The organism is Paraclostridium tenue (assembly GCF_039521565.1).
Taxonomy (GTDB): domain Bacteria; phylum Bacillota; class Clostridia; order Peptostreptococcales; family Peptostreptococcaceae; genus Paraclostridium; species Paraclostridium tenue.
In genome coordinates, this window is sequence record NZ_BAAACP010000018.1 from 1 (window position 1) to 44,518 (window position 44,518).

Genomic DNA, 44,518 nt, shown 5'->3' on the forward strand with positions numbered 1-44,518 from the left:
ATAAAGAAAAGATTCTTGAGAGTGAAAAAATAGAAATAGATCTTCATTAAAATCCAATTAGTATCTTTAAAGACTAGTTATATATGTTTAATGCCCTTATAATCCAAATAAATGGATTTTAAGGGCAATTTCACTAGATATCTTTAAATATGTTTTTAGAAACTAATTAAAAAGCACTCCTAGGAGTGCCTTTATTTATTCTAATGCCAATTTATTTTTTGATTTAAAATAAATTCTAAAGCATATATCTTCAATTAATGCGTAAACACCACTAGTTATAAAATATAAACCTAATGCAACTGGAGTTCTTGCAGTTAATATAAAACTCATAACTACTGTCATTATAGCCATATGTTTATTAAGTGCTACTTGAGAACTCGTCTTAAAATAAGGTATATAGCTTATTAAACTTGGTGCTAACATTATTAACGTATATATACAAGGTATTATAAATAAATTATCAGACATGCTTAAGTTATTTATCCAAGGGACTATATAACTAGAAAAATTCTGTGGCATACTTGAAAAAGTTCTATAAAGTGCAAATACTATTGGCATTTGAAGTAGTAAAGTAGAACAACCCAACATACTTTTCATGCTCTCGGTTGCATGTAATTGCATCTGTTTTTCAAGTTCCTTAGGATTATTTTTATATTTTTCCTTTAATTTACTCATCTTATTAGCCATGTCTTGTTGTTTTCTCATAGAGAATTTTTGTTTCATAGATAACGGCATAAGTATTAATTTAACCATTAATGTTACAACAACTATTGCAACTCCTAAATCTCCTGTAAAACTAAATAATATACTTAATAAATCTTGTAATATACTTGAAATGAAATTCATTTTATTCTCTCCTTTTAATTATAATTTAATATTTTGGATTAAGAAAATTTCATTTCAAATTAAAATAGACTACAATACCTCCAAATATCATATTTCTGAAATACAAAATACTGTTTTGGTATTAAATTATAAAGATATCCTAGTCTATTATAAAAAACAGTTTTTATAAAAGTATCATTAATTTTAGAACATAAAGATTCTTTACAGAAGTAAACTAGAGAGCCAATTATGGAAATTAAAAATGCCACATAGATTAATATATAAATTATATTATCTATATCAGGTCTCATTATTTCACCTCACAATTAATTTACTTACAGTAAATAATACTATAATTATATAAAAATATCCATTCAAATACTTTTATAATTCCAATTAATCCTAAAATTTTACTTTAAGGGCTTTTTTGCCACTATACTTTAAACAAGTTTTAAAGTGTAATTTATTCTATTTTTAATAGGTAAATATAATTAAAGATATTCTCATTCTATGAGGTATTATTTATTCAACTCTATTTTTATGGCTTTATCTTTTAATAATTCAACATCATTTACATAAGAAACAGAAATTTTGCTTATACTTTTAATTTTTTTCTCATCATGTTTATATCCATTTAAATTAATAGTTTCAGTATATTTTCCAGTTTTTCTATCAACGTATGTATCTTTTAATCCACAAAACTCTACTTCATTTCCATCTTTATCGAAATAATCTAAACAAATCTCATTGTCTACAAGTCCTTCTTTATAATAAGTGAATTCTACTTTATCACCTGTTATCTTGAAACTGTCTATCTTTATCTTTCCAACTTCACTTGTTTTAAATATCAAAGGAAGCCTATTTATGCTCTTTGGTTCAGACATTTTATCTTCTGCAAAACGTATATATTCTTGCGGGATAACTTGTAAATATTTTGTATTACTATCTGCACCTATAAACTCAAATGAGTTTGTTGCAATTCCAGTTTTTTCATCTGGACCATAACTTCCATTATCTATTTGATTTAGAATTTTACCTTTATCATCCATAAGTGCAAATCCAGATAAAAGTTCATTTGATTTATTTGAATCCTTTAATTCACTAGTTTGAAGAAGTATCTTATTTCCTAATGGAGAAATTATAACTTCTTTTATATCATAATTAGTTTCTCCTATTGTAAATTTTTTATTAACCTTATAAACATGACTATCTACGTTAGTTTTAGATTTATCTAAATTAGTAGCTATATTCCAGTTACCATCTGTATTAAAAATATTATCTGTCTTTAATTCTACCTTATCATTTGCTTTTATATCTATACCACTCATATCAAATCTATAAATACCTTCTAATTTATTACTTCCTACATACTTAGACTCTGATTCTGGATTACTGTATGAATTGACTTCTTTTCCATTTATATATAAATCAATAGATGGATGAGAAAAGAAAGGATTTTCATCTACCTTATAATTTTCCTTTATATTTTTATCTGTTTTTATAGTATAAAATACAGTCATACAACTTTCATCATAAGATATGCTATTTACTTTAAATTCTATACCCTTATCTTTAACAAATAAATTTAAACTCTTAGAGGTCTTCTCTAGTTCATGTTTATCACCTTTAAACCTAGAATCTTTATTGTTATCAAAATACTTTACTATATTTTTCACTATAGGTATAGAGTCTGCTAGTGAAGGATTTATAACACCCATCACTCCACCTCCAACAACTAATGTTGCTATTGATGCAACCATTACATTTCTGTACTTTCTTATATTCTTTTGCTTTCTTCCTTTTGATATAGCATTCTTAGTTATATCATCTATATTATCTGGTATTTTTATATCATCATATTTACTCATATGCTTCCTCCTTCAACAAATCATATAACTTTTTCTTTCCTCGTCTTATATATGACTTTACTGTATTTTCATTACAATCCATTATTTTAGATATTTGACTTACTGTTAAATCCTGAAAATATTGTAGTATTATAGGTGTTTTATACTTTTCCTCTAATACATCTATTGCATCATATAAATCTATTTTTTCCTCTATACTTGAATATTCTATCTCCCCTATGTAATCTTCTACTTCCACATCTTTAAACTTATTTACGTGTCTATTTTTCATATTAACATTATTTATAAGTATTCTCGTTATCCAAGTTTTAAAATAACTTGAATCTTTGAGTTTATCTATATTTAAATAGCTCTTATACACTGTTTCTTGATAAATGTCTAATGCATCGTGCTCATTTTTTGTATAAATAAATGCCATTTTATAAAGGTATTCTTTATATATATTTATAAGCTCTTCAAAAGCTTGATCTGAACCTTTTTTAGCATCCCTTACTAAATCTATTTCTTCTGTTGATTTATTTTTTTTACTAAAAAGCCTCACTCTTTTTAGTACTATATTTTCTGTCATATTGTCCTCCCTATAATCATGATTACGCATATTAGATTCAGTAAATATTCATTTAGTTGCATATTTTTACAATTTTTTTAATTTATATTGAATATTTAACTACAAAAAACTAAAAAAGCTATCCTCAAATGTGAGAATAACTTTATATTTTCATAAATCTTTTTCTTTTAATTAACTTCTAATATCCGCATGATATTATCTTATAATCTCCATCTTTGTTCTTGACTAAAGTATATTTTAGGTAATTTATACCTGACTTGTCAGGTTTATCATCAAATAAATATTTAACTTTATATTTAACATCCAGAGATTTACCATCTTTAAAATAAATATATTTTCCATTTTTCAATCTACCTTCAACAGTTTTAAATGGAACTTCTTCTGAATCTATGTACTTAATATATATCATATCATAAGGCTCTTCAGCCTCACCGTCAAAACCTATATAACTGTAATCATAACCATCCATTTTAAATATACACTCATTTATAAGATCTTTATCTTTTGTATTCATTGCATTTATATATACTTCAATAACAGATTTGGCGTCTTTTTTCCAATCTACAGGTAAATTTTCCTTATCAAAACTTTTATATTTTACCTTAAAAAATATAAACCCAGCTAAAAATATAAAACATATTAAAAAAAGCTTTGTTCTATTTTTCATAAAATACCTCTCTCATTATTATCCTCCTTTACTGACTTTTATATTATAGCAAATATATAAATTTACTTTTTAAATTTGGATTAAACTATGTAATTTATGGACTAAACTTTATATATTTTACATAAAGTTAAAACCAGTAAATGTATTTTTTGAGTATAATTAAAAATTTTATATTTTAATCCAAAATAAATATATCTTAATCCAATTTCTACTTTTTTTAAAATTTAAATGTTAAACTAATTATTACTTTTAAATTTTATAGGAGGTATCTCTATGAAAAATCTATCTAAAAATTTTAGATCAAATCTAGGAATACTAGGATTTGTATGAATAGATTTATACTTAATTGCTTCTTCTAACAGTAATATGGAATTTATATTATGTTCTATTTCCCTAGTTATTTTTATTAGGCTTCTATTTGTTTCTAAAAATAAATCTAATTAATTTATATTAGTCTTAAAATTTCATTTTAGATACTAGTTACATATAAGGGAGGTTAATAAATGAAAAAACACATAATAAATATTTTAATTTTAATTATATATGGAACTCCTTTTGTATTTATATCAATGTATTTGGATTATACACAAAGGTCAATGTTAGGATATTTTGTTATGATTTCAGCCTATATATTTTTATCATGTATACATAAACTTAATAATAACAAATATATTATTTTTTTAGGTAATTTCATATCATTTTTATTATCATTTTTATTATCTAATAAAATAACAAGTGGTGGTTGGGGTGGATATTTTAAACCATTTTGTCCTAGTGATTTTGTAATTTTTATAACTATATTAAGCATATTACTACAATTATTTTTAAAGAACTTAGTAAGTAAAAAACTTAGTAAATAAAATGATTAGATTTAGAATAAATTCCCTTTAGAGGATACTGTTATAAAATAAAATCAAAGCCCTTAAAATCCAAATAAATGGATTTTAAGGGCTTTTTTACTACATGTCTTTAAACAAGTTTTTAAGGATTAGTTATTAATCCACATTCAACATATAGTTTTTTTATGCAATCATCCTTGTATTCCATATATTTAATTATGTCATTAGGAAATAATCTTGCTCCTTGCTCTTTAACTTCACTATATTTTTTTACAGCTTTAGGATTTTGTCTTAAATATTCTCTAAATATTATGTGTCTCTTTAACTCCTGAGAACTCTTTGGGCAAACATATATATGATGAACCATCAGATGCTTTTTTCCACTATATTTAAATGCTTCCCTATCTTTAATTCCTAAATCACCTTCATGTTTATAACCTATTTGTTCCAATTTATTAACTATAATTTTAAAATTATCATAATTATCAATAACGATATCTATATCTATTATCGGTTTTGCAGATAATCCTTCCACTGAAGTACTTCCAACATGTTCTATTGAAACTATTTCGCCATCTAATACTTTCATCAATTCTTTTTTTATTTTCTGAAATTCATTATCCCAATTTTTATCATAAGCTACCACAGTAATTTTTTCTGTTTTCATTTGCAAATCTCCCCCCATTTCATCATCTAAGTTTATTATAATACTACTTACTATATTTTAAATTTAGATTTAGGGAATAGTCATAAATAAAAAGGGTGTATATATTGAAATTACTTAATTTCAATATATACACCCTTTTTATAATCATTATATTTTAAAAAATTTATTTTTTAAAAGTTTAGCTAAAACAAATAAAATTTAATTAAATCAACCATTTACTTTATTTGTATGAAGTTTTTTCCAATTTTGACACCTGTTACTTTATATAAGTCGTAAATATAGAGTAACACATGAAACATTAAACAGGACAAACTAAAAGAGATACATATCTAAAATTAGATATGTATCTCTTTTGTAGTTTTGTTAAAAATCTAGAATTTTATTAAGTTTTTATAATACAGTATAATTTAAACTACTGTCAATTAACCAGCCTTTTTCTGACGTATAATAGCTCTGATATAACTTTCAGACATACTATACTTACTAGCTAATTCTTTTATATTAAATCCATTAAACTCATTAAAAATCTCTCTATCACGAGATTCTTTATATATCATCTTTTTAGTAGGAAAGTACACAGATCTTCCTCCAAACTCTTCAAATAGCCATTTAACTTTTTCAATACCTAATCTATTAGCTATATTCTCAAATTGTGGAGGTAAGTCACTTATTTTTAAATCCATTAAATATCCTCCTATAAATTACTTTATATTGGATATTCTACAAATAATTTAAATAACCTACTTTAAAACATAATAAATATTATTTTAGGATATTTATTTCTTTTTTTGTTTCTTTGACTTCTTTTTGTATTTTTCCTCATAAGCCATTAGAGCCTCTTCATTTAATTCAACTGAAGCAAACATCTTACTTACTATATCCTCTAATACTTCTGATACTGTCATATTATTTTCATAAGAAAAAGACTTAACCTTATCTGCAACCTCTTTTTTAAGCTTAATTCCAAGCATTACTTTTTCTTCTTTTGCTTTAGGTTTATTTATTAAATCCAATACATTTATTTCATTGTTTTTTGGTTCAATAAACTCTTGTCCTGTTGATTTTTCATCTATTTTTTGCTTTATATTTAGTAAACTACTTTTCTTGTTTAACATTGGATTTTCAATGTTCATACCTTACCTCCAATTATTAAATAAAGATTTAATCTATTTTAAATATATTTTTAATACTAATTAAATATTAATTAAATAATCATTAAATAATCATTAAATACTTATTAAATAGTTATTATTCTATCTTCTATGTATTCATTAATTAAATCAGTCATCTCATTAGCTATATCTGTTTTTATCTTTCTTTCTTTAACATTTACATACTCACTTATTGCTTCATTGTATAATATTGAATTTTCATAATGAACTGATTTTCTCATTGTTTGTTTAAAAGTATTTCCTAAAATTCCTTTTTCAGTTGCACACTCAAGCCACATTCTAATTTTATTATTTTCTTGTTTTTCAAACTTAGTTATAACTGGTTTTCTTATATCGTCTTTGTCAACTCTAAGTGCCTTTTTTATATCTCCATAAGTTTTTAATAATAAATCATATCCTGTTAAAGTACTATAACAACCATAATTTATTATTGGAATTATATCTGTACAACATATAAATACATTTGTATTTAAAACTGATATGGCAGGATTTAAATCAAATACTACTAAATCATATTCTGATAAAACATCTATATTTTTATCCTCTGTTAAATAGTTTAATAACGTATATTCTTTTCCTGGCTTTGTATTAAGTATTAATTCAAGCGTAACCATATCTATATTGCTTGCTATTATATCTAAATTTTTAAACTTCTCTAATGGAGATTTTATAATTAATTTACTAATCTCAACATCATTTTCAAGTCCATCTTTTAAAGTATATATATCAGATTGAATTACTTCTTCACCTAATAAAAAAACTGATGCATTAGATTGAGGATCTGCATCTATAAATAGTACTTTTTTATCAGGATAATTTGTGCAAAATTGATGTATAAAATTTAAATTTAAACAAGTCTTAGAACTTCCGCCTTTAAAACTCATATGTGTTAGAATTGTTTGATTTTTAGCCAATTTCCTTACTCCTTTTTTAGATTAAATTTAGATTTAATCTTTATTTAATAACTATTTTACTATATTTTTAATACTTTTTAAATACTTGTTTAATCTTTATTTAATAATTATTTAAAAAGTATTAAATAAAGCTACATAATCTATAAATTAAATATGTAGCTCCTCTATTTTATAAGTCATAATACACTTTTCATTTGTCATATTTAAAACATTCAAGACAAGTTTTCAAATACTTCTAAATATGTCTAAATAGTTAAATAATACATTAAATAAAAATAAGAAAGATTATTTTATATTCTAATCTTTCTTATTTTTATAGCATCCTAATATTAATTATAGACATTAAAGATTTTCATTTTTATTTAATACAAAGTATACTTTTTCAGTTTATAGTATATAAATAAGAAATTTAATATAACATCTACAAATGGCAACCTAATTTATTAAAAAAATTTTTGTTTTTTAATAAATTTACAGTTTATAGCACAAACTTAAAGTAATATTTTTAATAGATTTAAAAAATATTTACAATATAAATTGAATAAAGCTTTGTATTTCAAGTGTTCATGGTATAATAAGAAGAAAAAAAGTCAAATAAATGCCAATTTATTTGACATTTTAGATATAATAAAACTATAAATTTATAAAACGATAAGGAGGAAATTAATAAAAATGAGTAAAAATTTTATAAATATGTTACTAGAAACAAAGGATCTTAAAAACTCCTTATATAGCATTTTAAAACATAGCTTTTTATACCACTCAAATAAAATAGAAGGAAGTACATTTACAACAGAGGCCTTAGCACTTTTATTAGATAAAAATGTAGTTACAGGAAAACACACTTTAGATGATGTTCAAGAAACAGTAAACTCAAGTTACGTATTTGATAGAATAATAGAAACTTTAGGAAAGAAAATTGATGACCAATTTTTAAAAGACCTTCATGCAAGACTTATGTTTAACACTACAATGCATCAAAGAGGCTATGCAGGAATATACAAAACAATTCCTAATATGATAATCGGTACTAAAGCAAAAATAGCACAACCATTTGAAGTTCAATCAAAATTAGATGAATTACTTGAATGGTACTATAGTTTAGAAAATGTAACATTAGCAGATATAGCAGCATTTCATCATAGATTTGAACTTATTCATCCATTTCAAGATGGTAATGGACGTATAGGAAGATTTCTTATGCTAAAACAAATGCTTGAAAATAATCTACCTATAAAAATAGTATCTTGGGATAGTGAAGATTTATATAGAGAAAGTCTAAATTTATGTGATGTAGACTACTATGAGCCATTAACAAAATACTTAGAAAGTCTACCAGACTTTAGAGAAGAATATAAACAACTTTGGGATTTTGAATAATTTTTAAAATGAAAAAAGTAGTAAGTTACCTTAGAATATCTAGTGCATCACAAATTGACAATACCTCTATAGAAATGCAACATGAAAAAATAGAGCTTTACTGCAAGTTAAACAATATAGAGTTAGTAAATACCTATATTGATGAAGGTTTATCGGCAAAGGATTCAAACAGACCTTCTTATAATAAAATGATTGAATTTGTATCCAACAAAGAAAATGAAATAGATGCAATCATAGTTTACAAAGCAGATAGAATTCATAGAAGCCTTAAAAATCTAATGATAATGGTTGATTATCTACAAGAAATAGATATTGGGTTTATATCAATAACTGAACAATTTAATACAAATACAGCTCAAGGACTTTTGTTTCTTCAAATGATAGGCAGTTTCTCAGAATTTGAAAGAAAACTAATTTCTGAAAGAACTCACTCGGGAAGAGTTTCTAAAGGAAATAAAAACTTATTCCCTGGTGGTAGGATTCCTCTTGGCTATAATTTAATAGATAATGACATTTTATCAATAAATGATAATGAGGCTAAAATAGTAAAAAATATATTTAAACTTAGAAGTAAGGGGCTTTCCTATGAAAAAATAGGGCTTAAATATAACTTCACAAAGCAACGTGTAGCATATATTCTTTCTAACCCAATATATATCGGAAAATATGTTTATGATGGAAAAGTAGAAAAAAATAAAATTAACTTGCAAGTCCCACCTATAGTTAGTCGCTATATTTGGAATAAGGTTAATTCAAAAGGTAATTAAATATGTTTTATTAAAGATAATTTAGATAAAATATATTTGTAAGCTATATTATTACATTATGCTTATAAATATATTACAATTAACTTACAAGCATATTTTTGTATACTTACAAAATGTAAGCTACTAAAAAGCTTTCTATAAGCTTATTGTAAGCAACCTGTAACTTTTAATAGGGGTGATTGATTTGAATAAGGATGATTTTAATAAACTAGATATAAATAAACAAATAGATTATTTAAATACTCAGTTAAAAAAAGGAATTTCTTTAACTGTACTTTGTAAAAATATTGGAATTGCAAGAAGTACAGTAGGGGGAAGAGCAAAAAAACAAGGTTTTATATTTGATAAGGAAATAAACCAATATATATTAGAAAATGAAAATTCTAACGGACGAGCTTACAATAAGCTTACTGTAAGCGATATGCTTACAAATGAAAAATCTGATTCAAAGTTTGAAAGTAAAGTTGAATCCAAAAGTGAGAAAACAACACCTGTAAGCAATAATCTTACAAGCAGTAATAATGAAAATACTAGTCTTATGTTAAGTTCGTCTGACTCTGATAATCTTAGCTATTTACTTAAAAATATAGATATATTAAAAAACTTTATAGAAAACAGTAAGAGATCTTCTTCTCCTAATGAAGTTAATAGTTTAGAAGATATAATAAATGATATTTATAAGTTTAAGCAAGAAAAGAGAAATTATAAGGTTAAAAGTTTAAGAATTGATACTGACATATTAAATGATTTTGAATCTATTGCTAATGATTTATCTAGTAAGGGTATTAATCAGCAAGAGTTTTTAAACTTTATATTAAAATCATATATAGACTTTTATAAAAAAATAAAATAAAAACTAATAAACTATATAAATAGTAATTAAATTTCCATTTAACAACTATAGTTATATAGTTTTAGAAAAAATGCCATTAGAATTCATATATAATGAACTCTAATGGCATTTTTTCTATATATCCCCCCATTACTCTTGAAACTTAGGAGCCTTGTAAATATTCATACACCCACATATAATAATAATTAAACACGCAATTGAATTTATAATTGAACATATATCATCAAAAAATACAAAGCACTCTGATAATATAGAAACTATACCATTTACACAAAGTGTAATACCTAATATTATATTTGTTTTGAAGTTAAATTTTAAATATCCTTCTTTATCTTTAATCTTTTCAACTTTAACCATATTATTTTTAATTAAATTTATATCCTTACTTTTCTTTAATAAAAATGCTAAATACACAAATCTTATTCCTAATAAAATAAATACAATTCCTAAAATTAATCTAAACATATTATCCCTCCAATTCTTTTAATACAAGAATACTACACTTTATTAAAATTTTGGATAAATATGGACTAACATCTATAAATTATGGATTAAAACCTAATTAGATTCAAAATAAATTTTAGAATATAGACAATTTTTTAATATTTCACTCCAAAATAAATCTATTTTAATCCATTTTTAAGATTTTTCTAAATTTATAAATTAAAATAATATTCTATATTAAAATGGAGGTAATCATAATGACTAATAAATTGGTTAAATTAACTAGAATTTCATTTGGGATAATAGCAATATTAACGCTTTTATTAATTTTAATTTGTATTTCTGATAATAAAGAACTTATTCAAAAATTTTGTCCTGTATACGGTATAATCCTTATATTATTTTTAATTTCTTTACCCATACTAGTTTTTATTAAGCTAAAAAGTTTGCCTATGGAAGATTCCCAAAATAGGATTACTGGATTTATAAAATTTTTTATAGGCTCTTTCATATTATTGAGTTTATTATCAATAATTTTCAAACATCATAGTCATGATATGTTTAACAGTATAGTAATATCTTTAAGTTCGTCATTTGGACTTAATTTTCTTGATTTATTAATTTTTAAAAATAACTAAATCAAAATACATAAAAAAATGCCTTTAAAATCTATATACATGGGTTTTAGAGGCATTTTTACTTTATATCTTTAAATGTGTTTTTGGAGTAGAATATAAGTATCAATATAAGAAAGGATGTTTTTTGATGAGTATTAGAATTAAAAGATGTTTTTTTTCATTAATATTAATTTGTGCAAGTATAGTAAGTTTTGTAACTCAATCACCAGATGGATTTCATTATTCCATTGCTATAATATGTGTTCCATTGGGTTTATTGTTTTTACTTAGATTAATTTTACCTGAAATAACAATCTTTAATGAAACATCTAATGCCTATAATTCCTTATCATCTGTTGAAAAAATCGGATCATTCATAAATCTATTATTAATTGGGATTTGGGTAATTGCACAGATTTTTTGCTCGGTGTAATTTTAAAAGTTTTAAAATTTACTATTTTACTCCAAATTATAGTCATTTTAGTCCAATTTTAAAGTTGTTTTAATTTTATATGTTAAAATAACTTAAGTTTATTTAAAATATATGAGATGAAAGTAACTTCACTCATACCAATTCTACTATTTTTTAATGTAATAATTTTTAAAAATATTTTAACAGCTAATATAATAATCTCTCTAGTTATAGTAATAATTTCTAGTAAGTTATTACTATAAAAAATACTACTACATAATATTTAATTTTTACTTTAAAAAATAGTATTTATTAAGGCAATTAGAATTTATTTATTGTAATTCTAATTGCCTTTTTACTAGATACTTATAAATATCATTTTTTAATATAACTAATACAATCATATTTGTGATTTTGTTCTTTAACTTAATATATATTTCTAAAGGAGGAGATTAATAAATGAAATATACAAAAAAACTACCTATGACAGATAAAAAGTTAAGTAATCAATTGTTAAATGAAGGCTGGAAAAAAATTAAAGAACCTTCAAATCTAACGTTAACTACCCTAATATCTATACCATTTATGTTTTTTTCTGCATTTATATTTTTCGGACTAATTTTTTATATAAATCCAAGTTTAAAAGATGTTTTTAATATTAGAGATAGTATAAGTTTTACTATACAATTTAATTTAAAAACATTAATGGTTTTAACTGGAATATATTTATTTACGTTATTACATGAAATTATTCATGCAATATTTATTCCTAATGCATTAAACTCAAACAAAGTTTATTTTGGCATACGAGCATTATATGGTTTTGTTTATACAACTGAAAAGATTTCAAAATGTAGATTTATAATTATATCTATCATGCCTTTTGTTTTATTATCAATAGTTCTACCAATTTTACTTAATTCATTTGGACTTATGAACAAATATACTATTTTCTTATGTTTAATGAATGCTTTAGGATCATGTGTTGACTTGTTGAACACTTGCTTAATATTAGTACAAGTTCCTAGAAAATCTTACATTATAAACAATGGATTTGAAACTTATTTCAAGTAACTTTAAATCCTAAATTTTAACTTTAGAATTTTTTTACTGGAATACTTAATTATGGGAGAATTTTATATGAAAAAAAATACTTTAATTTTAATTATATCTTTATCTATACTTTTAATAATAGGTCTTTTGTTAATAAAGGTTATTCTACCCCATTCTCGTTCACATCATCAGACTTTTACAAAATCAACAGACTTAAGTAATGAAAATATTGAAGGCTTATATTTAAATGATAATATTAATAGCAAAAAAATAGTATCTAAATACGGTGAAATATCTAAACCTAGTCAAGATAATAATCAGTATAATTACTATTATTTAACAAAAAATATTGAAATAGCAACTAATAAAAATGATTCTAAGATAATTAGATTTTGTGTAGATGATGAAAACTTAAAAACTGAAAAGGGAGTAAGCATTGGGGATAGTAAAGAAAAAGCAATAAGTTTATATGGAAAAAATTATTATACTCGCATAGAGCAAGGTGTTGAAATTATTGGATATGTAGACAAAGAAAAAGATTGTTCTATCGAGTTTTGGCTAAATGAAAAAGGTATTTTTTATATTAGTTTTGATTACAACTATATAAATTAAGTTAAATTTATATTATAGTAAAGTTAATGCCAGTAAAATCTATTTAAGTAAATTTTACTGGCATTTTTACTCTATATCTTAAATTAGTGAATCTTTTAGATTATATCACTCCAAAAATAGTACCGATTTTTATTAAACTAGCAATACCTATTAATATACCTAAAATTAAATTGCCCTTCTTTTTTTTATCATAAAAATATTCTGCAATACTTTTACTACATGCACCTATTAAAATAACAATAATAAAGTAATCTGGATTTACAACAAAATGCCCTTTGAAATACTTTGTTATATAACAGATTAATGTTAGTAAAGCAAATACTCCAATCACAACATTATAAGCATTACTTTCACTATATTTTTGAATTTTTAATTCTCTTTCATCACTATTTTTATTTTCTTCAAGAATTTCTTTCATTTTTGCTTCTCCTTTGAAAAGTTTTCTTTATATTATAAGTTGTTAATAAGTAAATTTTTTACTCTTTTTCTCAATTACAACTGATTCTATAAGAATTAATGCAAAAACTACACAGAATAATATTATTAATATATTCATTGATAAATTTAAATAATATTTATCTAATAAAACAAATACTTCAAAAGCAATTAAAGACAATCCACTAAAAAAATATGTTTTAGAATATAAATTTATATATCCCTCTTTATCTTTGATTCTTTTAGGACAGCACCATATATATTTTTCTATATTTTTAGTTTGCTTTAATTTATGACTACGGTTAAAAAACCAAATAGCTATTAATATAGTTAAAATTGACATTTATATTCACTTCCTTTCTAAAGCTATTAAATTTTCACTATCTATTGATTTAAAGATATCACAATTTATTTAAATATTTTTCATTTTTGCCTAAAACCTCTAAATTTGGGACTAAGATTTAAATTATTGCTAGAATTTTGATTTAAGGAGTAGCATATTTAGAAAATAATATATGATTTTTATATTAGCCTTTAATCTATTCTAAAAATTAAATATCTCTTTTAAAATCTAGATATCTACTACCCTGAAATTTCAAAACTCCTATATCATCTTTTACAATCATACCAAATTCTTTTCCTGAAACACTAAACTCCATTCGATCCTTACTTTCAACCTCAAATGTAATATAGTAATTAGTAGATGAACTTCCACTATGATATATTCCATTTGCATCAGTACTGCCAGCATGTCTTATAACTTTACTTCTTTTAGATACAACTTTGCATTTTACATCTAATATAGGTTGTTTATTATTATAAGACCATTGATTAATACCTTTGATAGCATTAATTATAATTGTACCTAAAATAAGAAAAAAGATTATAAAAAACATGAATGTAAACAAGTCAAACGGTGGACCACCATAATACATATCCATAATACATATCCATAATAAATACCCCTCATTTCGAATATATTTTTAAAGTGTAATTTACGATAATTGTAAGTTATAAAGTTGTAGATATGGTTACAAATGGGATACATTTTCATTATTTCAGCCCAAAATTAATCCATTTTATTCCATATATGATTTTTTTTAAAATTTCATATGTTAAAATATTTTTTGTATAGAAGATATACAAAAAACATTTTCAGTTATTCCGATTTTTTGAGGTGATAAAATGAGTATCTTCAAGTTAATTATATTAATTTTTTCTATTTTACTAAGTATCTATAATGTATATTCTCTTTATAAAAATGAGAGAAAATAATATATATATTTACTTAACTAATGTTGTTAAACAGAGATAAATGTAAGAAACAGTGACGTTTTCGATACACTTGTTGATGTGGTAAATTAATAATAAATAACTATATCTTAAAATTTAACTTATGGGCTAGTTATGTATTATTAATAAAGTTAATGCCCCTAGAGTCCTAATAAATAGATTCTAAGGGCATTAACTTTATCATCCTATAGTCCTATAATTAAAAATAACCCATATTACATAAAAAAATCCCAAAATAATAAATCCTAATGTAAAATATAATATCATTTTAACATCCTCTTTTTTTATATTATATTTCATAATTATAACCTTTCTGAACTACTTGTTTTTGCTAAGTAACTTTAAATAAGTTTTCAAGTATAGTTTACCATATTTATTGATACATCAAATAATATATACTACACTTTATCTCAAATTAATAATTGGGGTGTTTCTATGGAAAATATAAATGAGGTTTTAAAGTTTTACGATGCAGGAGCTGAAAAAGGACGACTAGAAAGAGGCTTAGGAATAATTGAATTTTACAGAACCAAAGAAATATTAAAAAAATATATAACTACCAACAACAATACTATATATGATATTGGTGGTGGAATAGGTGTATACTCTTCATGGTTATCTGAAATGAAAAATGATGTTCATTTATTAGATATAGCACCTTCATCTATAAAGTACGCATTAGAAAATCAAAGTGAATCGAACACTTTTATAGCTGAAGTTTGTGATGCTAGAAATATTAATAGAACTGATGAAAGTGCTGATATTGTATTGCTTATGGGACCACTTTATCATCTTCAAGATATTAATGACAGATTAAGAGTATTAAGTGAATGTTATAGAGTATTAAAAAAAGGTGGACTGTTATTTTCTGTTGGTATTTCTAAATTTAGTACAACAACATGGTCAATATCAACTTATGGAAGTAAAAATGAGTTTTTAAACGAAAATATATTTATGGATATGTTAAAAAAAGAGCTAACAACTGGTAATCACATTAGACCTAAAGAATATCCATATTTAATTACACAAGCTTATTTTCATAATCCTTTGGAATTACAAAATGAAATAGAATTAGCTGGATTTAAAACTATAAACAAACACGCCATAGAGGGAATAATTTGGTTTACTCCAGATTTAAATGAAAAGTGGGAAAATGAAACAAGTAGAAATCGACTTTTAAATATATTAAACCTTACTGAAAATGAAGAAAGCATCATGGGAATGAGTCCTCATTTTATGGTAGTATCACAAAAATAGTTATAATAAGTCCTAAAACTTTACTTTAGCCTCTTATCATTTTGTGTTTTATAATTCTAATAATGAGTTTGCAATTATAGTTATAAAGATTTTTATTGTACTAAGACTATTTGAGCATCTTAATAATAAGAAACTTAAAGATAATCGTATTTCTAATAAATTGCATAATAAAAGCTACCGTGCTTAATAATTTGTATTCAACTGTAAAATAAATATATATTAAAAAAGCTATAGACTTAAATCTATGGCTTTTTTAATCATAAAAACCATTTATAACTTTAGATACAGTACAAACACTCCATTTAGTTATTTTACTAATTTCTCTATAAGTATATTTTTGCAGACTATGTAAGTCTTTAATCTTTTCGATATCTATATTAGATATTTTTTTAGTTCTTGGCTTTAATTTAGGATTATATTCTTGTAATTCCTTTTTTAATTTATTAATTTCAATTAAAGACTCTTTATAAGACTTTTGCCATTCAGAAAGTAGGTCTTCTTGTTTTTGATTTTCTTTTTTTAATTTTTTAAGTTCTTTTTCTAAATTAGAAATTTTAATTTCCAATCTAGTATTTTCAAAATGTAAATCTTCAAGCTTTTTTTTATTCGGTAAATTTATCATACATATTCCTCCATTAACAAGCTACTTAACAACAAGTGTAGTAGATATATAATAAAAAAAGCAAGCAATTAAGTAAATAAGCATAATAAATTAGCTTTAATTTATTGTTAAATAGCTTATTAACAAATTTTTAGTTATATGTGATTAAAAATATAAGGCTTTTTAGTTTAATAATTAGTATAAAAAAGAGAAAGAAGAACCTAGTTAAAACTAGATTCTTCTTTCCCTTTTTGTTCTTTTCTAAGTTTGTTAATTAAGAATAAATTAAAAATTATAATTGCTGATATTAAAATATCTGTTTTAACTAGATTTGAAGTATCTATATGATATAAATACAACAAACCTATAACTAAGTTTAATAAAAAAAGTTTATTCATTATCCCCCTACTAGTACAATCCCCTTTAACTTAATATTCTATTTCTAAACATAGAATAACATATTTTTCATATTTATTAAATAAAAAAACTCTTAGCCTAAACTAAGAGTTTTAAAACTGGCGGGAATAACAGGGCTCGAACCTGTGACCCATTGATTAACAGTCAATTGCTCTACCTACTGAGCCATATTCCCATATATTTTAGATAGGGTAGAAGTTCTTCGTCTGTCCCTTACAGTTATTATTGTAACCAGTTTATTTGATTTTATTAGTATTTTTTAAAAAATTATTTAATTATTATAAAATATTTATAAATATTCTGTAATATACAAAACGGACTTATGTTAATTAATAAAATCCTTCTTTAATTAACTGCTTTGTGCACTTTTCTTTTTCTAATTTATCTTTATCATCTACCTTTAAATCCATCTGTGGTTTCATTGTATAAATGATCACAGAATTTCATCATTTGCATAAAAAAATCCCCTCTATAATTTAGTAAATAAACACTAAAAATAAGGAGATATTCAAAAACTACATAAATTAATTCTTTAAATGAATTTTAACATAAAATGCTGTTTTTACAAGGTGTGTGTAATTTTAAATAAAGATTAAATGTATATTTAATATCTATTTAAAAAATATTTAATATACATTTAATATATTTTAAATAGTACATATAATTTTTGATGTTATTTGGATGTTTTTACAACTAAATTATATATGCATCTACAAATCCTTTCTCTTTAGCTAGTTTAACTTGATTCATAGCATTATTTTTATCTTTATATGCACCAATACAAACTTTATACAAAGTATCATTTGTAGGTAATTCTAATTCAAGTAACTTTATTAAATTATTTTTAATTGCTAAAGCTATAGCTTTGATATTATCACTAACCTTTAAATCTTTTTCTGCATCTATATTAGATATAAAATCCACTTCAATTAAAGATGCTGACATCTTAGTATTTTTTAAAACTGAAAGTTCTTTACTTAATTTAACTCCCCTATTTTTAGTATTAAAAATCTTTGAAATATCTTCACATACTCCACTAGAAAACTTATTTAATTTATCACTTTCATTTGAATATTGCCAAATTTCAACGCCTCTAACACTCTTGTTTTTACTTGAATTAATATGAATAGATAAAAAATAATCTGCTTTAAAATCATTTGCAATTTTTACTCTTTCATTAAGTGAAATATGTCTATTTGATAACCTAGTAAATTTAAAATCTAAATCATAACTTTTTAGTAATTCATTAAGAACCTTTCCTATAGCTAAAACTATATCTGCTTCATGAGTTTTGTTTTGTCCAACTGCTCCTGGATCACTTCCTCCATGACCTAAATCAATAACTAATCTTTTCATAAAATCCCCTTTCTACTTATCCCTCAATTTGTATTTGTAAGTTAATTATAAATTTTAGAAAGTGCTTTTTTTAATAAAAAGATAAAATACCTTAATTTTGTAAATAAAAAATTGAAAAAAATAATTTTTCTATAAAAATAGCCCAAAATATAAGGACTGCAAAATAAAAATTTTACAGTCCCTATTTCTAAACTTTATTTAAATTATGTATTTGTCCTACCAATACTTATCCATCTCATGTTTATGTTTTAAATCTTCTTTTTCCTCTAACTTATACTCTTTTATCTTATTATCCAAAGTACTTTTAAAAAATTTATATGAAGTAGCTTTTATAGTTTCTACATCATCTTTATCAAGGGTTATCATAACAGCATCATCAAAAGCTTTTTCCATATACTTATTTTTAAAATCAATATCTTTAAAGTCTTTTTTGAAACTTCTTAAAGTTCCTTTTGTAAACAAACTCTCATCAGGTACAAAAACATCAATTGAAACTTTATCTATACTATTGTCTTTAGATTTAACTTCATTATAATCAACCTCTTCTATAGTAACTGCACTTTCCTCTAAGTCAATGTCTTTTGAAATATCTTTAATAATCTCAATATCTTTTGTAAAATACTTTCTCTTATCCAAATCTTTAACAATAAAATCAATAGAATCAACTTTTCTACCAACCTTATTTTCTTTTATATCTATTTCGAAAAGCTCTGTGTCGTTAAGTTCCTTTATAGCAGGAAGTATAACCCTTCTTTTAAAGTTAGCATACTGAGGATAACTATTTTCAAGCATAAGATACATCTTAATATCATCAACTGTGTAGTTAATAACTTGCTTAGTTCCTGACCAAATTCTAATTAAATCATATAATCTTTGAGCATTGTAATTTTTTAAACTAAACAACAGTGCCAAATTGGCAGGAGTGTACCCTGTTTTTAAATATTGATCTAATAAATCATAGATTTTCTTAGGACTATCTATTCTAAATATTTGAGTTTCCTCGTCAAATTGATATCCAGATATAAAATTATACTGACCCCAAACTAATTTATCATTTTTCTTTTTTTCCATAAAAAATATACTCTTTTGCATAAGCCCAGATAAATATTCACTTATCTTTTTTACAGTCCTATCATTAGTCCTTTTTATTATGTCTTTAAACTCATCATAATGTATGTAACAACTCATAGAACCATCATAATCCTTTTGAAGTTTGTATAATATCAATAAAAATATTCTATTTTCGTTTAATGATAGGCTATATTTTGATTGAATTAATACATTATTTTTCATTAGTATCTTAGGATTTTTAGTATCAGTTAAATTATTCATATTCTCCCCCAAATATTAAGTTCTTAAATCAAAATATATCATGTCAAAATAAAAGTGTCAATTTTATCAATCTGACACTTTTATCATTATCAAAGTGACACATTTAATTATCAAGTTGACATATTTGATTATCAAGTTGACACTTTTAAATTATCAAGTTGACACTTTTAATTATCAAGTTGACACATTTCGTTATCAAGTTGACACATTTAAACAACCCAACATTAGTATTTCCAATAGTTTAGACCATGTCTAAATACTATAAATACTATAAATACTTTTTTTTAAATACTAGTAAAGACTAGTAAAGGTCTTTTTTCTTATCTAATCTGACCTATTTTTATAGATAAACATCAAATAAATATACATATAAAAACTTTATAAAATTGATACTGTTATCAAAGTGTTATATTTAATAGTTCCATATATGTTTAATTAATAGTAAATATCATTTTAGCAATCAAAATAATTTTAATTGCTAAATCCATTTAATACCTATCAAATAAACATACAAAAATACTCCGTAAATTAGCTTGTATGAGCTTTAATTGTTATTTTTGACCATTTATATTAAAAGATAATTTTTTTACCTTTATAGCGCTAATATTTTCTTAATATAACACAAGAGATTTGATTTATATTTGAACTTTATCTTGTTTTTAATATTAGAATATATTTTTTTGAAAAATAATCCTCAAATATATTTTAGGACTTAAAAGAATTAAATTACTACAATGAAATTAATCAATTGATTAAAAGTAAAATTAAAAGGGGGTTATACTATGGCAGATAATAGATTATCTACAGAGGTATCAGAAACAAAAAATTACTCAACACTAAAAATTAAATTTGATTGTGGTTTAAATGATGATGGAAAAACAATAGTAAAATCAAGAAGTTACTCAAATGTAAAAGCAAGTGCTGCATCTCTTGATGTGTTAAACGTAGCAGAAACACTAATATCACTACAACAGCATGATAAACTTTCAATAATAAAGTTAGATAATACTGAGTTAAATTAATATAAACTATAGGAGGAATAGAAAATGGGAGAAATAGAAACTAAATTAGTAATGACTTTTTTAAATACATTAGGCAAAAAAGTAAGCTTATTTGTAACAGATCCAAGAGAAGATTTAACAGAAGAAGAAATAAAAAATGCTATGGATGTAATAATAGAGAAAAATATATTTGAACCTAATGGAGTTGATATAGTTGCTTCAGTAGATGCAAGAATTGTTCAAACAGAAACTACAGAATTTGATTTGGAAGTAGCGTAATACATATTACATTTAAGAAAGCCCCTCTGAGCTAATGAGGGGCTTTCTTAGCAATTTAAAAGATTATTTGGAGGAATATATTGATGGAGTTGGATTTAATGCAATTGGTGTCAAATTTAGGGTTTCCTGCTATCGTTACAATGTATTTATTAATACGTATAGAAGGAAAATTAGAAGGCCTAAGTACAAGTATAAATTCTTTAAGCCAAAATATTTATGAATTAAATAATAAAAAGAGCTGAGATATAAAATTTATCTCGGCTCTTTTATTTATAAATAACTATACTACTTGATGATTTTTAAAAATTCGATATGCAAAAGGCACACAAATAATACTAAGTATCGAATAAAGTGCCATTCTCATTGTAATCACATCCATTGTAAAACCAGGGAATGGATATGAGAAATAATTTGTAATATCCATATCAAAGACTGGTTGACATGATGTATAAGGGAGAATCATATAAATATGATTCCAAATACCATTAGTTTGACTAACATTAAAGAATAATGGAATAATTATTATACAAATCATAACAATTAAAACTGGAAATGGTGTTTTCATTTTTGATGATAATAATAATGTAATAGACACCATTGCAAGCATTATCAAATATAAAGTTACAACACAAATAATAGTTGCTTGTAAAAATGTTAAAGAATATGGTGTTGTAGAATTTATAATTTGTATAGGTAGATTCCATCCATCTATGCCAAATGAAAATAATACAATTCCCAATCCTACAAAAACATTTATGGTATATATAATAAGTGCAAAAATAAATGATGCTAATATTTTTGATGCTATTAACTTTGATTTTCCATATCTAGAAGAGAGTATTATATTATCAGCACCAGATTGATACTCTGCCGAAAATACAGGTGCAATGCAAATACAAACTGCTAATATTGGAAGGACCATTAGTTCAATACACAGAAATATAGCCTCCCATCCCTCATGATATCCATACTCATATGGTTTTGCTACTTCTTTATTTTTTTCATACCAAAATTCTTTTTCCTGATCAGAGTAATTCCAATCTTCATAATTAGCATTTAAAATATGAGATACTTTTTTATCTCTTTGTTCATAAAAGTTTGCTCCATTTTCTAGAGGTAAATTCTCAATTTCTGAAAAAGAACGATCAGAAAACTTTGAATTTATATAATTATTATTAATAAACCATAAGTAAGATAATTTAGGGCTTATATATTTGTTAAAAGTTGAATTATTTAGTTCTTTTTTACCATCATTAATAACAAAATTATCAGGATTATTAAATAGCTCTTGATATTTTAAAATATCATTTGTAATTCTTTCCTCTGTTAATGTCCCTTCAAGTTCTTTTTGTGACCTTTTTTCTAATTCAATAGCATCAAAACCTCGTCTTTGGTTACCATCCTTATCAAATGACAAAAATTGTATAGGTTGAAGTAAAAATAGCATTACTGTTAAAGCTAAACTGCCTAGAATCACAATTATATTTAGTTTTTTTCTTATAATTTTTTTAAGTTCAAATATTAACAAATCTTTCATACTATACCCCCTATTGTAATACCATATCATCAAAATGGTATAAATATAAATCTTCAAGTGTAGGTTCAACATTGGTTGCATTTTCAGTAGGCTTTACATCACTTACAATACGTAGTAAAACCTTATCCTCACTATCATGTTGTAGGTTTACAACACGATACTTTCCACTAATCATATCTACATTGTTTTTTGGGATAGTACATTTCCATACCTTTTTGTCTATTTCTTTGGTTGCACCTTCTCTTAAACTATTAAGAACTATCTGTCCACCCTTCATCATTAGTATTTTATCTGAAATATAATCAATATCTGAAACAATATGAGTTGAAAGAATAACTATTTTATCCTTTGAAAAATTAGAAATTAAATTTCTAAAACGTATACGTTCTTTTGGATCAAGACCTGCTGTTGGCTCATCTAGTATCAAAATTTTAGGGTCATTTAATACTGCTTGTGCAATTCCTAATCTTTGTTTCATACCACCTGAAAAAGTCCTGATTTTTTTATTACAAACATCTGATAATCCAACTAATTGTAAAAGTTCTTTTGTTTTTATCTTTGCATTTTGTTTGTTTATTCCTTTTAAGGCTGCTATGTAATACATAAATTCCTTAGCTGTAAAATCAGGGTAATATCCAAAGTCTTGTGGTAAGTATCCAATAAGTTTTCGATAATTTTCACCTAAGGAATTTATACTAGATCCATTTAGTAGTATATCTCCTGATGTTGGGTTAAGAATACCACATATCATTCTCATAAGAGTTGTTTTTCCAGATCCATTGGCTCCAAGTAATCCATAAATTCCTGGTTCTAAAGTAACACTAATTCGGTCAACTGCAATTTTATTGTTAAATTGTTTTGTCAATCTATCAAATTTTAGTTCCATATTAAACCTCCTAAATTTGAGTTAAGTTTATAAAATCATATTTTTTATTACAATTACTAACTAACTTGTAAAGTTGTATAGCTACTCCAATCATTGCAATAACAAGCATAACAATCCAAATCCATAATGAAGATGAAATATATAATTTAGGTAAATAGGATGTAGATATTGAGACAATCCCCATTATAAAGACTCCAAAAGCAAAGCTATAATAGTTACTTTCTTTATTCTTAAATTTATTTAATATCCATAAGCACCCAAAGCAAGTTACCATAAATGGTACACAAATATATAAAAATACTTCATAAGTATAAAGTGATGTCTTAATTCCAACAAAAATACCTAAAATTGTTATGCTTAAGATATTCATAAGTCCTAGTATGCTTATACGTGATAACATTACTTGACTTAGTGTATATTGGGTAGATAATTCAAGTTCAACAGTTTTATATGTATAAGTTCTTGAAAGTTCTGTAAATGTAGAGATATAAATTAATGGAGCTATAGATGAAATTAAGTTAATTACTTGCATTGATGCTGGATAAGAATATAGCCTTAAACCACAAAATAATAAAATTGCAAATTGGATGATCCATACTTTTTTACGAATAAATCCAAATTGTTGGAAATAAAACTCCCAAAATGTTAATCCTCTACATTGAGTCTCATTTACTATTTCACGTACCTTTAAGATAGTATCTTGAATACTACTAGATTTTGGTGGAGGTACATTTTTATATAATTTATGTAAGTCTTTTTCTAAGTTTTTCTTCAATATAATCACTCCCATTTAATTTACTTTTAATTGCTAATAAGGCTAAATTTATCCTGTATCTAACTGTAAAACGCGACTTGCCTATAATAGTAGAAATTTCATTTATTTTTAAATCATGACCGTACTTTAAAACTATGACTTCTTGTTGTTCTTTTGGGAGATTATCAATAATGTGTTTAAGTGTTATTTTATCTGTGATATTGTCAATATGTTCTGAGGCAGAAATATCTATAATTTCTTTTGTTGATTCTAAATACTCTGTTTTATTCTTTTTAATCCAATTAATACATAGATTTTTAGCTATTGTATAAAGAAATGCTCTTGGTTTTCCTCTATCTGAATATGTATTTATATTTCTTACAAAATTCAAGAAAACTTCTTGTGTAATATCTTGTGCATCTTCACTATTTCCAACTTTGAAGTAACAATATTTATAAATAGCATCATAATTTTCACTAACAATTTTCTCAGCTATATCTGCATCACCATTTTTAATTTTCCTAATAGGATTTACCAACACATCACCTCCTCATAATGTTTAACAATATTAAAATCAAAAATGTGCAAAAATAATTTAATTATTTTTTACAAAGTCTAAATAAATGTATTTTAAAGACATTTTTATTACTACTACTCTTGAAATATGTTTTTAAAATATAATTCAAAATTTACTATTTCACTCCAAATTAAAATCATTTTAGTCCAATTTTATCATTATATAAGTTTTAAATGTTAAGATATATTTAAAATTTTATGGGAGGTTTATTTTGAATCAAAATTTAAAAGATATAGATAAATTTATAAAGAAAGCAAAAAAATTAAAAACATTAAATTTAATAGGTACAACTTTTATATGTAGTGCTCCTTCAATTTGGTTAATTATAAGAATTTTAGATAAAGAAACTGAAAAGTTAATGATTACTGCAATATTATCTATGTTGACTTTGATTTATATGACTTTTACTTGGTGTAACTTTTTTTACACTAGGGGGAAAATAGATCAACTTCGTAATGAATTGATAAATGAGATTAAGAAAAAGCAAGCAAAGTTATGTGCTTAGATAAAGTTAATGACCTTAAAATCCAAATAAATGGACTTTAAGGGTATTTTTATACTTAAATGGATTAACATTGTATTTATTTGGAGTAAAATAACCAATTTACCATAAAAAATTAAGTAATTTATCCGTATTAATAATAAAGAGGGGAGGCATTTAAATATGAAAAACAAAAAAATAACAAAGTTAGTAGCTTGTGCTACAATAGCTTTAGGAATGAGTACTTGTACATTTACAAGTTATGCTCAAGGACCTAATAGTGAAGATATAGATAACGGCATAGCTAACTTAAAGTACAACAAAAACGAAATACTAGCTAGAAATGGAGATACTATTGAAAACGTTGTTCCTAGAGAAGGGATAAAAACAAACAATAAATTTATTGTAGTAGAGCGTAAGAAAAAAACACTTACAACATCTCCAGTAGATATTTCAATTGTAGATTCTGTAACAGATCGTACATATCCAGGGGCACTACAAACTGCAGATGATTCTTTTGTTGAAAATAGACCAAATATTTTAATGTGCAAAAGAAAGCCAATAAATATTAGTATTGATTTACCTGGTATGAAAAAGGACAACACAGTTACAGTTCAAAATCCAACTTATGGAAATGTATCTGGAGCAATAGATGAATTAGTATCTAATTGGAGTGATAAAAACTCACAAACACATACATTACCTGCTAGAACTCAATATTTAGAGTCTATGGTATATAGTAAATCTCAAATTTCAAATGCACTTAACGTTAATGCAAAAGTTCTTGATAATTCACTTGGAATAGACTTTAATGCAATTTCAAATGGAGAAAAAAAGGTTATGATAGCAGCGTATAAGCAAATATTTTATACTGTAAGTGCACAACTTCCAAATAATCCATCTGATTTATTTGATGATAGTGTAACTTTTAAAGAGTTAGTTAGAAAAGGTGTAAGTAATGAAGCACCACCACTTATGGTTTCTAATGTAGCTTACGGTAGAACTATTTATGTAAAGCTTGAAACAAATTCTAAGAGTAAAGATGTACAAGCTGCATTTAAAGCTTTAATAAAGAATAATAGTACAAGCAATAGTTCTCAATACAAAGATATATTTGAGAATAGTTCATTTACAGCCGTTGTTTTAGGTGGAGATGCTCAAGCTCATAATAAAGTTGTAACTAAAGACTTTGATGAAATAAGAAATGTAATAAAAGATAATGCAACTTTTAGCTTAAAAAATCCTGCATATCCAATTTCTTATACAAGCACATTCTTAAAAGATAATTCAATAGCTGCAGTACATAATAAAACAGATTATATAGAAACTACATCTACAGAATATTCAAAAGGAAAAATAAATCTAGATCATAGTGGAGCTTATGTTGCTCAATTTGATGTATCTTGGGATGAAGTTTCATATGATAAAGATGGTAATGAAATTTTAACTCATAAAACTTGGAATGGTAGTAATCGTGATAAAACTGCCCATTTTGCAACAGTTATACCACTTGAGGCTAATGCAAGAAATATAAAAGTATTAGCTAGAGAGTGTACAGGACTTGCATGGGAATGGTGGAGAACTATTATTGATGAAAAAAATGTTCCTTTAGCACCAAATGTTAATGTTTCAATTTGGGGAACTACATTATATCCAAGAACTAGCATAGACTATCAAACAAATTAATTAGGTAAAAGGCATAAAGAATTCATATCTTTATGCCTTTTATTTTATTTGAAAATATTAATAAACCGATATATTAAACTTAGTTTAATTTTATTATAGTTTCATCAGAGCGTCATTCATCAAAATCACCTAAGTAGAGGTTGTTTAGCTTACTACTTATGGATTGTGCTTTCTATCATTGTATTTCATTCCTAAATAACTTAATGTTAATCCATATATGATATTTATTTATAATTATATGTTAAAATTTTTTTGAATAGAAAATAAGATCAATTAGGATGTAGTGAATTCTAAGGACTTTTTTACTAGATATATTTAAATAAGGAGGTACACAATATGTTTGATATTTTTAATATAATAGGCGAAATTTTGGTTTTATATTTTTTATACTTAACTTCTAATAGATATCATAGACTGATTAAACTAGAACGCCTTGAAAATACTGGAATCTCAGTTGAAAAATATAATGCTTATGATAAACGTTTAAGGCTAGAGTGTATTTTATTTGTTGCTTTAATTGGAATTGCTACTATTTTAAACAAATTTGTAAGTACTTTAATAGTTGCTTTAGTTATTGTTATATTAGGATTTGCATTTAAGATACTTATCGATAAATGTTCTAACAAAATTTGTTAAGAAATTTATAAAACGGAGGATGATAGTGGATGAATTTAATTATGTATAAGTGTATTTTTATTAGTGTATTAATTTTATTTTTACTTTTAATAAAATTAAACTGTTTAGTTAGTTTTCAAAAAGGATTTTTTAGAAAATTAATTTGTGTATTTATACTTTATTTTATATTAAGTTCATTATATGATTTACCTGATAAATTTCTATATTCGCAAATTAATTTTTCCAGCATTTTAGGATTTTTTGTTAGTTTATTTTGTGAAATTTATTCTTTTATTTTCATTAGTAAGATTACACTTATAAATAAGTTTCTTGTGATTTACAAAGGACATTTGTATTTTAAAAAAGATATAAATATAAGTGATGATATTGTAGTACTAAGTACAAATTATGATTTTATTAAAATTGATATAAGCAAATTAACTTAAATAAATGTATGAACTAATTTAGGCATAAAAATTAACAGTTTTTAAAAATTAAGTTTATAAGAAACTATGTGTTTTGAGTAAAATTAATGTCCTTAGAATCCAAATAAATAGATTCTAAGGACATTTCTATTAGTTATCTTTAAAGAAGTTTTTAAATGTTAAATTAAATTTTATGATTTTAGTGCATTTTTCACCTATTTCAGTTCGCTTTTATAGATTTTTTTGTATTTTATGTTATTTTTATTACAAAGTTAGTATATATAAATTCTCATTGTACAAGGGCTATCTATGATGAAAAAAAAATACACTTTTTTATGTGGAGTTATAATATTTTTTTCAATCTGTGTTACAGTTAAATATTTAAATTCACCAGCATATCAAACATGCTTTGACTTTAATTATTTAAACAATGATAAAGTAGTTAATTATACAAAAACATTATTGCTAAACAACAAAATTCCTAAAGAAGATATTAACTTGTGGTTAGAGTGTGTAGAAAAATATAATTCAAAAAACAAACATTTCAGAAAAAATACGTCTGATGGATGGACTCCCATACGTTTAAGTAAGTATAATAAAATAGATTTTACTGAAAATTTAAATGGATGGTCTGATGAAGAAGAACATTTTCTAGATTTAAATTGCAGAATCAGTACTTTCATATTAATAAAAGATATGGTTTCTAGTAAATGTTTTACAAAAAAATGTGATTCTGACACAGAAAAAGAGATAAGAAAGATAAGAGATATTTTTGATAAGAAATTTACGGATAAAGATTATACTACATATAGAAGTTTATTTACTCCTATTAATTTGAATATCGATAAATCAAAAGATATTAACATTTATGATGAAACTCTAAAAAACTTAAAAAAACATTGGGAAAAAGAAAATTTAATATTTAAAAATAATAGTAGTAGTAGTTTAATTCAAGCAGTATTTATTGAACCTAACAATAAATGTATTACAGCTACTATAGGACATGTAGGTTTATTAATTAAAAATAGCGACATAATTTATTTTATTGAAAAAAAGAATCCATTTTTTCCTTATCAGATTTCAAGATTTAAAAATTATAATGACTTAAATAATTATATTCTTACACCGTTTAAAGAATTTAAAAATTGTAAACTAATGGTCTTACAAAATGACAATGTAATATTTAAACATGATGTTTAGAAGAGTGTAAAAAAGGACTATGAATTAAAAGTCATAGTCCTTTAAAATACATAATTTAATTTTACTTTATATAAACACTTATCTTTCATTTATTTATGCTTTAGATATATCTTTAGCTCCATCTTGAGTTATATCAAAAGTCATTTTTAAACTATACATACCATATTCTAATACTGCAGTAAATTTAGTATTAGTTTTATTAGGACTAGTATTTTTACCTACTGTTAATTCTAATTCATTAGTAAATTTATTATAGTTAAGAGCTATATTGTCATTTTCAGAAAGATTAGTTATTGCTGGAAGTCCTTCTGTTATTTCATAAGTTTTATAAATTTTTTCAATATATTTATCAGCTCCAGTAACTGGACATTTCATTTTATAAATAGTTCCTTCACTTGGTGCTTGTACCTTAATGTCTTCCTTAAGCATTTGCCCATACATATTAAAGAACTTATCTCCTGACCAATTTTCAAAAGAATCAGCAGCCAAATCTTGTATGTCAGTTAAATTAGTTACATAGTTATTATTACAACTAAAAGTATTTAATTTTTTGAGATTTTTTACAAAACTAACATCATCAACAAAATCATCATCAATACTTAAATATTCTAAGTTCGTAAGATTTCCTAAATATTCATAATTTACTTTAGCAGTACGTCTATTACAATAATGCATATCAATAAATTTTATTTTTTTAAGATTAGAAATAGGTTCTACATCAACTATACCTGCATTATTATATATATCTAAGTGTTCTAAATTTTTAAGATTTCTTAATGGAGTTAAATCACTTATTTCATTTCTGAATACTTCTAAGAATTCTAAGCCTGTTAAATTTTTTATTGGTGTTAAGTCATTTATACTATTCATACTTAATTTAAGATTTTTAAGATTTTTAGCATACTCTAACCCTTCTAAGCTTTTAATTCCTCTTTTAGGAGTTCCTTTTTCATCTGGATTTAATGCTAAAAAACCACTATTAAGTTGAGTTATCTTTTCCATATCCTGTACTGTAATATTATCTAAAGAATTTACATCTCTTCCTAGAGCTTTGTTAATAGTTTTTCTTAAATTTTTATCTTTTATATCAACTAATTCTATATTATTGATTTTATCATCGTCTTTTGATTTGTTGTCTTCAATAAGGTTAGTATCAACATTAGTGATTTTATTATCGTCTTTTATGTCATTGTTATCATTAGATTTAGTATCAACATTAGTGACTTTATTATCGTCTTTTACATCATTGTCATCATTAGATTTAGTATCAACGTTAGTGACTTGGTTGTCATTTTTTACGTCAGTATCGTCACTAGGTTTAGTATCTATATTATTGACCTTATTATCGTCTTTTACGTCATTGTCATCACTAGATTTAGTATCAACGTTAGTGACTTTATTATCGTCTTTTACATCATTGTCGTCATTAGATTTAGTATCAACGTTAGTGACTTTATTATCGTCTTTTACGTCATTGTCGTTATTAGGTTTAGTGTCAACATTAGTGATTTTATTATCGTCTTTTACATCATTGTCATCATTAGACTTAGTATCAACATTAGTGACTTTATTATCGTCTTTTACGTCATTATCATCACTAGATTTAGTATCAACATTAGTGACTTTACTATCGTCTTTTACATCATTATTGTCATTAGATATAGTGTCAACATTATTGATTTTATTATCATCCTTTACATCATTATTATCATTAGATTTGTCATCTATATTATTGATATTATGGTCTTTTTTTATTTCATTATCTTCATTAGACTTAGAATCCACACTTTTGATTTTTATAATTTCTTTTGCCTCATTATTGTCATTAGATTTAGCATTTACATTATTAATTTTATTATCTTTTTTTACTTCATTATGTACATCATGATTATTTTTTGAAAGTTCTTTGCTATCTATAATCTTATTTTCATGTAATTTATTACTTACAGTTTTCTTATTTTTAACATGTATTATAGTTTTATCATTTAAGTAATCTTTTTTTGAAATTTCCTTTAAATTCTCACTGGTATGTTTTTTAGAAGTTGAAAGATTTGTAGTTTTTTCGATATCTAATTGTTTTTCATTCTCTTTTTTATGTACTTCTTTAATATTTTTTGAATTATTTTTTTTAGTATCCTGAACTACTTTTTTTTCATTGCTACTAATATTATTACTTTGTTGCTTACTTTCAGATGAATTACAACCTGTTAACAATACTGAACTTAAGCTTAATGCTATTAAAAAAATAGAACCTTTTTTTAGGTGTTTCATTTTTATCCCCCTCGTGTGATGATGTATTCTGTCAACTTATTTATATTTTAATCTCGACCTAGTTAGGGTTTACAATGGTTTCGATAAAATTGAAACCTAAAGTTAGACCACTTGAATGTTATAACACAGATGTATATAAGTTTGGTAAGGATAAAAATTACTCTTATTGATATCCTAAATGTATTTGTATGTGGTAAGGCATCATAGATATAAACTTATATTATTTATTTACTACTACGAAAAGATGAATTTCAATATATCTCTAGTAGAGTTTTGTTGTATTAGCTATAATCATCAAGAAAAATCAATTGGTTCATAAAATATAATTAATAATATTGACAATGATTTTCATTGTATTTAATTAACAGAACCTCGTCTTAATAGAATTGTCTTTGATTTGGGCATTATTACCTTTGACCCAAATAGATATTATCATATGTTTATTTTTAATTCCAAAAGTTATTTTCTATAATAAGGATTCTAACTATAAATAAAATCTATAATTGTTAATATTATAACTTAGATAATTTATATATAACTGAGAATTAATTTTTATTAAATTAATTCTCAGTTATATTTTTTAACCACCAATTATCAATCATTGCAATTATATTTATTTAATATTTTTTTTATACAATCAATAATATAATCAATTTCTTTTTCAGTATTAAAAAATCCAAAACTAAACCTAACTGTACCATTAGGAAATGTATTTAACGTTTTATGAGCAGAAGGAGCACAATGAAGCCCACTTCTAGTTGATATACAATACTTTTTATCAAGTTCATGACAAATTATCCCATTATCAAGTTCTTTAAAATCAAGAGAAACCACACTAGTTCTATTATCTGTATCCATTTTTCCAACTATTAATTTTTCATCAATACTTTTTATTCCATCTATAAACTTTTTTGTAAGGTGCATTTCTTTTTTATGTATATTAGAAACACCAACCTCTTTTATATACTTTAGAGCTCTATTAAGTCCATATATTCCAACTATATTCAAAGTACCACTTTCATACTTATCAGGCATATAGTTTGGTTGAACTTCATCTTCTGATAGGCTACCAGTTCCACCTTGTATTAATGAATCAACTTTTGGTATTAATTCATCTTTTATTAAAAAACCTCCTGTACCTTGAGGCCCTAATAATCCTTTATGACCTGTAAAGCAAAGTATATCTATATTACATTCTTTCATATCTATATCAATTACTCCACTAGTTTGAGCACTATCTACTATAAATATTTTATTATGCTTTTTACACAAAGCACCTATTTCTTTTATAGGCAAAATAGTACCACATACATTTGATGCATGATTTATAATTATAGCTTTGGTGTTATCCTTAATTGCATTTTCTATATCCTCTAAATTAATTTCTCCTAGATTATTACACATAACCTTTGTAAAAGTTACATTTTTATCTTTTAAAGAATTTAATGGTCTCATAACTGCATTATGTTCCATAGAAGAAACTATAACATGGTCGTTTTCTTTTAATAATCCTTTAATAACTACATTTAAGCTATTAGTAATATTAGGTGTGAAAACAACGTTTTCAGCTTTATCAAAATTAAATAACTCACATAGTAATTCTCTTGTTTCATAAACAATATTTTCGGCTTCATAAGAAGTTGAATATGCTCCTCTATTTACATTACATCCTATATTATTTATATAATCTGATATTACCTCTGCCATCAAAGGTGCTTTTGGATATGATGTTGCTCCATTGTCACAATATATTCTACTCAATTTTTATCCTCCTAAAAAATTATACTAATTTTAATATAGCATCTACTTTAACTAAACTTTAATTGTTTTTTTCTATAGGTCATACCAGTTGTATCAAATTTATTTATAATACATATTTTTACATTTTTTGACAAAATGCAATGGTATACTTTAGGGGCGAAAGTCACTTTAAAAAGCATTTTTTGCTTTTTTAAATTTTACAAGGGGGTTTTTTAATGAAGGAAAAAAGAAATATCATTATTGGAGGGGCTATAATCGGATTTATTTCTGTAATATCTGTATTTTTAGGTAATCCAAAAAATATGGGTATATGTATAGCCTGCTTTATAAGAGACATTGCAGGTTCTCTTGGTCTTCATAACGCTGAAGTAGTTCAATATATCAGGCCTGAAATAATTGGAATAGTTTTAGGTTCATTTATCTTATCATTATCAAGTCGTGAATTTAAATCTCGTGGTGGTTCATCAATATTTATAAGATTTTGTCTAGGTTTTATGATAATGGTAGGTGCATTAATGTTTTTAGGTTGTCCTACTAGAATGGTTCTTAGATTAGCTGGTGGAGATTTAAATGCTATATTTGGTATAGTTGGTTTTATTGCTGGTATAGCTATAGGAATCTTTTGTCTACAAAAAGGCTTCTCTCTTAAAAGAAATTACAAACAAACTAAACTTGAAGGTTTCTTATTCCCTGCAATAAACATTATATTGCTTGTCTTATTAATATCATCATCTTCTTTACTATTATTTTCAATAAAAGGACCTGGATCTAAACATGCTCCAGTAATTGTTGCTTTAGCAGTAGGGCTTGTAGTTGGTGTTGTATGCCAAAAAACTAGATTATGTATGGTTGGTGGTTTTAGAGACTTATTTTTATTTAAAGATTCTTATCTTTTATTAGGATTTTTAGCTATGCTTGTAGCTGCATTTGTAGGAAACTTAATATTTGGATTTTTCAAACCAGGTTTTGCAAATCAACCAGTAGCTCATACAAATGGTCTATGGAACTTCTTAGGTATGGTAGTAGCAGGATGGGGTTCTGTATTATTAGGTGGATGCCCTATGAGACAATTAGTTTTATCTGGGGAAGGTAACATCGACTCTGTAATAACAATATTAGGTATGCTTATAGGTGCTGCTTTCTGTCATAACTTTAAGTTAGCCTCTTCTCCAAAAGGTCCTACTCCAAATGGACAAATAGCAGTTATTATATGCTTTATAGTATTAGCTTTAATATCATATTATAGTTGTAAATATGAAAAAACTAATAAAAATAAAATAAAAGGAGATGTTAATCTTGGTTAAAAAAATAGATGCTAGAGGCTTTTCATGCCCTCAACCTGTTCTTATGTCTAAAAAAGGACTAGAAGAAAGTCCAAATGGTATAGAGGTTTTAGTTGATAACAATGCTGCATGTCAAAATATAAAAAGATTTATGGAAAACTCAGGATATAAAGTGTACATAAAAGAAATTGATGATGAATTCATTATAGGATGTGGTAAATAGTATGAATTATTTTGCTACATTTTTTACTCACTCAGGAGCTATAAAATTTTCAAGATTTTTAACTAAAAACAAAATAGCAAATGAATCTTGTCCTGTTCCTCGAAAACTAAGTTCTAATTGTGGTATTGGTGTTAGTTTTTCTTATGAAGGAGATATAGATGAAATTTATATTGATGATATAGAAAAAATTTATTTTATAGACAGCGATAAGTATTGTTTATATAAAGATTTCGATAATTAATTTTTTAAAAAGGTTATATATACCCTATAGAGTTTACTTTTTAAGTAATAAAATCTATAGGGTATATATTTTGCATAAAGTTAATGCATTTAGATTCATTTATTTGAATTCTAAGTGCATTTTTATATTTCACACCAAAATAAACTTATCCTAATCCAATTTTACTATTTTTTCTTTGAATTTTTGTATAATTATCAATAGTCTAAAAAATTTAGTGATTAGTTACTAATGAAATTATACGGTGCGAGGTGAGGTTGAAAAATGAATTCTCATAAATTATTTACAGTAAAAACTACTATGGAAAAAGAAGATTATCATAAGTTTTTATACATATCGACATTTATGAAAAGTAAAATAAAGATTTTGTTTTTACTTTTTTTTACTGCTTTTCTATCGAGACAAATTTCTTATAATGAAAATTACTTTGATTTAAAAGGCTTTATAATTTTTTGGATTATACTAGTAATGGTAGCAATTTTAGCTATTATATTTAAGATTGAAATAAAATTTAGGCAAATAATAAAAACTGATAAAACAGGATTATTTGATTCACCTGAAATACTAGACTTCTATGGAGATTCTTTAATTGTAAAAAGTAAAGTATTTGAAGGAGAAATAAAAGTTAAATACACTCAGATTTACAAAGTATTTGAGTCTAAGAATTATTTTATAAATTATTTCAATGCTAATCAGGCAACTTTAATAAGAAAAAAAGATATGGAAAGCGAAGTTATTGATAGTCTAAGATCTTTATATAAAAAAAGCCTTAAAGATAAATATAAAAAAGTAAATATATAATTTAGTACAATGCTATGTTATACAGTATTTAAAATAAAATATGTTTTTAAAAGCTATTTAGTCTAATCGAGTTTGAAATAAACTTAATAATATGTTAAAATAACCCTACTAATTTGAAAATTATAATTTAATTATTATAGGTTTTCTAGGGTTCCGTAGTTTTTAACTAGCTGGTCCGAGAGAAAACACACAGTTTACTGTGGACACGGAAGGATAAAAGCCTGGGAGATATTTTACAATATTTCTCTGGCTTTTTTTATTTGTATTTTTACTAAGGAGGATAATATTATGAGTAATTTTAGTTATAAAAATATTTATATTGAAGATGGGAAAAAGGTGTTAGAAGTTAATATTCTTCCAGAAAAACACTGTAATTTTGACTGTATATTTTGCCCCATAGGAATATCTAAAAATAAAGTTGATACTCAAAGATCATTTGATGAAATAGATAATGATTTATTAGAGTTAGAGAAAAAAATAGAAACTACAAAGCCAGATTTAATCTTTATTAATTCTAAGGGAGAGGCTTTAGTACATGATAAAATTGATGAAATTATAGACTTTATAAAATCTAAGGGCTTACCTGTAAGACTACTTTCTAATGGGTACTTATTAGCTAAAGATGAGTATATAGATATTGCTAATAAATGTGATGAAGTTATAGGAGAAATAAAAGTAACAACAGAAGAACATTTCCAAAAGGTTCAAAGACCAATTGAAGGCTACTCATTAGAAGAATATATTTCTAATATGATTTTATTTAACAAACAATATGAAGGAAAGTTTATATTTGAAATTACTATTGTTAAAGGGTACAACGATGATGATGAGTCAGTTGAGAAATTAAAAGATATTATCAAAAGGATATCTCCAGATAAAGTAATTGTTGTAAGAATGGATGATGAAGTATTTAAGAAAAAACTTGGTATAAGTGATGAAAGATTTGAAGAAATTTCAAACAAGTTACTAAATATATAGGTTTATTTATAGTCATTAGAATCAAAAATAGATTCTAATGGCTTTTTTATTAGATACCTAATAAAATTCTGATTCTATTTAGATAGATATCTAAATAGGGAGGTGATGTGCAAATGGGATCACAGAAACTTTAAAAGCTATATCTGATCCAGTTAGAAGAAGTATCTTAGAACTTTTAAAGGAAGGTAGAATGTCAGCTGGAGATATTGCTCAAAAATTTGATTTAACCAATGCAACTGTTTCTTATCATTTATCTCAACTAAAAAAGGCTGATTTAATAATAGTCCATAAAGAAAAAAATTTTATTTATTACGAATTAAATCTATCTGTTTTTGAAGAGATATTAGTCTGGATTCATCAATTAGGAGGTAATGTAAATGAAAAAAATTAATTGGAAGATTTTAATTTCAACAAGTATTATTTGCATATTACCAATTTTGCTAGGTATAGTTTTTTATAAATTCATACCTAACCAAGTTGCAATACATTTTGATATATCAAATAATCCAAATAGTTATATGAATAAAAATATAGTATTATTTGGATTTCCTATCATCATATCCTTGATGCAAATAATATGTTGTATATTAAATGACCTTAATAAATCTCAAGATATTAAAATACCAAAAGTAGAATATGTATATAAGTCTATATTACCAATTATAAGTGTAGTTGCTTATATTACTACACTTTCAATTGCCTTAGGAACACAATTAGATGTAAGAAGAATAGTTTGTTTTCTTGTAGGGTTTATTTTTATATTAATTGGTAATTATATTCCAAAAACTAGTTCAACTTATACTCATGGAATTCATCCATATTCTTTTATTAAGAATGAACAACTTTATAAAAAGTTCAATAGATTAATGGGTTATTCATTTGTTATACTTGGTGTTTTATTGATAATTTCAATATTCTTTGATAGTAAATACTCTGCTTATGCAGTTTTGATAACAATTGCTATAACTATTATTGAATCATTATATTTTATTAAGTTATCAAAATCTTGTACAAAACAAATTTAGATAACTATGTTAGAAGATTTACAACAAAAACCTAATTAACAAGAATTATATATAAGTTGACACCCTCTGAAAAAGAAAGTGAAGAATATCAGGCATATCATTTAAGTAGATTAAGAAGATATTTATAATAGCCTTTCTTAGCAGTATAGATTAATAATTAGTATCTAAATTTTATGTTAAAGCCCTTAGAATCCACACAAATAGATTCTAAGGTTTTTTTCTGTTATCTTTAAACGTGTTTTTTTAAACTAATTAAATTGTTTCTTTATTGTAATACTTTCTTAATAAATTTGAAATAAATGTTTGATATACTCAATTTAAACATTCTAAGTAATCTTAAATAAAATTTGAAAGGTATGATAAATTATGAAACTCAAAAGAATTATTAGTTTAAGTCTAGTTATTATTTCTATATCTTTATCTTTAGTTGGATGTAGTAATAATAATAAATCAAATGATATTCAAAACTCTACAAATAAGACTACAAACGCAGAAAAAAGTAATACTAAATATATTGATATGGACAAAGAAGCAGCCTCAAATAAAGTAAGTACAGGTGAGGCAAAAGATATAGTTAATGATAAGTTTAAAGGTATAATCAATTCTAATAAATTGCTTATTGGTGGGGACTTTTTTGGATTAAGTGATGGAATTAGTATTGGAAATAAAAATTATTATGTTTTTTATTTCAAAGGTAAAGATCAAAGTGCTGAAACTAGCAAAAGAATATTAGTTGATGCCAATACAGGTGAAATTTATGGAAATTATACATCTAAGGAAAGTGAGTTAATAGATATAAATGATTTCATAAATGATGTAGTTAAAGATAAAAGTAATTTAAATTAGTTTTTAAAAGCCAGTAAAATCAAGTATACTGGCTTTTTTTAATCTATTTAACTTCTATAAATTTAATATAATCACAAATTTGATCTTTTTTTATGCATATAAAATGATATTATTGTTATTAAAAAGAATATTATTTTATATTTAATACCACTAACCAAAATTAATAATATAAAAGATATTATTTCTGCAATTATGTAAATGTCTGTTAACTTCAAAGTCCCACCCTCTTTTTAAATATTACTACTTATAAATATGATATTAATTAATTTACTTATAGAATAACATGGATTATAACTTTTAACTTTAAAATGGACTGAAATCTATAAATTTGGAACTAAAACATAATTCAAACTTTGCTATTTCACTCCAAAATAAAATCATGTCAGTCCAATTTTAACTTTTATTTAAATTTTTATATTAAGATAAACTAGAAAGGATGTGTTAAAAATGGATGCAGTTAAAAATATTAACAGTGATAATTCTAATAAAAAAACAACTTCTACTCTATTAAGCATTTTTCAATCACTTGGTATTATTTTTATAGGTGTAATAATTGTTAATTTTATAGTCAAGTGGTAATACAATAGGTGTAATCCGAATAAATGAATTCTAATGGTGATAAATTGTACTCGCTTTATATTTTATATATAAACACTTGGTATTAAGGAGAGCTTTAAATGATTAAAAATTATAAAATATATTATGAAAATAAATTAATAAATAAATATGCAGACGATAAAATTAGATTTAAAATTTTAGATAATATTGATATTAAAGGCAAAGTTAAAGCTTTTAATAATTTAAATAAAGATAATCTAATTTTTGAGTTAGACGTTTTAAGAAATACTAAAACTTCAGATTACACTAGTTATAAATCTGATTGTGAAGAGGTTCTAAGTAGATATATTAAAGGAATATTAATTGGAGATGTGTGTTTCTCTATATTACCTCTGTTAGATTCACAAGATTCGGAACAAGAATTCGATGAAATGTGTAATTCAATTTATGTTGAAATATATTTGGAGGCAGAAGACAAAGGTCGTATAGATTTTTACTCTTCTGATCTTTTAAGGAATTTATATAAAACAATTGAAACTTTAGATAATGATTGTATAAATGATTTTAATTGTTTTTTAGATGCTTTAGAAAAAGAGTTAATTTTAGATTGCGAGAAAAAAGAATTTAAAAATTTGAAAAATAGATTTTTAAAAAAGTTTAGTGAACAATAAACTAGTCATTAAATTTTACTTTAATGACTAGAGTTATAAATTAAAGCACTTATAATCTAATAAATGAATTATAAGTGCTTTTTTGCTAAATACCTCTAAATAAATTTTTAGAAACTAGATATAACTTGATTATAAATAATAATAAACTCGTAAACGATACATTAATTATTAGACATGTAAGTAAGATTTTTATAATTTCCATAATAAAAGATTTAATTATACTCTGCTTATAAACTTAGACTTTAATAACAGTATTATATAGGTTATAAAAGATATCCATCCAATTAAAACACTATACTTTAAAACAGTATTTCCTATAATTACAGGTTTATAGTCTATACCTACATAAAAACTAGCACTATTTTTTTTGTGTTTAGTTAAAATATCTCCAGTTATATTCGTTGATATGATATTTGCATTTGATTTATTTTTATATGTATATATAGGATTTTTATAATCAGTTGTATATATCTCTAAAGAAAGAACATTTTTATAATTTTGATTTAACAATTTTTGTAATTCATTTGAATATGAGTTTGGATTTTCTATATTCTTATTTTCAGATATTTTCTGTAAATCCATTGATAAATTATCTCTAGTGGAGTACACCTTATCAAAAGCTGACTGTGTGTAGTAACCTGCTATTAAATATAGTATTAAAGAACATATAGATATATTTCTAAATATATTCATGTATTTTTTATTAAATTTTTTAAAAGGTTTAATATCTTTTTTATTAATTTCTAACGTTTCTATATTTATATCTTTTTTCATATTATCTAATTCTGATTTACATTCATTACACGTTCTTATATGATTTTCAATTTCTTTATTACTTTCATCACTTGTAAGGTTATCAATATAGCTTGGTAAAAGGTCTTTTACTATTTCGCACTTCATTTTTCTACTCCCTTTCCTATTTTTTGCTTGGCTCTATAAAAGGTAACTCTCGCCCAGTTTTCATTTTTATTAAATAATTCTCCGATTTCTCTAAATGAGAATGCTCCTGTAATACGAAGCAAAACGACTTCTTTTGAGATTTGATCTAATTTATAGACTTGCTTTATCAATTCCATTTTTCGTTCTTTCAAACAAATTTTTTCTTCTATACAAGTATTTTTAGATACAATCTCTTCACTTAATTCATATGTTCCTTTTCTCTTTTTTTTATCGATTTCTTGATACCAAATATGCTTTGCAATTTGACATAACCAGGTTGATACTTTGCAAGTACCATCGTATCTACCAGAAGATTTTATTGCACGATAAAATGTCTCTTGTGTAAGTTCTTCTGCCAGATGTTCTTCTTTACAAAGAATCATTAAATATTTAAAAACCGTCTGAGAATGTTCCTCATATATGCAGTCCATTTCATGCACAACATCACCTCCTTCAGACATATATCCGAAAAAAACCTATTTCGTTACAGAAAATTTGTATTTTATATAAAATTTATATAAATATATTTTATATAAAACGATAGATTCTATATTAATCTCAAAATTTTTATTTAGGGAGTAGTTACACATTTAAAGACATTTATATAGTTTTCACTTACTTTTTTTATACTTTAAATCAGTAACTAATGTAGTAATGCAATCTTTTAGACCTATTAAAAGTAAGATTATAATTACAGGATTAAATGCATTTCCCTCATCTAATATACTTGCATATAGAAGTAATATAAAGGATATAACTATTCCTATCAATTTTGCTTTATTTGACATAAACCTTACCTCTTCCCCTTTAAATTTTAGGTATAGTTTAGCATTATTATATTTTTTTAAAAGTCCAATGGAGTAAAATCTATAAATTTGGAACTAAAACATAATATTCCACAAAATTTCACTTTAAAGAATAGTATATTTTTTAAGAATTACTAAAACATCTATTTAATGAAGATATAATATAAACTTGCTATAATTTATAGTAATAAAGTATGAGAATTATGGGGGGAATTTATGAGAAACAAGATGTATTTGTCTGTAACTGATTCTAAAATTGTAGGTGTATGTGGAGGTATTGCTGAATTTTTTGGATTCAATTCAACAACACTTAGAATAGTCTTTGTACTATTTGCTATAATGGGTGGTATTACTGTCGGGCTATATATAGCACTAATATTCTTAATGCCTAAACGAGATGAATATAATTTATAATATTACATATATGATTTATTGAACATATATCTTTAAAGACTACTTATATATTTAAGACAAAATTAAAGCCATTAGAATCAAAGTAAATAGATTCTAATGGCTTTTTTACTATTATCTTTAAATAAATTTTTAAAGAAATGCTAAAAACTTTATTTTTTTTTATAAAGTTGCAAGTTTTTGCTTTTCGTTTACGAATTAATAAGTGTAAAAGCTTTTACAGTAAGGAGGAAGTAATTTGCAAGATAAATTAATTATCAAATATATAAAAAAGAAAAATCAAAAAGGAATGGAAATTTTAATAGATCAATACAACTCTCTTATTACATCAGTTGTTAGGTTTCACTTAGGAAAATTAAGTAACTATGAGGAAGAATGCGTTAGTGACACTTTACTAGCTATTTGGGATAACATAGAAGGTTTTGAAAAAGATAAAAATGCTTTTAAAAACTGGATATGTGCAATAGCTAAATATAAAGCAATCGACTACAAAAGAAAGTATTTAAACAAAATAGAAGCCTCAAATTTAGAAGATCAGACTTATTATATAGATAAAAATCTATTAAAAATAGAGATTCAAGAAGAATTGAATGAAACTCTAAACCACTTATCAAAAGAGGATAGAGAAATTTTCACACGATATTACATACATGATGAAAGCATAGTTGATATAGCTAATGATAAACAGATAGCCATTTCAAGTGTATATAGCAAGATATCAAGGGGAAAGGCAAAGATAAGAAAATCTTTATTGAGAGAGGGAGGAAAGTAAATTGATAGATAAATATAAGGTATTAAATAATGAAAAAATTCAATTTGATAAATATAGTGAAGTAGAAACTGATAATGAGAAAATGAAGAATCTAATGAAATCTAAGATAAAATCAAGAAAAAAAGCCCATAAAAAGCTACTTATAGCAAGTATAACTGCAGCACTTGTGCTAGGTTCTGCAACTTTAACTACTCAGACAACTTGGGCTTATATCAATAGATTAGTAACTCATATTGAGTCATTTTTGGGTAAGGATTATAGTGAATTTGATAAGTATAAGTTTGAAGGAAATCAATCAATAGAAAATGATGGTTTAGTTCTTAATCTAGGTGATGTAATGTTAGATGATAAGCAACTAATTGTAAGTTTAGGTATAGACTATAGCAATTTTGACTTAGAAAAGCATGGTTTTAATAAAAAAGATTTCAAACCAGATTTGCCACTTATTACAATCGGGAATATATCTTTCCCTGGTCAAGGTGGAATGATTAAGCAAAGAGATGTGAAAGGAGAAGATAAAAAAGAGCTTTTATATATGGTTTCTTTAACTGATATTGATACTGATGGCGATGGTGTCGTAGACTCTGATTTTGATATACTTAATGCTCTTGAAAAGGATAAAGATTATAATATAAAAATTCAATTTAAAGATTTTGATATCGGAGAGTCAAAAACTGAAAAAGGAAGATGGTTAAGTAAAAGCCTTGGAAATTGGGATTTTAATACAACTATAAATACTTCTAAAATATCAAATGATGTAAAAATCATTAAAATTAACAAGGTTATTGATATAAATGAAGAAGGTATACAACATAAATTAAAAATTGATGATATAAGGATATCTCCTGTATCAGCAAAAATCAAAATGAATATAGATGAGAATAACTCTGATAGTACTTATTTTTTATCAGCAAAAGATGAAAATGGAAATACTTTAAGTAGCGAAAATAATGCTACGCATGGTGATGAAAATACAGTCTATAGCAATTTTGAACTTAATGGAACTGAAGAAAAAATAATAATAACACCTATTATTTACTCTAACAATAAAGAAAAGATTCTTGAGAGTGAAAAAATAGAAATAGATCTTCATTAAAATCCAATTAGTATCTTTAAAGACTAGTTATATATGTTTAATGCCCTTA

Annotated in this window: 52 protein-coding genes, 1 tRNA gene and 1 riboswitch; of the genes, 27 read left to right on the top strand and 26 right to left on the bottom strand. The window is 24.3% G+C overall.

All coding sequences use genetic code 11. The features are described from left to right. Positions 1–195: 195 nt before the first annotated feature. The 4 genes from ABFX13_RS12165 to ABFX13_RS12180 form a co-directional block, all read right to left on the bottom strand. Positions 196–846 carry a YidC/Oxa1 family membrane protein insertase gene (locus ABFX13_RS12165; RefSeq protein ID WP_346046394.1) on the bottom strand — a complete coding sequence of 217 codons (651 nt, stop codon included), beginning with the start codon at positions 844–846 and terminating at the stop codon, positions 196–198. A 497-nt stretch (positions 847–1,343) separates the two neighbouring features. After that, entirely contained in the window at positions 1,344–2,693 is a 1,350-nt protein-coding gene (locus ABFX13_RS12170; RefSeq protein ID WP_346046396.1) for a DUF4179 domain-containing protein, read from the bottom strand. Then, positions 2,686–3,261: a sigma-70 family RNA polymerase sigma factor gene (locus ABFX13_RS12175; protein ID WP_346046398.1), complete on the bottom strand. Its 576-nt coding sequence runs from the start codon at positions 3,259–3,261 to the stop codon at positions 2,686–2,688. The genes ABFX13_RS12170 and ABFX13_RS12175 overlap by 8 nt, the downstream gene beginning before the upstream one ends. 178 nt (positions 3,262–3,439) lie before the next feature. Next, on the bottom strand, positions 3,440–3,928 hold the full coding sequence (locus ABFX13_RS12180) for a DUF4829 domain-containing protein (RefSeq protein WP_346046400.1): 489 nt from the start codon (positions 3,926–3,928) through the stop codon (positions 3,440–3,442). A 503-nt stretch (positions 3,929–4,431) separates the two neighbouring features. Between ABFX13_RS12180 and ABFX13_RS12185 the strand changes: the two genes are divergently transcribed. Continuing rightward, positions 4,432–4,788 carry a hypothetical protein gene (locus tag ABFX13_RS12185; protein WP_346046402.1) on the top strand — a complete coding sequence of 119 codons (357 nt, stop codon included), beginning with the start codon at positions 4,432–4,434 and terminating at the stop codon, positions 4,786–4,788. Positions 4,789–4,909: 121 nt separating this feature from the next. On the opposite strand, the gene ABFX13_RS12190 is transcribed toward ABFX13_RS12185, so the two are convergent. From ABFX13_RS12190 to ABFX13_RS12205, 4 genes are all read right to left on the bottom strand, one after another. Then, positions 4,910–5,434: a GrpB family protein gene (locus tag ABFX13_RS12190; protein WP_346046404.1), complete on the bottom strand. Its 525-nt coding sequence runs from the start codon at positions 5,432–5,434 to the stop codon at positions 4,910–4,912. Positions 5,435–5,856: 422 nt separating this feature from the next. Beyond that, positions 5,857–6,117: a Mor transcription activator family protein gene (locus ABFX13_RS12195; RefSeq protein ID WP_346046406.1), complete on the bottom strand. Its 261-nt coding sequence runs from the start codon at positions 6,115–6,117 to the stop codon at positions 5,857–5,859. A 93-nt stretch (positions 6,118–6,210) separates the two neighbouring features. Next, entirely contained in the window at positions 6,211–6,567 is a 357-nt protein-coding gene (locus ABFX13_RS12200) for a hypothetical protein (RefSeq protein WP_147547964.1), read from the bottom strand. 104 nt (positions 6,568–6,671) lie between these two features. Next, positions 6,672–7,520: a ParA family protein gene (locus ABFX13_RS12205; RefSeq protein ID WP_346046408.1), complete on the bottom strand. Its 849-nt coding sequence runs from the start codon at positions 7,518–7,520 to the stop codon at positions 6,672–6,674. Between the two features lie 672 nt (positions 7,521–8,192). Here ABFX13_RS12205 and ABFX13_RS12210 point away from each other — a divergent pair. The 3 genes from ABFX13_RS12210 (at position 8,193) to ABFX13_RS12220 (ending at position 10,520) form a co-directional block, all read left to right on the top strand. Next, a complete protein-coding gene (locus ABFX13_RS12210; protein WP_147547961.1) occupies positions 8,193–8,900 on the top strand; it encodes a Fic family protein in 708 nt (235 codons plus the stop codon). An 8-nt stretch (positions 8,901–8,908) separates the two neighbouring features. Next, complete coding sequence (locus tag ABFX13_RS12215) at positions 8,909–9,667, top strand: recombinase family protein (protein WP_346046410.1); 759 nt, start codon at positions 8,909–8,911, stop codon at positions 9,665–9,667. Positions 9,668–9,851: 184 nt separating this feature from the next. After that, complete coding sequence (locus ABFX13_RS12220; protein WP_346046412.1) at positions 9,852–10,520, top strand: hypothetical protein; 669 nt, start codon at positions 9,852–9,854, stop codon at positions 10,518–10,520. Positions 10,521–10,649: 129 nt separating this feature from the next. Here ABFX13_RS12220 and ABFX13_RS12225 read toward each other — a convergent pair whose 3' ends face one another. Beyond that, on the bottom strand, positions 10,650–10,985 hold the full coding sequence (locus tag ABFX13_RS12225; RefSeq protein WP_346046414.1) for a hypothetical protein: 336 nt from the start codon (positions 10,983–10,985) through the stop codon (positions 10,650–10,652). Between the two features lie 236 nt (positions 10,986–11,221). Here ABFX13_RS12225 and ABFX13_RS12230 point away from each other — a divergent pair, with 236 nt between their 5' ends. The 3 genes from ABFX13_RS12230 (at position 11,222) to ABFX13_RS12240 (ending at position 13,658) form a co-directional block, all read left to right on the top strand. Continuing rightward, positions 11,222–11,602: a hypothetical protein gene (locus ABFX13_RS12230; RefSeq protein ID WP_346046416.1), complete on the top strand. Its 381-nt coding sequence runs from the start codon at positions 11,222–11,224 to the stop codon at positions 11,600–11,602. A gap of 850 nt (positions 11,603–12,452) precedes the next feature. Beyond that, positions 12,453–13,067, top strand: coding sequence for a DUF3267 domain-containing protein (locus ABFX13_RS12235; protein ID WP_346046418.1), 615 nt, complete (start codon positions 12,453–12,455; stop codon positions 13,065–13,067). A gap of 66 nt (positions 13,068–13,133) precedes the next feature. Continuing rightward, complete coding sequence (locus tag ABFX13_RS12240; RefSeq protein ID WP_346046420.1) at positions 13,134–13,658, top strand: hypothetical protein; 525 nt, start codon at positions 13,134–13,136, stop codon at positions 13,656–13,658. A 100-nt stretch (positions 13,659–13,758) separates the two neighbouring features. Here the strand turns inward: ABFX13_RS12240 and ABFX13_RS12245 are convergent, their stop codons facing one another. The 3 genes from ABFX13_RS12245 to ABFX13_RS12255 all read right to left on the bottom strand — a co-directional run bounded on the left by ABFX13_RS12245 (position 13,759) and on the right by ABFX13_RS12255 (position 15,034). After that, entirely contained in the window at positions 13,759–14,076 is a 318-nt protein-coding gene (locus ABFX13_RS12245) for a DUF6442 family protein (protein WP_346046422.1), read from the bottom strand. Positions 14,077–14,118: 42 nt separating this feature from the next. Continuing rightward, a complete protein-coding gene (locus tag ABFX13_RS12250) occupies positions 14,119–14,436 on the bottom strand; it encodes a hypothetical protein (protein ID WP_346046424.1) in 318 nt (105 codons plus the stop codon). A 208-nt stretch (positions 14,437–14,644) separates the two neighbouring features. Continuing rightward, positions 14,645–15,034 (bottom strand): DUF2500 domain-containing protein, encoded by a 390-nt coding sequence (locus ABFX13_RS12255; RefSeq protein WP_346046426.1) that lies wholly within the window; start codon positions 15,032–15,034, stop codon positions 14,645–14,647. A gap of 787 nt (positions 15,035–15,821) precedes the next feature. Between ABFX13_RS12255 and ABFX13_RS12260 the strand changes: the two genes are divergently transcribed. Further along, positions 15,822–16,643 carry a class I SAM-dependent methyltransferase gene (locus tag ABFX13_RS12260; protein ID WP_346046428.1) on the top strand — a complete coding sequence of 274 codons (822 nt, stop codon included), beginning with the start codon at positions 15,822–15,824 and terminating at the stop codon, positions 16,641–16,643. A gap of 253 nt (positions 16,644–16,896) precedes the next feature. Here the strand turns inward: ABFX13_RS12260 and ABFX13_RS12265 are convergent, their stop codons facing one another. From ABFX13_RS12265 to ABFX13_RS12285, 5 genes are all read right to left on the bottom strand, one after another. Further along, positions 16,897–17,265, bottom strand: a complete 369-nt coding sequence (locus ABFX13_RS12265; RefSeq protein WP_346046430.1) for a hypothetical protein — start codon at positions 17,263–17,265, stop codon at positions 16,897–16,899. 200 nt (positions 17,266–17,465) lie between these two features. Next, positions 17,466–17,642 carry a hypothetical protein gene (locus ABFX13_RS12270; protein WP_346046432.1) on the bottom strand — a complete coding sequence of 59 codons (177 nt, stop codon included), beginning with the start codon at positions 17,640–17,642 and terminating at the stop codon, positions 17,466–17,468. 118 nt (positions 17,643–17,760) lie between these two features. After that, positions 17,761–17,836: transfer RNA gene (locus ABFX13_RS12275), tRNA-Asn, on the bottom strand. A gap of 518 nt (positions 17,837–18,354) precedes the next feature. Continuing rightward, positions 18,355–19,017: an N-acetylmuramoyl-L-alanine amidase family protein gene (locus ABFX13_RS12280; protein ID WP_346046434.1), complete on the bottom strand. Its 663-nt coding sequence runs from the start codon at positions 19,015–19,017 to the stop codon at positions 18,355–18,357. Positions 19,018–19,233: 216 nt separating this feature from the next. After that, positions 19,234–20,349: a replication initiation protein gene (locus ABFX13_RS12285; RefSeq protein ID WP_346046436.1), complete on the bottom strand. Its 1,116-nt coding sequence runs from the start codon at positions 20,347–20,349 to the stop codon at positions 19,234–19,236. Between the two features lie 782 nt (positions 20,350–21,131). On the opposite strand from ABFX13_RS12285, the gene ABFX13_RS12290 reads away from it, so the two are divergent. The 3 genes from ABFX13_RS12290 (at position 21,132) to ABFX13_RS12300 (ending at position 21,871) form a co-directional block, all read left to right on the top strand. Beyond that, positions 21,132–21,371: a DUF1659 domain-containing protein gene (locus tag ABFX13_RS12290; RefSeq protein WP_147547944.1), complete on the top strand. Its 240-nt coding sequence runs from the start codon at positions 21,132–21,134 to the stop codon at positions 21,369–21,371. A gap of 24 nt (positions 21,372–21,395) precedes the next feature. Further along, positions 21,396–21,629: a DUF2922 domain-containing protein gene (locus ABFX13_RS12295; protein WP_187006881.1), complete on the top strand. Its 234-nt coding sequence runs from the start codon at positions 21,396–21,398 to the stop codon at positions 21,627–21,629. A 98-nt stretch (positions 21,630–21,727) separates the two neighbouring features. Continuing rightward, positions 21,728–21,871, top strand: coding sequence for a YvrJ family protein (locus tag ABFX13_RS12300; RefSeq protein ID WP_346046487.1), 144 nt, complete (start codon positions 21,728–21,730; stop codon positions 21,869–21,871). Positions 21,872–21,909: 38 nt separating this feature from the next. Here the strand turns inward: ABFX13_RS12300 and ABFX13_RS12305 are convergent, their stop codons facing one another. The 4 genes from ABFX13_RS12305 to ABFX13_RS12320 are packed head-to-tail and all read right to left on the bottom strand — an operon-like array spanning position 21,910 to position 25,347. After that, the gene (locus ABFX13_RS12305) at positions 21,910–23,166 is read right to left on the bottom strand and encodes an ABC transporter permease subunit (protein ID WP_346046439.1); all 1,257 of its coding nucleotides are present in this window, start codon (positions 23,164–23,166) and stop codon (positions 21,910–21,912) included. A 10-nt stretch (positions 23,167–23,176) separates the two neighbouring features. Further along, positions 23,177–24,052 (bottom strand): ABC transporter ATP-binding protein, encoded by an 876-nt coding sequence (locus ABFX13_RS12310; protein WP_346046441.1) that lies wholly within the window; start codon positions 24,050–24,052, stop codon positions 23,177–23,179. 10 nt (positions 24,053–24,062) lie between these two features. After that, a complete protein-coding gene (locus ABFX13_RS12315; protein ID WP_346046443.1) occupies positions 24,063–24,827 on the bottom strand; it encodes a hypothetical protein in 765 nt (254 codons plus the stop codon). Beyond that, positions 24,796–25,347 (bottom strand): RNA polymerase sigma factor, encoded by a 552-nt coding sequence (locus tag ABFX13_RS12320; protein ID WP_346046445.1) that lies wholly within the window; start codon positions 25,345–25,347, stop codon positions 24,796–24,798. Before ABFX13_RS12320 ends, ABFX13_RS12315 begins: the two co-directional genes overlap by 32 nt. A gap of 247 nt (positions 25,348–25,594) precedes the next feature. On the opposite strand from ABFX13_RS12320, the gene ABFX13_RS12325 reads away from it, so the two are divergent. The 4 genes from ABFX13_RS12325 to ABFX13_RS12340 all read left to right on the top strand — a co-directional run bounded on the left by ABFX13_RS12325 (position 25,595) and on the right by ABFX13_RS12340 (position 29,790). After that, positions 25,595–25,888: a hypothetical protein gene (locus ABFX13_RS12325; RefSeq protein WP_346046447.1), complete on the top strand. Its 294-nt coding sequence runs from the start codon at positions 25,595–25,597 to the stop codon at positions 25,886–25,888. A 159-nt stretch (positions 25,889–26,047) separates the two neighbouring features. Further along, positions 26,048–27,550 carry a thiol-activated cytolysin family protein gene (locus tag ABFX13_RS12330; RefSeq protein ID WP_346046449.1) on the top strand — a complete coding sequence of 501 codons (1,503 nt, stop codon included), beginning with the start codon at positions 26,048–26,050 and terminating at the stop codon, positions 27,548–27,550. Between the two features lie 336 nt (positions 27,551–27,886). Then, positions 27,887–28,186, top strand: a complete 300-nt coding sequence (locus ABFX13_RS12335; RefSeq protein ID WP_346046451.1) for a hypothetical protein — start codon at positions 27,887–27,889, stop codon at positions 28,184–28,186. Positions 28,187–28,902: 716 nt separating this feature from the next. Continuing rightward, positions 28,903–29,790 (top strand): DUF4300 family protein, encoded by an 888-nt coding sequence (locus ABFX13_RS12340; protein WP_346046453.1) that lies wholly within the window; start codon positions 28,903–28,905, stop codon positions 29,788–29,790. A 93-nt stretch (positions 29,791–29,883) separates the two neighbouring features. On the opposite strand, the gene ABFX13_RS12345 is transcribed toward ABFX13_RS12340, so the two are convergent. Next, positions 29,884–32,061, bottom strand: coding sequence for a leucine-rich repeat domain-containing protein (locus ABFX13_RS12345; RefSeq protein WP_346046455.1), 2,178 nt, complete (start codon positions 32,059–32,061; stop codon positions 29,884–29,886). Positions 32,062–32,655: 594 nt separating this feature from the next. Then, a complete protein-coding gene (locus tag ABFX13_RS12350; protein ID WP_346046456.1) occupies positions 32,656–33,822 on the bottom strand; it encodes an aminotransferase class V-fold PLP-dependent enzyme in 1,167 nt (388 codons plus the stop codon). Positions 33,823–34,037: 215 nt separating this feature from the next. On the opposite strand from ABFX13_RS12350, the gene yedE reads away from it, so the two are divergent. From yedE to ABFX13_RS12395, 9 genes are all read left to right on the top strand, one after another. Further along, complete coding sequence (yedE, locus tag ABFX13_RS12355; RefSeq protein WP_346046458.1) at positions 34,038–35,126, top strand: YedE family putative selenium transporter; 1,089 nt, start codon at positions 34,038–34,040, stop codon at positions 35,124–35,126. After that, a complete protein-coding gene (locus ABFX13_RS12360; protein WP_346046461.1) occupies positions 35,110–35,328 on the top strand; it encodes a sulfurtransferase TusA family protein in 219 nt (72 codons plus the stop codon). The genes yedE and ABFX13_RS12360 overlap by 17 nt, the downstream gene beginning before the upstream one ends. 1 nt (position 35,329) lies before the next feature. Further along, positions 35,330–35,569: a putative Se/S carrier protein gene (locus tag ABFX13_RS12365; RefSeq protein WP_346046464.1), complete on the top strand. Its 240-nt coding sequence runs from the start codon at positions 35,330–35,332 to the stop codon at positions 35,567–35,569. 261 nt (positions 35,570–35,830) lie between these two features. After that, on the top strand, positions 35,831–36,367 hold the full coding sequence (locus ABFX13_RS12370) for a YcxB family protein (RefSeq protein WP_346046466.1): 537 nt from the start codon (positions 35,831–35,833) through the stop codon (positions 36,365–36,367). 134 nt (positions 36,368–36,501) lie between these two features. Further along, a riboswitch (guanidine-I (ykkC/yxkD leader) is annotated at positions 36,502–36,597 on the top strand. Between the two features lie 58 nt (positions 36,598–36,655). Then, positions 36,656–37,345 carry a radical SAM protein gene (locus ABFX13_RS12375; RefSeq protein ID WP_346046468.1) on the top strand — a complete coding sequence of 230 codons (690 nt, stop codon included), beginning with the start codon at positions 36,656–36,658 and terminating at the stop codon, positions 37,343–37,345. 118 nt (positions 37,346–37,463) lie between these two features. Further along, positions 37,464–37,736, top strand: coding sequence for an autorepressor SdpR family transcription factor (locus ABFX13_RS12380; protein ID WP_346046489.1), 273 nt, complete (start codon positions 37,464–37,466; stop codon positions 37,734–37,736). Further along, complete coding sequence (locus tag ABFX13_RS12385; RefSeq protein ID WP_346046471.1) at positions 37,723–38,370, top strand: DUF1648 domain-containing protein; 648 nt, start codon at positions 37,723–37,725, stop codon at positions 38,368–38,370. The genes ABFX13_RS12380 and ABFX13_RS12385 overlap by 14 nt, the downstream gene beginning before the upstream one ends. Before the next feature lie 366 nt (positions 38,371–38,736). After that, positions 38,737–39,216, top strand: coding sequence for a hypothetical protein (locus ABFX13_RS12390; RefSeq protein WP_346046473.1), 480 nt, complete (start codon positions 38,737–38,739; stop codon positions 39,214–39,216). Positions 39,217–39,893: 677 nt separating this feature from the next. Further along, the gene (locus tag ABFX13_RS12395) at positions 39,894–40,445 is read left to right on the top strand and encodes a hypothetical protein (protein WP_346046475.1); all 552 of its coding nucleotides are present in this window, start codon (positions 39,894–39,896) and stop codon (positions 40,443–40,445) included. Between the two features lie 216 nt (positions 40,446–40,661). Here the strand turns inward: ABFX13_RS12395 and ABFX13_RS12400 are convergent, their stop codons facing one another. The 3 genes from ABFX13_RS12400 to ABFX13_RS12410 form a co-directional block, all read right to left on the bottom strand. Beyond that, positions 40,662–41,345, bottom strand: a complete 684-nt coding sequence (locus ABFX13_RS12400; RefSeq protein ID WP_346046477.1) for a zf-HC2 domain-containing protein — start codon at positions 41,343–41,345, stop codon at positions 40,662–40,664. Next, positions 41,342–41,815, bottom strand: coding sequence for an RNA polymerase sigma factor (locus ABFX13_RS12405; RefSeq protein WP_346046491.1), 474 nt, complete (start codon positions 41,813–41,815; stop codon positions 41,342–41,344). Before ABFX13_RS12405 ends, ABFX13_RS12400 begins: the two co-directional genes overlap by 4 nt. A gap of 180 nt (positions 41,816–41,995) precedes the next feature. Beyond that, positions 41,996–42,172, bottom strand: a complete 177-nt coding sequence (locus ABFX13_RS12410; protein ID WP_346046479.1) for a hypothetical protein — start codon at positions 42,170–42,172, stop codon at positions 41,996–41,998. A 234-nt stretch (positions 42,173–42,406) separates the two neighbouring features. On the opposite strand from ABFX13_RS12410, the gene ABFX13_RS12415 reads away from it, so the two are divergent. The 3 genes from ABFX13_RS12415 to ABFX13_RS12425 all read left to right on the top strand — a co-directional run bounded on the left by ABFX13_RS12415 (position 42,407) and on the right by ABFX13_RS12425 (position 44,469). Further along, positions 42,407–42,604, top strand: a complete 198-nt coding sequence (locus tag ABFX13_RS12415) for a PspC domain-containing protein (RefSeq protein ID WP_346046481.1) — start codon at positions 42,407–42,409, stop codon at positions 42,602–42,604. A gap of 235 nt (positions 42,605–42,839) precedes the next feature. Continuing rightward, positions 42,840–43,373 carry a sigma-70 family RNA polymerase sigma factor gene (locus ABFX13_RS12420; RefSeq protein ID WP_346046483.1) on the top strand — a complete coding sequence of 178 codons (534 nt, stop codon included), beginning with the start codon at positions 42,840–42,842 and terminating at the stop codon, positions 43,371–43,373. 1 nt (position 43,374) lies between these two features. Further along, entirely contained in the window at positions 43,375–44,469 is a 1,095-nt protein-coding gene (locus ABFX13_RS12425; RefSeq protein ID WP_346046485.1) for a DUF4179 domain-containing protein, read from the top strand. The last annotated feature ends 49 nt before the right edge of the window (positions 44,470–44,518 follow it).

Coding starts and splice junctions, on each gene's coding strand:
- ABFX13_RS12165 (WP_346046394.1), bottom strand. CDS start 846: ATGAATTTCATTTCAAGTATATTACAAGATTTATTAAGTATATTATTT.
- ABFX13_RS12170 (WP_346046396.1), bottom strand. CDS start 2,693: ATGAGTAAATATGATGATATAAAAATACCAGATAATATAGATGATATA.
- ABFX13_RS12175 (WP_346046398.1), bottom strand. CDS start 3,261: ATGACAGAAAATATAGTACTAAAAAGAGTGAGGCTTTTTAGTAAAAAA.
- ABFX13_RS12180 (WP_346046400.1), bottom strand. CDS start 3,928: ATGAAAAATAGAACAAAGCTTTTTTTAATATGTTTTATATTTTTAGCT.
- ABFX13_RS12185 (WP_346046402.1), top strand. CDS start 4,432: ATGAAAAAACACATAATAAATATTTTAATTTTAATTATATATGGAACT.
- ABFX13_RS12190 (WP_346046404.1), bottom strand. CDS start 5,434: ATGAAAACAGAAAAAATTACTGTGGTAGCTTATGATAAAAATTGGGAT.
- ABFX13_RS12195 (WP_346046406.1), bottom strand. CDS start 6,117: ATGGATTTAAAAATAAGTGACTTACCTCCACAATTTGAGAATATAGCT.
- ABFX13_RS12200 (WP_147547964.1), bottom strand. CDS start 6,567: ATGAACATTGAAAATCCAATGTTAAACAAGAAAAGTAGTTTACTAAAT.
- ABFX13_RS12210 (WP_147547961.1), top strand. CDS start 8,193: ATGAGTAAAAATTTTATAAATATGTTACTAGAAACAAAGGATCTTAAA.
- ABFX13_RS12215 (WP_346046410.1), top strand. CDS start 8,909: ATGAAAAAAGTAGTAAGTTACCTTAGAATATCTAGTGCATCACAAATT.
- ABFX13_RS12225 (WP_346046414.1), bottom strand. CDS start 10,985: ATGTTTAGATTAATTTTAGGAATTGTATTTATTTTATTAGGAATAAGA.
- ABFX13_RS12230 (WP_346046416.1), top strand. CDS start 11,222: ATGACTAATAAATTGGTTAAATTAACTAGAATTTCATTTGGGATAATA.
- ABFX13_RS12235 (WP_346046418.1), top strand. CDS start 12,453: ATGAAATATACAAAAAAACTACCTATGACAGATAAAAAGTTAAGTAAT.
- ABFX13_RS12240 (WP_346046420.1), top strand. CDS start 13,134: ATGAAAAAAAATACTTTAATTTTAATTATATCTTTATCTATACTTTTA.
- ABFX13_RS12245 (WP_346046422.1), bottom strand. CDS start 14,076: ATGAAAGAAATTCTTGAAGAAAATAAAAATAGTGATGAAAGAGAATTA.
- ABFX13_RS12250 (WP_346046424.1), bottom strand. CDS start 14,436: ATGTCAATTTTAACTATATTAATAGCTATTTGGTTTTTTAACCGTAGT.
- ABFX13_RS12255 (WP_346046426.1), bottom strand. CDS start 15,034: ATGGATATGTATTATGGTGGTCCACCGTTTGACTTGTTTACATTCATG.
- ABFX13_RS12260 (WP_346046428.1), top strand. CDS start 15,822: ATGGAAAATATAAATGAGGTTTTAAAGTTTTACGATGCAGGAGCTGAA.
- ABFX13_RS12265 (WP_346046430.1), bottom strand. CDS start 17,265: ATGATAAATTTACCGAATAAAAAAAAGCTTGAAGATTTACATTTTGAA.
- ABFX13_RS12270 (WP_346046432.1), bottom strand. CDS start 17,642: ATGAATAAACTTTTTTTATTAAACTTAGTTATAGGTTTGTTGTATTTA.
- ABFX13_RS12280 (WP_346046434.1), bottom strand. CDS start 19,017: ATGAAAAGATTAGTTATTGATTTAGGTCATGGAGGAAGTGATCCAGGA.
- ABFX13_RS12285 (WP_346046436.1), bottom strand. CDS start 20,349: ATGAATAATTTAACTGATACTAAAAATCCTAAGATACTAATGAAAAAT.
- ABFX13_RS12290 (WP_147547944.1), top strand. CDS start 21,132: ATGGCAGATAATAGATTATCTACAGAGGTATCAGAAACAAAAAATTAC.
- ABFX13_RS12295 (WP_187006881.1), top strand. CDS start 21,396: ATGGGAGAAATAGAAACTAAATTAGTAATGACTTTTTTAAATACATTA.
- ABFX13_RS12300 (WP_346046487.1), top strand. CDS start 21,728: ATGCAATTGGTGTCAAATTTAGGGTTTCCTGCTATCGTTACAATGTAT.
- ABFX13_RS12305 (WP_346046439.1), bottom strand. CDS start 23,166: ATGAAAGATTTGTTAATATTTGAACTTAAAAAAATTATAAGAAAAAAA.
- ABFX13_RS12310 (WP_346046441.1), bottom strand. CDS start 24,052: ATGGAACTAAAATTTGATAGATTGACAAAACAATTTAACAATAAAATT.
- ABFX13_RS12330 (WP_346046449.1), top strand. CDS start 26,048: ATGAAAAACAAAAAAATAACAAAGTTAGTAGCTTGTGCTACAATAGCT.
- ABFX13_RS12335 (WP_346046451.1), top strand. CDS start 27,887: ATGTTTGATATTTTTAATATAATAGGCGAAATTTTGGTTTTATATTTT.
- ABFX13_RS12340 (WP_346046453.1), top strand. CDS start 28,903: ATGAAAAAAAAATACACTTTTTTATGTGGAGTTATAATATTTTTTTCA.
- ABFX13_RS12345 (WP_346046455.1), bottom strand. CDS start 32,061: ATGAAACACCTAAAAAAAGGTTCTATTTTTTTAATAGCATTAAGCTTA.
- yedE (WP_346046458.1), top strand. CDS start 34,038: ATGAAGGAAAAAAGAAATATCATTATTGGAGGGGCTATAATCGGATTT.
- ABFX13_RS12360 (WP_346046461.1), top strand. CDS start 35,110: ATGTTAATCTTGGTTAAAAAAATAGATGCTAGAGGCTTTTCATGCCCT.
- ABFX13_RS12365 (WP_346046464.1), top strand. CDS start 35,330: ATGAATTATTTTGCTACATTTTTTACTCACTCAGGAGCTATAAAATTT.
- ABFX13_RS12370 (WP_346046466.1), top strand. CDS start 35,831: ATGAATTCTCATAAATTATTTACAGTAAAAACTACTATGGAAAAAGAA.
- ABFX13_RS12375 (WP_346046468.1), top strand. CDS start 36,656: ATGAGTAATTTTAGTTATAAAAATATTTATATTGAAGATGGGAAAAAG.
- ABFX13_RS12385 (WP_346046471.1), top strand. CDS start 37,723: ATGAAAAAAATTAATTGGAAGATTTTAATTTCAACAAGTATTATTTGC.
- ABFX13_RS12390 (WP_346046473.1), top strand. CDS start 38,737: ATGAAACTCAAAAGAATTATTAGTTTAAGTCTAGTTATTATTTCTATA.
- ABFX13_RS12395 (WP_346046475.1), top strand. CDS start 39,894: ATGATTAAAAATTATAAAATATATTATGAAAATAAATTAATAAATAAA.
- ABFX13_RS12400 (WP_346046477.1), bottom strand. CDS start 41,345: ATGAAGTGCGAAATAGTAAAAGACCTTTTACCAAGCTATATTGATAAC.
- ABFX13_RS12405 (WP_346046491.1), bottom strand. CDS start 41,815: ATGGACTGCATATATGAGGAACATTCTCAGACGGTTTTTAAATATTTA.
- ABFX13_RS12410 (WP_346046479.1), bottom strand. CDS start 42,172: ATGTCAAATAAAGCAAAATTGATAGGAATAGTTATATCCTTTATATTA.
- ABFX13_RS12415 (WP_346046481.1), top strand. CDS start 42,407: ATGAGAAACAAGATGTATTTGTCTGTAACTGATTCTAAAATTGTAGGT.